Origin of the sequence: Ensifer sp. 1H6, from assembly GCF_001976035.1 — a bacterium.
Lineage (GTDB): Bacteria > Pseudomonadota > Alphaproteobacteria > Rhizobiales > Rhizobiaceae > Ensifer > Ensifer canadensis.
Map to the genome: position 1 here is coordinate 1 of NZ_MOAI01000037.1, position 57671 is coordinate 57671.

Genomic DNA, 57671 nt, shown 5'->3' on the forward strand with positions numbered 1-57671 from the left:
ATCCGGCGCTTTCCGCCGCATCGTCGCTGAAGCCGGAACTGGTCGAAGGCCTCGACATCCTGATCGTGCGCGAGTTGACCGGCGGTGTCTATTTCGGCGAGCCGAAGGAAATCATCGATCTCGGCAACGGCCAGAAGCGCGGCATCGACACCCAGGTCTACGACACCTACGAGATCGAGCGCATCGCCGGCGTTGCTTTCGAACTGGCCCGCACCCGTCAGAACCGTGTCTGCTCGATGGAAAAGCGCAACGTCATGAAGTCGGGCGTGTTGTGGAACCAGGTGGTGACCGAAACCCACAAGGCGAAATATTCCGATGTCCAGCTCGAGCATATGCTGGCTGACGCCGGCGGCATGCAACTGGTGCGCCAGCCCAAGCAGTTCGACGTCATCGTCACCGACAACCTGTTCGGCGACATGCTGTCGGATGTGGCGGCGATGCTGACCGGCTCGCTCGGCATGCTGCCTTCGGCCTCGCTCGGTGCACCGGATGGTGTCACCGGCAAGCGCAAGGCGCTCTACGAGCCGGTGCACGGTTCGGCCCCTGACATTGCCGGCAAGGGCATCGCCAACCCGATCGCCATGATCGCCTCGTTTGCCATGTGCCTGCGCTACTCCTTCAACCTGGTGACGGAAGCCGACAACCTGGAAAAGGCGATCGCCACCGTGCTCGACAAGGGCATCCGCACCGGCGACATCATGGCCGAAGGCGCACGCCAGGTCGGAACCGTCGAAATGGGCGAAGCCATCCTCTCCGAGTTCAAGGCGCTGTCTGCCTGATACGAGCATTTCCAGGAAAAGTGCGAAGCGGTTTTCCGCCAGGAAATGCGTAAAACAAAAAGCTTGAACGTTTCCGCGGCATCGTCTGAAGCGGAAACGTTCAAGCAAGAGGCGCGCCCGATCGGGCAGCGCCCCGCAAGTTGTCAGAACACCTCCGGAGCGATCCGGAGGTGTTTTGCATTCGACAGTCTTGAATTCGACGGCCGAACCGACACATGCAGGCAGATGCTGCGAGCAATGAGGGGCGGCGAGGGACCGCATTCTCGCATGCAGACCGTTTGGAAAGGCCGACATGAACCGACCGCTCGCATCAACCGGATGGATCCTGGTGACGACACTGATCCTCGTACTCGCCTTCATTCCGCTCGATCCGTTTCTGTCGACGCGGGCGCAGGAACTGCCCGAGGGCATCGTCGCCTTCAATCGCCTGATTACCGACTTCGGCACCTTCGGCTGGATGATTTATGTCTCGGGTCTGGTGCTTGCCGTCGCCTTCATCCTGCAGCGTGCCGTTGGCCAGGCGCCGTTTCAGCGCAAAGCCCGAACTGTCCGCAACCTTGCTGCCTATTTCTTGCTGACGATCGGCACTGCCAGTGTGCTCGTGCATGTGCTGAAGTTCCTGATCGGGCGGGCAAGGCCCGAGCTTCTGGTGGATCTCGGTGCCTACAGCCTGACGCCGTTTACCGGCGACACCCTGTTCGAAAGCTTTCCATCCGGTCATTCGACGGCGGCGGGTGCTTTTTTCGGCGCCTTTGCCATGCTTCTGCCGAAGCTGCGGCCGTTGTTTTTCGTGATGGCATTGGTCATCGGGGTCTCGCGCGTCATCGTCGGCGCCCACTATCCGAGCGACGTTGCTGCCGGGCTGCTGCTTGGCCTATGGACATCTATGATGGTGGCGTTTCTCTTCGCCAAACGCGGCTGGCTTTTCCGCGCCGACGAGGGCGGTTGGCCTATCCCAAAGCGAACAGGCTCCCGCCCATAAAAAAGCCGGCGCGGAAAGCCGCGCCGGAGTCGGGAGAGCCGTGATGCCTCTCGGGGAAGTCTTTAGTCCATCGCGTGGATGTCGCGATCCTTGGTTTCCGGCAGGAACAACATGCCGATGACCAGGGTGATGCCCGCAAAGACGATCGGGTACCAGAGACCGTAGTAGATATCGCCCTGAGCCGCGCTCATCGCGAAGGCCGTGGCCGGCAGCAAGCCACCGAACCAACCGTTGCCGATATGGTAGGGCAGGGACATGCCGGTGTAGCGGATGCGGGTCGGGAACAGTTCGACCAGCAGGGCGGCAATCGGGCCGTAGACCATCGTCACGTAGATGACGAGAACGGTCAGAACGGCGATGATCATCGTCCAGTTGACGTTGGCAGGATCCGCCACCATTGCGTAGCTGCCGCCCTTGGCGATCGTGTAGACAGCCATTTCGGTGGCGGCGCCGACTTCGTCCTTGGTCAGGAGCTTGTCGGCAATGAGCTTGTCGGCAGGAACCATGGTCTTTTCGCCGCCGCGAACGGCAGCGGCATCAAGCGCCAGTTCCGGATTGGCGGCGACGAAGCCGTCAAGCTTGGATTCCGGAACCTTTGCCGCACCACGAACCAGCGGGTAGCCGGCATCATGGAGAGCCATGTTGGTCTGCTTTTCGAAGCCGGCGTTGGCAGCCTTGGCACCATCGCCTGCAGCGATCGCGTCATAGCTGTTGATCGTCGTTTCGCCGACCTCCACAGTCGCGGCAGTCCCCGCCGCAGCGGTCGTTACCACGTCATAGGGAACCGAGTTCTTGGTCAGGAACGCGGTTGCGATGTCGCACGAGGTCGTGAACTTCGCGGTACCGGTCGGGTTGAACTGGAACTTGCAGTCGCCCGGTGCCGCGGTCACGGTCGCCCGTACCGTTGCCTGGGCCTGAGCGAGCGCCGGGTTACCGGCCCAGGTCAGCGCCTTGAACAGCGGGAAGTAGGTGAGCATGGCAAGCAGCAGGCCGGCCATGATGATCGGCTTGCGGCCGATCTTGTCGGAGAGCCAGCCGAAGAGCACGAAGAAGCCCGTACCGATCAGCAGTGAGGCGGCGACCATGATATTGGCCGATTGGCCGTCCACCTTGAGCACGCCCGTCAGGAAGAACAGCGCGTAGAACTGACCGGAGTACCAGACGACGGCCTGGCCGACGACGGCGCCGAACAGTGCCAGAAGCGCGATCTTGGCGTTCTTCCACTGGCCGAAGGCTTCCGACAACGGTGCCTTGGAACCCTTGCCCTCTTCCTTCATCTTCTTGAAGGCCGGCGACTCGTTCATCTTCAGGCGGATCCAGACGGAAACGCCGAGAAGCACGACCGAGACCAGGAACGGAACGCGCCAGCCCCAGGCTGCAAACGCTTCTTTGCCCACCAGGTACTGGACGAGCAGGATCACCACCAGCGACAAGAACAGACCGAGCGTTGCCGTGGTCTGGATCCACGAGGTGAAGTAACCGCGACGCCCGTGCGGCGCGTGTTCGGCCACGTAGGTTGCAGCGCCGCCATATTCACCGCCGAGCGCCAGGCCCTGAAGCATGCGCAGAGCGATGAGCAGGATCGGCGCAGCGATGCCGATCGAGGCAGCGCCAGGCAGGATGCCGACCAGGAAGGTCGACAGACCCATGATCAGGATCGTCACGAGGAAGGTGTATTTGCGGCCGACGAGGTCGCCGAGGCGACCGAAGACCAGAGCGCCGAACGGGCGAACCAAGAAGCCCGCGGCAAACGCCAGAAGCGCGAAGATGTTTCGCGTCGTTTCCGGGTAGGAGCTGAAGAAGGTCGCGCCGATGTAAACGGCGAGCGAACCGTAGAGATAGAAATCGTACCATTCGAATACGGTACCAAGCGACGAGGCGAAGATGACCTTCTTCTCCTCGCCGGTCATCGGACGTGCTTTTGTGTCGTCCGCTGTCGCGACATTTGCCATTTTGTTTATCCTCCACTCCAAAACAGCCCATTGGAGCGCCCATTGGCTGGCTCGGACAATTCCTCCCTTGAACGTCCGAACGTGGTGCGCCTGATCACAGGATGTCAGAAAAGGAGGGCCGCAGGCAGGGATGCTTTCGGCTTATGACTTTCGTCTAAGAAGCCAGAGACCTCAGGCGCGAAGGGCTGCCGCCGGCGATTGCCGGTAGGCGATCATGGCCGGCAGGACGGCGAGGATGGCGGCGAAGACGAGAATGGCAGAGACAAGAAATCCGTCGCCGGCAGCGAACATGACAGGCATGGCAACGCCGCTCTCACCGGAAAGATATCCGGCTATGAACTTTGCGGCACCGAAGCCAAGCGCGAAACCGGAAAGCACACCGGCGGCAATCAGCGCAAACAGTTCGCTCCAGACGATGACAAACACCGCCGTGCGCGGCGCGCCGAAGGCACGAAGCGCCCCGATCTGCCGTCGGCGCTGGCCGACATGCAGGATCGTGACGAGCAGGATCGCGGCTGCGACCAGAACCTGAGCGCCCGTCGTCACTCCCACGAGCACCCGCTTGGCGTCGCCAAGTGTCGCATAGAGGTTCGTCAGCACCTCGCCGGGAAAAACCGCCAGTGTCGAGTTGCTGCGATAGTCCTGCCGGAGCTTGTAGGCGTCGGCGATCGATTTCGGTTTGACGAGGATCGCGGGCAGGCCGGGCGTGGCCTTGCTCCAATTCTCGTCGAGCGCCGCGTCCGCATCGATATGAGGGTGATCCGCCTCGACACCGGACGCGGCCTCGTCATGCGCGTGATCGTCGGCATCATCGTGTTCCGCCGCTTCCATTCCATGCAGCGCCCAGACCGCCTGCATCGGAACCAAAATGGCACGGTCCCAGGCGGTGCCCGTGGGCTTGAGGCGCCCGACAATGCGATAGGCGAGTTCCGTGTGGGCGTGGCCGCCGAGTTCGGCAAGTCCATGGGTCGGCTTGACCGTATAACCGAGTGGCAAATCGACGGCGGCGCCGGCAACCGCTTCACCAAGGGCGGCAAAGGCGCGGCCTTCGGCAAGCTGTTCGAGTTCCGCAAGCAACCCGGTGGAGGTGCCGACAACGGCATAGCCGCCAAAGCTGTCACCGAAGCCGACCGGTGCTGCGGAGGCGACGCGCGGATCGGCAAGAAGGCGCGGCAGAACCGTGCCTTCCATCAGCGGCAGCGGCGAGGGTTGCAGGAAGATCGATGAAAGCACGAGCTGGGTCTCGCTGCCGGGGGCGCCGATCACGAGGTCGAACTTGTCGGCAGCACGCGCACTGCCGAGCCGAAGCGCCCGTTCCTGCAAGGTGACGGCGACGCCGAGCGCCGTCGCCAACGCAACCAGGAGGACGACGACGAGCGAACCGGCCCAGAGGCGGCGCAGATCCGCAAGGATGAAACCGATCATGCCGCGCGCTCCTCGATGAGGCCATCTTCGACGATGCGCCCGGCGGCAAGCCGGATGCGACGGTCCATACGCCGCGTCAGCGCCAGATCGTGCGTCGCAACGATCAGCGTGCAGCCGCTTTCGCGTGAAAGCTCGAGCAGCAGGTCGCCGACGGTCTCGCCGGCGTCGCTGTCGAGGCTGGCGGTCGGCTCGTCGGCAATGACCACACCCGGCTTGCGCAAAAGCGCGCGGGCGATCGCCACCCGCTGCATTTCACCGCGCGACATGGTTTCGATCATCTGGGTCGGCCGGGTGAGGCCGACACGCAGAAGCAGATGTTCAGCACGGGCGCCGACATCACGGCTCATCGCGCCGGAGAGCCTTGTCGGCAGCAGAACGTTGTCCAGAGCACTGAGGCCGGGGAAAAGATGAAAGTCCTGCAGGACCAGACCGATATTGGCGCCGCACCAACGGTCACGACGGCCCTCGGAGAGCGCGCAGATATCGACATCGCCCCAGAGGATGCGGCCCTGTCCGACCCGCTCGAGCCCGGTCAGGATGCTGATCAGCGTGCTTTTGCCGGATCCTGACGCACCTGTGAGCGCCACACGGCTGCCGGCGGCGACGTCAAGGCTGTCGATCGCAAGAGCGGGTGCGGCAAGTCCGGGAAAGCTGACATCGACGCCTGCGAGTTGAAGACCAAGCATGCCCTAGACCGCGTAAAATTGAGACGAGCGCAGACGCAGCAGGCTGACGAATCCGGTCTCCGGATCGGTCCAGGAGCCGACCTCCAGTGTCCCGCGAACCTCGATCGTCTGGCCGGGCGGCACGAAGGTCTGCTTCTCCCCGAGATAGACGACGACGATATTGTCCGGCCAATCGGAATCCGACGAACAAAACGGGCAAAGCGCCATCGGAACTTCCGTCAGCACGAAGAACGCTGCCTCTGCCTTGAGCGGCGGCGCCATGAAGCCGCGCATGCGGACTTCCTGACCGGCAAGGCTCTTCACCTTTGTCGAGAATTCGAGGCCGAGTACACTGACCTTGCCGTAGAGCTCATCGAAAGTGAGACTGGCGTCGGCCAGGGCCGCATGCCCGTCGAACGCGACAACCGCGCCGGCAATCAGGCCGAGCACAGCTCGACGGCTCAAGGATATGGGTGTCGGTAGGGTCATCGTCTTATCGCCAAGAGTACCCCGGCAGCGCATGGGCGTGATGTGGCCGGGAATGAACGTCAGCGTGAAGCCTCCTCCCCGTTTCAGGGAGGAGGCGGGTTTCAAACGATCAGTTGGTCTGCTTCACGCCGAGGGCAAGCGCATCGACGAGAACGCGGTAGACGTCGCTCTGCTCCATGTAGCCTCTGAAGCCCTCGCTGCCCGGACCTTCCGACTGCAGCACGACGTCGTCGACCGTGTGCTGGCCGGTGCTTTCGTCCTTCGGCAGGATGCCGACGCGCAGCACGGCGCCGGGCATGTCCTTGTAAGCTTCGTTGGCGACATACTCGTCCTTCTCGTTCTTCACCGCCGGCTCGAACGGCCCGTCCAGCTTGGGGCTGAAGGTTTCGTAGTAGTCGGGGAAGTTTGAGACGAACATCGCCAGACGACGGCTCGCGTCGATCTTGTCGGGGAAGCCGTCCTTGTTCTCGTCGGTATAGTTCGGGAAGCCCGCCGAAGCGCCTGTTTTGACCTTGTCGCGGCCTTCCTTGCCCTCGACGGTGTCGTCGATGATGCCGAGCAGTGAGACGCCATGGGTATGGTCGCCGGTCACGACAACCAGCGTATCCGGGTTGTTCTTCGCGAACGCGCGGGCAACGCCGACCGCCTGGTCGAACTCGATGGTCTCGACGACGGCGCGCTCCATGTCGAGCGGATGGCTCATCTTGTCGATCGAGGCGCCCTCGACCATCAGGAAGAAGCCGTTTTCGTTCTTCGACAGCCTGTCGAGCGCGGTCTTGATCATGTCGACAAGGCCTGGCTGGCCGGGGAACTTTTCGACCGTGCCCTTCTTCAGGAACTCGCGATCAAGCGTCACGTCCATGTTGCCGGTGTGGAACAGACCGAGAAGCTTGCCGTCGGCGGGCGCATTGGCAAGTTCGCTCTTGTCGGTCGCAAGCGCATAACCGGCTTCCTGGAAAAGCTTGATGTAGTCCTGGTTGTCCTTGCGCTTGGAGCCGGGCGTCTCCTTGCCGAGGAAATAGGCCGAGCCTCCGCCAAGGATGACCTCCGGCTTGACGTCGTAGATCATGCCGACGATCTCGGCCTTGTCGCTGCGGTTGCGGGTGTGGGCGACGACGGCGGCCGGCGTGGCGTCCTCGATTTCCGAGGTCGTGACGAGACCGATCGACTTCTGCGTCTGGCGGCGCAGCGCTTCGGCAATGGTCTCGACCCGTGGATCGTCGAGGCTGTCGGGCGTGCGGTCGCCATAGACGCCCACGGCGTTGATCACGGTCTTGTGGCCGGTCATGTAGGCCGACATGGTGTTGGCGCTGTCGGTGTCGATCGAATTGGTCGCCGACGTGCCGATGAAGGCCATGCGCTCGAGGTCGTCCATGTTGAGGCGGCCATTAGCCTTACCCTCGGTCATGCCCTTCGACATGATGCGGGCGGCGGTGCGGTGCGCAACCGAAAGGCCATCGCCAAGCAGGAAGATGACGTTCTTGACCTTCGGCTGCTCCGCCGTGGCATAGACGTGCCAGGTCACGGTCTTCGTCTCTCCGCCAGCCGTCACTTCGACCTTGTAGCTGCCCGGTGCGCCAATTATAGCGTTGCGCAGGAGCAGGGCCGAACCGAGCTCCTTGTCTTCCTTGCCCTTTTCCATCGCGACATAGGCGGCTTCGGCACCGAGCGCTGCCTTGTAGTCCTGGCCGTTGACGGTCACCTTGATGTCTTCCGCCTTGACGGCGCTCTTGAGCTCGACCTTGAAATCGAACGGGGAACCGGCAAGAATTGTCGCGCGATCAATGGGATAGACGTCTGCGGCCTGAGCGGCGTGGGCCAGAACCGTCGTGGCAAAGAGGGTGGCAAGAAGCATACGCATGGCAATCGTCCCTTTGAGGTGTCGGATTGCGCGGTCGTAACGCCCGGCGATGACAGCGACATGACATTGCGATCACGTTTGCAGGCGCCAAGCATCGCACGCTTGACTCGCCGATAGAAACAATTATTACGAGCCTCGGAAAGGAAGGCATTCCATGCTTCGCCGCGAACACAACTTCGCTGACAGCAGCGTCCTGGCAGAAATCGCCGGGCAGGATATGCGTTTTCCAGCTTCCTTCAAAACAACGGCCAAAACGACGACGAAAACCGTCTGACGTCTCTGGCCCTCCGCTCTCTCCCCGGTTTGGCCGGGGACAGGAACCCTCGCGGCGGATCGCGCGGTTTCCCCCTCCACCCGACGAGGAGAGACAAAAAAAGAGAGCTTAGATCATGGGTTTCAAGATTGCAGTCGCAGGCGCCACCGGCAATGTCGGCCGGGAGATGCTGAACATCCTTTCGGAACGCGGCTTTCCCGCCGATGAAGTGGTCGCCCTTGCTTCCGCCCGTTCCCAGGGCACGGAAGTTTCCTTCGGCGACAAGACGCTCAAGGTCAAGAACCTCGAAAACTACGATTTCTCCGATACCGATATCTGCCTGATGTCGGCCGGCGGCGCGGTTTCGCTGAAGTATTCGCCGAAGATCGGCCAGCAGGGTTGCGTCGTCATCGACAATTCCTCGGCCTGGCGTTACGACTCCGAAGTGCCGCTGATCGTGCCGGAAGTGAACCCGGACGCGATCACGCTCTTCACCAAGAAGAACATCATCGCCAATCCGAATTGCTCGACCGCCCAGCTCGTCGTCGCGCTGAAGCCGCTGCACGACCACGCCAAGATCAAGCGCGTCGTCGTCTCGACCTACCAGTCGGTTTCCGGCGCCGGCAAGGACGGCATGGACGAACTCTTCAACCAGACCCGTGCGGTCTTCGTTGCCGACCCGATCGAATCGAAGAAGTTCACCAAGCGCATCGCCTTCAACGTCATTCCGCACATCGACGTCTTCATGGAAGACGGCTACACCAAGGAAGAGTGGAAGGTTCTGGCCGAGACCAAGAAGATGCTCGACCCGAAGATCAAGGTGACCTGCACGGCCGTGCGCGTCCCGGTCTTCATCGGCCATTCGGAATCGGTCAACATCGAGTTCGAAAACGAGATCACCGCTGACGAGGCGCGCGATATCCTGCGCGAAGCACCGGGTTGCCTTGTTGTCGACAAGCACGAGAACGGCGGCTACGTAACGCCTTACGAGTGCGCCGGCGAAGACGCGACCTACATCTCGCGCATCCGCGAAGACGCAACCGTCGAAAACGGCCTCAACATCTGGGTCGTTTCCGATAACCTGCGCAAGGGTGCGGCACTCAACGCGATCCAGATCGCCGAGCTGCTCATCAACCGCGGTCTGATCCGCGCCAAGAAGCAGGCCGCCTGAACAAACAGACGGTAAAGCACGAATAAGAACCCCGCCTGGCCCGTTATCGGCCTGCGGGGTTTCCTGTTTCACGGATCCGTGCGCAAAATTGATCGGATTCACGTGAAACCGTTAGGAAATTTCCGCCAATGAGGGGCGGGTGACAGAGCCGGCAAAGGCTGGCATCTTCCTAACGGCAACCAGATTTGGGCAATGACGGGGTATTTCATGCACACGGCAAAGTGCGTAGCGATTGGGCTTGCGGCCCTGATTTCAACGGCGATCCTTCCGGCGACCGCGTCGGCGGCACAGTGCGGCAACGACGGCAGCGGTTTCGCGGCCTGGATGACGCAGTTCAAGCAGGAAGCCTCCGGCAACGGCATCAGCCCTGCGGCGCTCGACAAGGCGCTCTCCGGCGTTTCCTACAACAAGGCGACGATCCGCGCCGACCGCGGCCAGAAAAGCTTCAAGCTCTCGCTCAGCCAGTTCATGCAGAAGCGTGGCGGTCAGACGATCATCTCGCGCGGCAAGAAGATGAAGGCCCAGAATGCGGCGCTCTTCAACAGCATCGAACGGCGCTACGGCGTACCGGCCGGCCCGCTGATCGCCATCTGGGGCATGGAAACCGGCTTTGGCGGCTTCATGGGCAAGGAGCATACGCTCTCAGCCGTTTCGACGCTCGCCTATGACTGCCGCCGGTCCGACTACTTCACCAACCAGCTCTATGCGGCGCTCCAGCTCGTCCAGCGCGGCGATCTCAGCCCGGCTGCACGCGGCGCTGCCCATGGCGAAATCGGACAGACCCAGTTCCTTCCGGCAAACGTTCTGAAATACGGCGTCGACGGTGACGGCAACGGCCATATCGACATGGTCCGCTCGAAGGCTGACGCGCTTGCTTCGACCGCGAACTTCCTGCGTGGACACGGCTGGCAGCCGGGCGCCGGATATCAGCCGGGACAGGCCAATTTCGGCGCGATCCAGGGCTGGAACGCCGCCAGCGTCTATCAGCAGGCGATCGCCATCATCGGCGCGGAAATTGACGGCGACTAGAGCATTTCCAGGAAAAGTGCGAAGCGGTTTTCCGTCAGGAAATGCGTAGAAACAAGGAGATAGAGCGTTTCTGCGACTCCGCTTAAACCGCAGACGCTCTAACGCATGTTGCGCAAAGGTGCGCAGCGGTTTTGCGATAACGACAGCGCAAAAACAAAAGATCAAAGCTTATGAAATAAAAGAAGCCCGGTTCGAAAGGACCGGGCTTTTTCTCTGGCTTCTATCACATACCTGGACGGGCAAAGTCGCCGCTCTTCGGATCCATCACCCAGAGCTCGCCGGTCGAAATGTCGAACCAGGCGCCGTGAAGCTGGAGCTTGCCCTTCGATTCGAGAATCTGGACGCAGGGGAAGGTGCGAAGATTGGCGATCGAGTTGCGGATGGAAACCCGCTCCAGAGCGCGCTGCCGCTCGGCCTGGGTCATCACGTCATTGCTCTGGATCTGTTCGGCGGACGGTTTCAAGAGGTGCATCCAGCGACCGATGAAGTCACCCGGCGACAGGGGCTCGGCGTCCAGGTCAAGCGCCGCCTTGATGCCGCCGCAGCGTCCGTGGCCCATGACGACGATGTCGCTGACACGCAGAGACTGGACGGCAAATTCCAGAGCTGCCGACGTCGAGTGGTAGTGTCCGTCCGGCTCGTAGGGCGGCATGAGATTGGCGACGTTGCGCACGACGAAGAGCTCGCCCGGGCCGCTGTCGAAGATCGTCTCGGGCGCTGCCCGGGAGTCACAACAGGCAATGACCATGGTCTTGGGCTTCTGCCCGCTATCCGCCAATGTCTTGTAACGCTGCTGCTGTTCGCTGAAGCGACCACTCATGAAGTTATGATAGCCGTTCAGAAGGTGGTCTGGAAAACGCTGCATATCCATCGGTTACCCCGCTGCTGTCGAGAGTTCAATCCACCAAGCCATCCGACGGCGTGCCGTGAACAGCTTCTTCTATTTCCGCCGCATCTGGCTCGGATGCAGCAAGCGCCGCATCTGCACCATCGCCATCGGCGTCGAGAGACTGGACGCATCCTGTTCGAGCGTCAGTTCATCGGCGCCGCGCTTGACCGTGCGCGCGATAATTTCGAACACGCTGGCTGTCGCCATCTGAAGCGCGCGCTCCTCGGAGAGGCCTTCCAGCAGCCGCGCCAGGAACACCGCCGCCAGCAGATCGCCCGTGCCGTTCGGCGGGTTCTCGATCAGCCGGTGTTCGGCGAGCAGCGCATGGTTGCCGGAGAGATAGAGATTTCCCGTCCCGCCCTTCATCATCGGAATCGCCGACGTGACCAGCATGCGCGAGGGACCAAGCCCCAGCGCCGCGTCAAGGATTGCCGCATTGGTCTCGAGCGTCGCGCCGGCAAGCCAGGCCAGTTCGAACCGGTTGGGCGTGGCGAGACTTGCAAGCGGCAACAGCCGGTCGCGGATGGTAATCGCCGTCGCTTCGGGCACGTAGAGCCCTTCGGCATCACCGATCACCGGGTCGCAGGCATAGACGAGATCAGGATTGCGGGCGCGCAAGGCGGTCACCAGCCGGGCAACGCCCTCTGCCTGGCTCGCCGAGCCGAGATAGCCTGACAGGACTGCCCGGACCTCGCCGGCCCAGGGCGCCTGAGCCAGATCGTCGATCACCGACTGGAATTCCGCGTCCGGTATCGTGATGCGCGTCGAATGGCCATGGCCGGGATGCCAGGGCAGAATGACGGTCGGCAGAGCCCAGACGGGATGGCCAAGCGTCTCCAAGGCAAAGACAACCGCCCGATTGCCGACGTGCCGCGAACCACGTGACTAGAAATGACGATGACGGCACCAGGCAAGGAGGGCATTTCGGGCATCGGCCAGTCCAATCCTTCGATTTGAACTCTGATCACCGACTGTCACCGCCATGTCAACAGGCTATGGCAGACAGGTTCCGCACGAGCCGCTGGCGTTTTCGTGCTTTTTCATCGAAATTCGAGCAATTTTCGCCAATCTGCCTTCGATTTAAATGGATTTAAGCTGTTTTCACGTGAGATTCTCCGATTCTCGGCTCGTTTTTGCCGAAATCGTCATAAAAAGCGGTCGCCATTAGCCAAGGTTCTGATAGGGTCTAGCCTATCATGAATGGGAGAAACTTCATGGGCGTGAAATACAATCCGAAGCGGGACAGACACATCGACGCAGCGAAGGCGGCCGCCATCAAACTGGGCACCGACGCGCTGGCGCCCGAGATCCTCTTCGGCGGGGCCAGCAACGACGACCTCGATCTTTATTCGGCGGAGATGCTGGCACTGACGGCGGCCCATGCGAGAAGCGAACTCGCACGCTGGGACGGCGGCAAACCTCAAGTGTCGGTTGAAACCGTGGCCGGCGTTGCGCCTGGCGGCACCGAGGTTTCGATCATTGCCGTCACCGAACACAACATGCCGTTCCTCTTTGATTCGGTCATGGGCGAGGTGACGACCACGCACCGCGATATCCATCTCGCGATCCATCCCATTCTGGTCCAGGAACCGGGCAAGCCCGCCAAGCCGTTCGATCCGGACGAGCCGAGCGATCCGGCACACCGGATCAGCCACATCCAGATCCACCTGAGCAAGTTGACGCCGGTCGAGGCGCAATCGCTCAGCAACCGTATCCGCGATGTGCTCGAACAGGTTCATCAGGCCGTGCACGACTGGCCGGCGATGACGACGCTGCTCGATCACGCGATGAAGGAACTCGAGGACTACAACGCCTCGCGCAAGAAGAGCGACCGCGACGAAGCGCTGGCCTTCCTTCGCTGGCTCAGGGACAACAACTTCACCTTCCTCGGCATGCGCGAATACACCTATTCGGGCAAGGGCGGGAAGGCGACGGTCGAGCGCGGCAAGGGCAGGGGCCTCGGCATCCTTTCCAATCCCGATGTGCGCGTGCTGCGCCAGGGCAAGGACGCAGTTCTGACCACGCCGGAGATTCTGGCCTTCCTCGAAAGCCCGGATTTCCTGATCGTCACCAAGGCCAATGTGAAGTCGGTCGTGCACCGCCGCGCCTATATGGACTACATCGGCGTCAAGCGTTTCGATGCCGACGGCAATGTCGCCGGCGAGCTGCGCATCGTCGGCCTGTTCACCTCCTCGGCCTATACCCGTCAGGCCGCGGAAATCCCGCTGCTGCGCCACAAGATCGAGAAGATCGTCGATCATTTCGGCTACGATCCGCAGAGCCATTCCGGCAAGATGCTGGACAACACGCTCGAATCCTACCCGCGCGACGATCTCTTCCAGATCGACGTCGGCCTGCTCGCCGCCTTCTGCGAACAGATCAACGAGCTCGGCGACCGTCCGCGCATCCGCGTTCTGCCACGCATCGACCATTTCGACCGCTTCGTTTCGGTCATCGTCTTCGTACCGCGCGAGCAATATGATTCCGACGTTCGCGAGAAGATCGGGGACTATCTGAAGACGGCTTATGACGGTCGTGTTTCGGCCTACTACCCGGCCTTCCCCGAGGGCGGTCTGGCGCGCGTGCACTTCATCATCGGCCGGACCAGCGGCAAGACGCCGCGCATCCCCCAGGCCAAGCTCGAGGAGGCCGTGCGAGGCATCGTCACGCGCTGGATCGATCGCTTCGACCTGCTTGCCCGCAAGGATGGCATCGAGCTCAGCGTTGGCGAAGCCTACCAGGCGGCCTTTGCACCGGCCGAAGCCTATGCCGATCTCGCCGATATCGCCGCCTGCAAGGCGGAAGATCCGATCCGGATCTCGTTCTACCACTACAACCGCCCGGTCAATCGTCCTGATACGGCCGAGCTGAAGATCTTCCACGCCGGCGAACCCGTATCGCTTTCGCGCCGCGTGCCGCTGCTCGAAAATCTCGGCTTCCGGGTCATCAGCGAGCAGACCTACGACCTCAACGTCGGCAAGCATGGCGAGGACCAGCATCGCGTCGTGCTGCACGACATGGAGTTGATCCATCGCGACGGCCATGCGCTCAATCTCGACAAGTCGGGTGCGGCGCTCGAGGAAGCCTTCCTCGCCGCCTGGAACGGCACGATCGAGGATGATAACTTCAACAGGCTGATCCTGCTCGCCGGCTTGAACGCCCGCGAAGTGACGGTGCTGCGTGCCTATGCCCGCTACCTCCGCCAGGCCGGCATCACCTATTCGCAGGGCTATATCGCCGACACGCTGAACAAATATCCGGCGATTGCCGCCGATATCTTCAAGCTGTTCGTCACCCGCATGGACCCGGCGATCGAGGAGAAGCCGCGTGCCAAGAAGTGCAACGCCCTGATCGCATCGATCGAGACCGCACTGTCGGCGGTACCGAGCCTCGACGAGGACCGGATCCTGCGCCGCTACGTCAACGCCATCGAGGCGACGCTCCGCACCAATTACTTCCAGAAGGATGCCGACGGAAAGCCGCGTGCGGTCCTTGCCGTCAAGCTCGATCCCAAGCAGCTCGAAGGCTTGCCCGAGCCGCGTCCGTTCCGCGAAATCTTCGTCTACGGCACCGAAGTCGAAGGCGTGCATCTGCGTTTCGGCAAGGTCGCCCGTGGCGGTCTTCGCTGGTCCGACCGCGCACAGGACTACCGCACCGAAGTACTGGGCCTGGTGAAGGCACAGCAGGTCAAGAACGCCGTCATCGTGCCCGTTGGCGCCAAGGGTGGCTTCTACCCGAAGCAGCTGCCGGTTGGCGGCAACCGCGACGAGGTGTTCAAGGCCGGAACCGAAGCCTACAAGACCTTCATCCGCACGATGCTGTCGGTCACCGACAACATTGTCGGCCAGGATGTCGTGCCGCCGGCCGACACGCTGCGCCGCGACGGTGACGATCCCTACTTCGTCGTTGCCGCCGACAAGGGCACGGCGACCTTCTCGGACACGGCCAACGGCCTGGCCCAGGAAGCAGGCTTCTGGCTCGATGACGCGTTCGCCTCAGGCGGATCGGCCGGCTACGACCACAAGAAGATGGGCATCACCGCCCGTGGCGCCTGGGAGACCGCCAAGCGGCACTTCCGCGAGATGGACATCGACATCCAGACCACTCCCTTCACCGTCGCCGGCGTCGGCGACATGTCGGGCGACGTCTTCGGCAACGGCATGCTGCTTTCGGAAAAGATCCGTCTGCTCGCGGCCTTCGACCATCGCGACATCTTCATCGATCCGAATCCGGATACGGATGTTTCCTTCGCCGAACGCAAGCGCATGTTCGCCCTGCCACGTTCGAGCTGGCAGGACTATGATCGCAAGACGCTCTCCGAAGGCGGGATGATCATTTCCCGCGCCGAAAAGTCGGTGACGCTGACACCGGAAGCCATGGCGGCGATCTGCATCGACAAGCAGAAGGCCACGCCGTTCGAGATCATGAACGCGATCCTGAAGAGCCAGGTCGATCTTCTCTGGTTCGGCGGCATCGGCACCTATGTGCGCGGCAGCAACGAGACGGATGCCGAGGTTGGCGACCGCGCCAACGACGCGATCCGTGTGGTCGCCGAAGAGGTCCGCGCCCGTGTCATCGGCGAGGGCGCAAACCTCGGCGTGACCCAGAAGGGCCGTATCGGCTTCGGCCTCAATGGCGGTCGCTGCAACTCCGACGCCATCGACAACTCGGCGGGCGTCAACTCGTCCGACGTCGAGGTCAACATCAAGATCGCGCTGGCCTCGGCGATGCGCGACGGTCGCCTGACCCGGCCGAAGCGCAACACGCTGCTGGCGTCGATGACCGAGGAAGTCGGCCATCTCGTACTGCGCAACAACTACGAGCAGTCGCTGGCAATCTCGCTCACCGAACTGCAGGGTACCGGAAACCGCACGACGCTCGGCCGCCTGATGACGCGACTCGAAGCCGACGGCCACCTCAACCGCAAGGTTGAGACGCTGCCGACCGACCAGGTCATGACCGAGCGCTATCAGGCCGGCAAGCCGCTGACACGCGCGGAGATCGGCGTCCTCCTGTCCTACTCGAAGCTGGTGCTGTTCGACGAGCTGATCGCCAGCGAGCTTCCCGACGACCCGTATTTCACGGCGACCCTGGAACGCTACTTCCCCGGCAAGATGCGCAAGACTTATGCCGGCGACATCCACGGCCACCGGCTGCGCCGCGAGATCATCGCGACGGTGCTGGCCAACGAAACCATCAATCGCGGCGGCCCCGCTTTCGTCTCGACCTTGACGGATGCCACCGGCTTCCTCTCGGCAGACGTCGTCAAGGCGGCTGTTTTGGCACTCGATGGCTTCGACCTGCCGCGGATCTATGACGAGATCGATGCCCTGGACAATCGCATCAGCGGCGCCCTCCAGAATGCGCTCTACCAGGAAGTCGGGCGCATCTTCACGCTCGTGACGGAGCGGGCCCTGCGCACCCATGCGGCAACGGGTTCGGTTTCGGAAGCCGTGACGCGCCTGCGCGACGGGCTGCAGAAGCTGCGCAGCACCATGCGCACCGCGATTTCAGGCGAAACCGCCGACGAAGCTCGGGTAAAGACCGCAGCCTTCGTCGAGGGCGGCGTGCCGGAGAAACTGGCGGATGAGATCCTGGAACTGGCGCTGATGACCCTCGTGCCCGAAATCATGCAGATATCAGCTGAAACCGGCGAGACGCTGAGCCGCACGGCACAGGGTTATTTTGCCGTCACCGAAACGCTGCGGATCAACCGCCTGCTGGCGGCAGCCGACCGCGTACCGGCAACCGAGCAGTTCGAGGCAATGGCGCTGTCGCGCGCGATCTCGGACATTGCCGGCGCCAGACGCGACATCACCGCAGCGGCGCTGCGCGAGCAGAAGAGCGAGCGCAATCCCGTCCAGGCCTGGCAGGAAAACGACCGCGAACGCGTTTCACGCGCGGGCGGCCAGCTGACGCTCCTGACTGAGAAGGGCGAGACCACGCTTGCCAAGATCACGGTTGCCGCGGGTCTGCTCAACGACCTTGCACGCGGCAGGGTGAAATGACACAGTCCGCCCCGGACTACAGCGCCGGGCGTCTTATTAGACGCGCAAAGGTCGCTGTAGCAGTTTGAATTGCTGCATGGTTTAATCCTTAAATCGAATAGGATTTAAGGAAACATGCAGTAGCGCAAGATCGGGCCGGGGATGCTCCGTCAACCCGGTCTCGATGAGCGAGATATGACGATCTTTCTGCGCCGCGCGTTCATTAGAACGCACGGCGCAGTCATTTCCGGGAGGGGTAATTGGCGATTTCGGCGGACAGGGCTGCAGACAAGCCGGGAACGACCCGTCTCGGCATTGCCGGATGGATGCTGTTCGACTGGGCGGCCCAACCGTTCTTCACGGTGATCACCACCTTCATCTTCGGCCCCTACTTCGTTTCCCGGCTGACTGAGGATCATGCTATCGGCCAGGCGATGTGGGGCTATACGCTCACCATTTCCGGCATCATCATCGCCATTCTCTCCCCGGTTCTCGGCTCGATCGCCGACGCCACCGGACCGCGCAAGCCGTGGATCGGCTTTTTCGCCATCATCAAGATCGTATCGCTGGCGATGCTCTGGTTTGCCGCCCCCGGCTCACCGATCATCTACGCCGTCATCTTCATGGTGCTGGCCACCGTCGCTGCCGAATTCTCGATCGTGTTCAATGATTCGATGATGACGCGACTTGTGGACGAGAAGGACATCGGCCGCATTTCCAACATCGCCTGGGGCCTCGGCTATCTCGGCGGTATGATCGTGCTCATCGCTGTCGTGGCGCTTCTTGCCGGAAATCCGGAAACCGGCAAGACCGCTCTCGGCATCGATCCGCTGTTTGGGCTCGATCCGGCAAAGGGCGAGGACGCGCGCATCACCGGGCCGATATCGGCGCTCTGGTACCTCGTGTTCATCATTCCGATGTTCCTGTTCACGCCGGATGCGACCAAGGCGACCATGTCGCTTGCAGGGGCGACCCGAACGGGACTGCGCGAACTGAAAGGCACACTCGGCGAACTCAGGCAAAGGCGCGGCATCCTGCGCTTCCTCATCGCCCGCATGATCTTTCAGGATGGGGTCAATGGCCTGCTGGCACTGGGCGGCACCTTCGCCGCCGCCATGTTCGCCTGGCAAACCATGGAACTCGGCATCTATGGCATCATCCTCAACGTCGTTGCCATCGGTGGCTGCCTCTATGCAAGCAAGCTCGATGCCCGGCTCGGTTCAAAGACCATCGTGATCGCCAGCCTGGTCTGCCTGATCATTGCCACGCTTGGCATCGTCTCGACAGGACCGGGCTTCACCTTCTTCGGTCTGCTTCCCCTGCCGACGGACGATTCGGGCGGCATCTTCGGCACTGCAGCCGAGAAGGCCTATATCGTCTACGGCCTGCTCGTCGGTATCGCCTTCGGGCCGGTTCAGGCGTCGTCGCGCTCCTATCTGGCGCGCAGCGTCAGCCTGGACGAAGCAGGGCGCTACTTTGGTCTCTATGCACTTTCCGGCCGTGCGACGTCGTTTCTTGCGCCCGCGTCGGTCGCCACGATCACGCTCATGACCGGCTCCGCCCGCATCGGCATGATGGCGCTCGTCGTCTTCCTCGTCCTCGGTTTTCTGATCCTGCTGCGCACGCCTTATCCGGCGAATGCCGGACATACGAAAGCCGCCGCGTCCTGGGGACGCGACGGCTCTGAGGAATAAAACTCGGACTTTACTACAGCGCCGTGCGTCTTATTAACGCGCAAAGGTCGCTGTAGCACTTTGAATTGCTGCATGTTTTTATCCTTAAATCGAATAGGATTTATGGAAACATGCAGTAGCAACTGAAAATGCAACCGATCCGGTTTAGTGGCGGAAGTGGCGCATACCGGTGAAGACCATCGCAACGCCATGCTCGTCGGCCGCGGCAATCACTTCCTCGTCGCGCATCGAACCACCGGGCTGGATCACCGCCGTGGCACCGGCAGCGATCGCCGACAGCAAGCCATCGGCAAACGGCAGGAAAGCCTCGGAGGCGACGGCCGAGCCGCGCGTCAACGGCGTTGCGAGGCCGAGCGCCTTGGCGGCTTCTTCGGCCTTGATCGCGGCGATGCGGGCCGAATCGACCCGGCTCATCTGCCCGGCGCCGATGCCTGCGGTCTGGCCATCCTTGGCATAGACGACGGCGTTCGACTTGACGTGTTTTGCCACCTTGAAGGCAAACTTCATGTCTTCCAGTTCCTGCGCCGTCGGTGCACGCTTGGTCACCACCTTCAGCTCCAGGTCTTCGACCATGCCGTTGTCGCGGGTCTGGACGAGAAGGCCGCCGGATACGGTCTTGGCGGAAAGGCCGGGGATGCGCGGATCCGGCAGGGCGCCCGTGGTCAAGAGCCGCAGGTTCGGCTTGCGGGCGATGACGGCCTTGGCCTCATCGCTGACCTCAGGCGCGATGATCACTTCGGTAAAGAGCTTGACGATCGCTTCGGCCGTTTCCGCATCGAGCATCTGGTTGAGCGCGATGATGCCGCCAAAAGCTGAGGTGGAATCGCAGGCAAGCGCGCGTCGATAAGCTTCGACCAGCGTCGGGGCCGTGGCCACGCCGCAAGGATTGGCATGCTTGATGATCGCCACGGCCGGGGCTTTTTCCGGCAGGAACTCGGCGACGAGTTCGAAGGCGGCATCGGTGTCGTTGATGTTGTTGTAGGAAAGCTGCTTGCCCTGCAGCAGCTTAGCTGTGGCAACGCCCGGACGGTTCTCGCCGGTGACGTAGAAGCCCGCCTTCTGGTGCGGATTCTCACCGTAGCGCATCTCCTCCTTCAAGACGCCGCCGAGAACGCGGTGGCGCGGCATCGGCGTGTCGAGCGCCTCGGCAAACCAGTTGGAAATGGCTGCGTCATAGGCGGCCGTGCGGGCATAGGCCTTGGCCGCCATCTTCTGGCGGAAGGCATAGGTCGTCGCGCCTGCTGCAAGTTCTTCGAGCAGGACCGGATAGTCGGCCGGATCGGTGACAATTGTGACATAGGCGTGGTTCTTGGCGGATGCGCGGATCATCGCCGGGCCGCCGATATCGATGTTCTCGACCGTCGTCGGATAATCGCCGCCCTGCGCGCGAACCTCCTCGAAGGGATAGAGATTGATCACCGCCAGATCGATCGCGGTGATGCCATGTGCCGACATCGCCGCCTGATGCTCGGCATCGTCGCGGATTGCCAGCAGGCCGCCATGCACGCCCGGGTGAAGGGTTTTGACCCGGCCATCCATAACCTCGGGAAAGCCGGTGAGTTCGGCGACGTCGCTGACTGGCAACCCCGCCTGCGACAGTGCCTTGTGGGTGCCGCCGGTCGAAACCAGACGTACGCCTTTTTCATGCAGCGCACGGGCAAGCTCGACGACACCGGTCTTGTCGGACACGGAAAGAAGAGCGGTCCGGACTGGAACCTCGTTCGGGGCGGGAATTTTCTTGGAGGCGACAGCCATCAACCATGCTCCTTTGGCGGCGCCGGACGCCCGGGAGGATGCTCCGGCGATTGGGATGGCTGCCCGTTAGCATAGCTTGCCGGCCGAAGAAACCTCGGCAGGCCAACATCCTAAAATAAGGGGCGCAGTTGGCCTCAGTTCGTGCGCGAGAAGGTCCATTGGATCTCCGGCTGCCTGGCAACGGCGAAGGTCACCGTCAGCTGCGACGAGGCGCGAATGCCCGAGGGATCGGCAAAGAAGATGTCTTCCTCGACCGCCAGCTCGCCGTCCTGGCAGGCAAACAGCCAGATTTCACCATCGGGCGCGGTCAGATAGATCTCGCGGCCGTTGTTCTGGCGAATAGTGACGGCCGGGTGGATATGGAAGCGGGCGACTGCCACGGCCAGGTTCGTTTCATCAGGATCGCTGCCGTCGGCGCGCGAAAGCCGGTCACGCCCACGGATCATCCGGCCGCCGTTCAGCACGCCGATGTCGCGCTCGTGCAGGAGCCCAAAGGACGAGAGATAACCGTCATGGTTTGCCATGACGGATTCCTGGCGGCCCGGTTCGTCCTTGCGCTCGACGACGACGCGCGAGACGCCGCTGGTGATGATCGGGCCCAGAAACCGTGACTGCGAGAAGCGTGAGGAGGACGTGTCGTTGACGGTCACGGTGGAGTGGGCGGCGGTCATCCGTGCCATCTGGCGGAATCGTTCGCCGGCAAATTTCGGCGCGCCCGAATTGATCACGAAACGCGTCTTGCCCGAGGACATTTCGAACGAGAGGCAGCCGGCATGGGCGCTACGCGACAGGTCGACTGAAAGCGGCCGGCCGGTATCGACGATGACCACGGTGTTTTCGATCGACAGGCGCTCGTAATGCGCGAGAGGCAGCGAGCGGAATGGCTCGCCGGCGGTTTCATCATAGCGCAGCACCGAGGCAAGCTCATGCGCCAGCACCGAGGTCGCGCCGTTGAAAAGCGCCAGTTCGCCGCCCTGGTGGCGGAAGAAGCGCAGTGCCGGATACATACGATCGATGCAAGGGATCAGGCGCGACGGCACGTCATGCCCCAGATTGACATAGGTCTGGCGCAGCGGCAGCAGGTCGAGCAGCAACTCAAGCCCGGCCCGCGGGCTGCGCGAAAAGTGGCTGCCGTCGGCGAGAATCTGCCGATCAAGCTCGAAATCGAGATGGCGCGACGCCTTGCGGATCGCCGACGGCGTCGACGGCATCGAAACCGATGCCATGGCAAGCGCCATCCGCACACGCAGGCGAGCCTCGCCATCCCTGACCGTTTCGGCAATGTGACGGAGATAACGAACCTGGAAGGCCAGGCTTTTCAGGAAGCGGCGATAAAAGCCGTGCTCGGCATTGCGCAGGACCACCGGCGAATGCGAGAGCCATGCGATGATGCGCTGGGCGATGACGTCGGCATCCCAGGCAATGCCTCCGAAATTGCGGCCGTGGGTGGCAATCCAGTCGTCAACGATCTGCCGCAGGCGCACGAAGCCGGCATCCTCGCGGATCGCCCGCAGATGCCTGAGCCAGCCGAACGAATGCAGGCGGGTGGCAAATTCCAGCGACGGCAGGTCGATCTCGAAGGGCGATTCGCCCTCGGTGTCGAGCACCCGCCCAGCCAGCGGAAAGCGACCCTCGAGGATCTCCTCGGCAACGAAGGGATCGACGGCTCTGAGGTCCGTCGGCGCAACGATCAGGCGGCCGGGCGTCGATCCGGTAAAGCGCAGCGACGAGACGCGGCCGACCGAAAGTCGCCGCGACACGCGGCGCCAACCTTCGCGCGCATACAGATAAGAAAGCCTTCGCCTGCCGGAAAACACCATCAACGCCCGTCGATTTCCTTAATCCTGAAGCAAGCCGTTCGAGACGAACGAACGGCTGCATCGGCTTCGCGCCAGTATCACTCGCGCAGGGTTGCCCGAAAATCCCTATTCGATCTCCGGTACGCACGATGCGCCGTTTCAAAATGTCAGAGCGTTCTTCTCTGTCCGAAAGGACGCGCGGCGCTCCGCGTGAACTCTGGATGGTGCCGGAAAGATCATTAAACTTTTATCAATTTTATCGTCTTTGATAGGCTCATGGCCTTAAAGCGTCAAATGACGCGCCAAAACAGCCCGTGGCCGAGCCTTTCCGAAGAACGAATCGACTTTTCCAGACTTATTTGCGGCGAATCACGGCGGCGTAGAATCCGTCGAGTCCACCGGCAAAGGGTGGATCGAGCGGGAACATCGATGGCGTGGTGCGCACTTCGCCGAGCGGGGTGATCGCATCTTCAAGGCCCTGCCAATTCTCAGCCAGAACCGGCACCCGCTCATAATCATCGCCGGCTGCGACCACCCGGTCGACCACTTCCTCGCCTTCGCGTGGGTCAAGCGAGCAATTGGAGAACACGACGATGCCGCCCGGCTTGACCACCGTCAGCGCGTGGCGCAGCAGGCGCTCCTGAAGCAGCGCAAGCTTCTCGATGTCCTCCGGACCCTTGGTCCAAAGCACATCCGGGTGACGGCGGGTCGTTCCGGTCGACGAACAGGGGGCATCGAGCAAGGCGGCATCGAAAAGTTCGTCCGGCCGAAAGTCGGCCATGTTGGTCTCTTTCATCTGCGCTTCCAGGCCCAATCGCTCGAGATTGCCCTTCAGACGCCTCAGCCGGCTCGACGACTGATCAAGCGCCGTCACCTCGGCACCGGCGAGGATAAGCTGCGCCGTCTTACCACCGGGTGCCGCGCAGAGATCGACGACGGTCTTCCCGGCAATCGACCCGAAAAGACGGGCAGGGATGGATGCGGCCGCATCCTGAACCCACCACTCGCCATCGGAGAATCCGGCTAAGGAGGGGATAGAGCCCGAGAATTCTGCAAGGCGGACTGAGCCTGTCGGCAGCACCGTACCGCCGAGCCGCTCGGCCCAGGCATCCGGATCCGACTTGACAGTCAGATCGATCGCCGCTGGGGTCAGTTGCGCTTCGGCGATGAGATCGGCCTGTTCGCGTCCATAACGCTCGACCAGCCTGTCGAAGAACCAGTCCGGCATCGCAGGAACGGTTCGCAGATTTTCCAGGATCGTGTCCTTCTCGCGCGACAGGCGGCGAAGGATGGCATTGACCAGATTGGCAAACCGGCGGTTTCGCGGATCGGCCTGCGCCTGCTCGACGGCAAGATCGACGGCGGAATGATCAGGAACGTCGAGATAGAGGATCTGCGCGGCAGCCACTGCGAGCACATGGTCGAGAGCGCGCGCGCCTTCCGGAAGCGGCGTCTGCAGCATCGAGCCGATTGCCGCCTGGATGCGCGGCAGATGACGCAATGCCGAATTGAGAATGGCGCGCACCAGCGCCCGGTCGGCCTCGCTCAGTTCGCGGTAGGCCGGATTTCCGTGCTCATGATCGAGCATGCCATCGAGCGAGGTCTTGCGATCGACGACCGCCCCGAGAATCTTGGCCGCTGCCTGTCGCGTGCGCAGTCCGGGCTTCTCCGGACCGCGCTGCTCTTGCGCAGGCCTCTTCGACTTTGCCGGCTCCTTGCGCGAGCGGTTTTGTTTCGGACGTGAATCGTTGTTGTTTTCGGCAGACATCAGGACCAGGGACCTTTCGGCGGTTCGGAACCACCGCGACCCCAACCGGTAGAGGGAACAGAGCGCGATTTGCGCACCGGATTATCAGCCCGAACCGGCGGCGTCGACCCCATGGACATCTCCTGCGCCATCTGTTGCAGGGCCGCAATCCGGTTTTCAGTGTTCGGATGGGTCGAAAACAGGTTGTCCATGCGCTCGCCTGAGAGCGGATTGATGATGAACATATGCGCGGTTGCCGGGTTGCGCTCGGCATCGTCATTGTGAATCCGATGGGCAGCACCAGCGATCTTCTGCAGCGCCGAGGCGAGAGCCAGGGGCTTGCCACAGATTTCGGCGCCACGGCGATCGGCGGAATATTCCCGGGTACGGCTGATCGCCATCTGCACCAGCATGGCCGCCATCGGCGCGACGATCATTGCAATCAGCACCCCGACAAAACCGAGCGGGTTGTTGTTGTTGTTGTTTTCGCGATTGCCGCCAAACAGGAAGGCGAAGTTGCCCAGCATCGAAATGGCGCCGGCAAGCGTGGCTGTCAGCGTCATTGTCAGGGTATCGCGGTTCTGGACGTGCGCCAGTTCATGCGCCATGACGCCGGCGACCTCGTCGTAGGAGAGCGCGTTGAGCAGTCCGGTCGAGGCGGCAACGGCGGCGTTCTGCGGGTTGCGTCCGGTTGCAAAGGCGTTCGGCTGCGGGTTGTCGATGACATAGACCCGCGGCATCGGCAGGCCGCATTCTCAGCGAGATCGCGCACGATGCCGTAATATTCCGGGGCGCTGCGTTCATCGACCTCCTGCGCACGGTACATGCGCAGCACCATGCGGTCGGAATACCAGTACGAGAAGAAATTCATACCGGCGGCGATGACGAACGCAATCATCATGCCGCCACGTCCACCAATGGCGAAGCCAACCGCCATGAACAGGGCGGTCATCACTGCAAGCAGCATGGCGGTGCGAACGAGGTTCATGAAGAGGCTCCGGGTCGTCGACGTTTCACGTGAATCAGGGTTTCCGTTCGGACAACGGCGCCTTATATGATGGGTGCAAATGCCCCGTTCTTCAATACAGATGCACGAATCCGGATACTGGCGAGATGCAGAACGACAACGACAATGCCCCCGACCGCCCGAAAAAGCCGCTGCCTGCCGCGGCCATGCGCGCGCTGAAGGAAGCGGAGGAGCGTCGGCAGGCTGAAGCGGAGAAGGTTATGCCGACAGAAATCGGCGGCCGCGGCGGCGCCGACCCGGCACGCTTCGGCGACTGGGAAATCAAGGGTAGGGCGATCGATTTCTGAGAATGCTCTCAGACGGGTTTGAAGCGAAGGAACATTTCCTTCTTTGGGATCGTCCGAAAACAACCGTGGGTCATATCGATCTCCTGCTGCCGCCCGGGAACTCCGCTTACCGTCAATCGGAATCCGGCTCACAAACGCCCGTCGATGACCCAGTCGTCTATTCAGTCCACCGCCTCGGTACGAAACATCATACAAAAAAGGGCGGCTCGAAGCCGCCCTTTTTACCGTGCGTTGCTGTTAAGCCTTGTTCTGCCGGTTGGCGATCAGGTCTTCCACAACAGCCGGATCGGCAAGCGTTGAGGTGTCACCAAGCGCACCGAAATCGTCTTCCGCGATCTTGCGCAGGATGCGGCGCATGATCTTGCCCGAGCGGGTCTTCGGCAGGCCGGGGGCAAACTGGATCTTGTCTGGCGTCGCGATCGGGCCGATTTCCGAGCGGACGTGCTTTACCAGCGCCTGACGCAGATCGTCATTGCCGACCTCACCCGCCATCAGCGAGACGTAGCAGTAGATGCCCTGTCCCTTGATCGGGTGCGGATAGCCGACGACGGCTGCCTCGGACACCAGATGGTGCGAGACAAGCGCCGATTCGACTTCGGCCGTGCCCAGCCGGTGTCCGGAGACGTTGAGCACGTCGTCGACGCGGCCGGTGATCCAATAGTAGCCATCCTCGTCGCGACGGCAGCCGTCACCCGTAAAATACTTGCCCTTGTAGGTGGCGAAGTAGGTCTGGCCGAAGCGTGCATGATCGCCATAGATCGTGCGCATCTGGCCGGGCCAGCTGTCGGTGATGCAGAGGTTGCCGTCGGCAGGTCCTTCGAGCACGTTGCCTTCGTTGTCGACCAGCTGCGGCTGGACGCCGAAGAAGGGCCGCGTCGCCGATCCGGGCTTGAGATCGGTCGCGCCCGGCAGCGGCGTGATCAGGATGCCGCCGGTTTCCGTCTGCCACCAGGTGTCGACGATCGGCGATTTCTGATCGCCAACGACGTTGTAGTACCATTCCCAGGCTTCCGGGTTGATCGGTTCGCCGACCGAACCGAGCAGGCGCAGCGACGAGCGCGAGGCGCGCTTGACGAAATCGTCGCCGGCGCCCATCAGCGAGCGGATTGCCGTCGGCGCGGTGTAGAAGACGTTGACCTTGTGCTTGTCGATGACTTCCCAGAAGCGGCCTGCGTCGGGGAAGTTCGGAACGCCCTCGAACATCACGGTGGTCGCCGCGTTGGCGAGCGGTCCGTAGACGATGTAGGAATGGCCGGTCACCCAGCCGACATCCGCCGTGCACCAATAGATATCGCCGTCGCGATAGTCGAACACGTATTCATGGGTCATCGAGGCATAGACGAGGTAGCCGCCGGTGGTGTGCAGCACGCCCTTCGGCTTGCCGGTCGAGCCCGAGGTGTAGAGGATGAACAACGGGTCTTCCGCCTTCATCTTCGCCGGCTCGCAATGCGGCTTCACGGTCGCAGTTTCCTGGTGGTACCAGAGGTCGCGGCCCGGCGCCCAGCCGATCTTGCCGCCGGTGCGGCGCACGACCAGCACCTTGTTGACGATCACGTGCTGCTTGGCGGCGATGTCGATCGCGGTGTCGGTATTTTCCTTCAGCGGCACCGGCTTGCCACCGCGCACGCCCTCGTCACAGGTGATGACGAAGGTGGATTCGCAGTCGACGATGCGGCCGGCGAGCGCGTCCGGCGAGAAGCCGCCGAACACGACCGAATGAATGGCGCCGATGCGCGCGCAGGCAAGCATCGCGTAGGATGCTTCCGGGATCATCGGCATGTAGATGGTGACGCGGTCGCCCTTCTTGACGCCATGCTTCTTCAGGACGTTGGCAAGCCGACAAACCTGCTCGTAGAGCTGGTTGTAGGTGATCTTCTTGTCGATATAGGGGTTGTCGCCTTCCCAGATGATCGCCGTCTTTTCGCCGTGCGTCTTCAGGTGGCGGTCGATGCAATTGTAGGAGACGTTGGTGAGGCCGTCCTCGTACCACTTGATCGAGACCTTGCCCTTGAAAGAGGTGTTCTTGACCTTGGTATAGGGCTTGAACCAGTCGATCCGTTTGCCGTGTTTGCCCCAGAACTTGGCCGGGTCCTCGACACTTTCCTCATACCACTTCAGATAGGTCGCGTTATCGAGCAGCGTCCGGCTCTTGGCAGACTTCAACACCGGATAGATCTTGGCGGACATTCGTTCCTCCCTGCGCATTCCTGTCTGAGGTCCCTCCCGGGGACCCCGCCTCGGCGACGAGTCATAGCAGGTCAAAGCCGCGCCGCAATTAGACAAAAGGACATTTGGAACTGGAGAATTGCAATTTTGAGACAACGACGCTATAGAGGCGCTCAATTCCCGGAAATCAGTGGTAGACTCCACGGCCCGCGACACCGGCGCGGCGGACAAAAGGACTATATCCATGGCTCAGCAACTGCTTATGCCCAAGGCAACAGCCGTCTGGCTCGTCGACAATACGGCATTGTCGTTCGAACAGATTGCAACGTTTTGCAAGCTGCATCCGCTCGAAGTGAAGGCGATCGCAGACGGTGAATCGGCACAGGGCATCAAGGGTCTAGATCCAATCGCAACCGGACAGCTGTCGCGCGACGAGATCGCCCGCGCCGAGGCAAATCCGAACCACAAGCTCAAGCTTTCGGAGCCGAAAGTCCGTGTTCCCGACTCCAAGCGCAAGGGCCCGCGCTACACGCCGGTCTCCAAGCGCCAGGATCGCCCGAATGCCATTCTCTGGCTGGTTCGCAACCATCCCGAGCTGAAGGACGCGCAGATTTCCCGCCTCGTCGGCACCACGAAGTCGACGATCGAGCAGATTCGCGAGCGCACCCACTGGAACTCGACGAACCTGACGCCGATGGATCCGGTAACGCTTGGCCTGTGCTCGCAGATCGATCTCGACCTTGAAGTCGAACGCGCCGCCAAGGGCCGTCCGCTGCCGACAGCCGCCGAGCTCGGCGCGACGCTCGAAGCAGCCCAGGAAACAGAAAAGCTCAACTTCAGCTACGAGCGCGAAGAAGAGAAGGAAATCGATGCGGATGCCGTCTTCGCCAAGCTCAAGTCGCTGAAGTCGGATCGCAAGGACGAGGACGAAGACGATCAATATTGATCGACTTGTCATGACCTGACGAAAGCCCGGATCGCTCGATCCGGGCTTTTTTGTTTGCCAGATTCAGTAGGCCGAACCGGACTGGTCCTTCAGATTGTGGCGCTCGGTCCCCTTGAGCGGTGGATTGAAGACACTGACGAGGATGAGATCCTCATTTTTTCCTCCCCGCAGGAAATGTTTGTCGTGCTGATCGAGCACGTAGATGTCGCCCTGACGAATCGGAAAGACATTGCCCTGCATATCCTCCACCTCGCCCTGGCCGGCGATGCAGTAGCAAGCCTCAAGATGGTTGCGGTACTCCAGCAATGAGACCGTATTGGCGCGAACGACGGTGTGGCAAACGGTAAAACCCATGCCATCTTTTTCCGTCAGCAGTCGGTGGCTGGTGCCGCTCCCCCATTCGACGAAATGATCGGTGGCCTCGATATCCTGCAGGCTGCGCACGAACATGTGCTATATCCTCCTATGAGAAATTCTTACATGACGAAGACCGGAATGCGTTCTCGTGATGTTGAAATCCTTATCCCACGGGACTTTTCGATAGAAAAACAACGATTTCTCAAGAGGTGGTTGAGGAGAATTTGCAGATGCTTCCGCCACTCGGCATGCTTCGCGCATTCGAGGCCGCCGCCCGGCTCGCCAGCTTTTCACGTGCCGCGGACGAGCTGCATGTCACACACGCTGCAGTTAGCCATCAGATAAGGCTGCTCGAGGAATGGTTCGGCCGGCCGTTGTTCCGGCGGGAAAAGCGCGGCGTCGGTCTCCTTCCTGACGCCGAGCGGTTGGCCGACGCCTTGACATCGTGTTTTGCGCGCATCGCGATCGAAACAGAAATGCTGCGCGCCAACGCCAAATCATCGATCACCGTCGCTTGCATCCCATCGATCGCCACGCGCTGGCTGATACCGGCGCTCAGCGATTTCCTCGAACGGCACCCGGACGTCGATGTAAAGGTAATCTACGCGATGGCCGAGCAGAGGCTGCGGGAGACGGGTTGCGACGTGCTCATCACGCTCGGTGCGGACCTATCCGTCGGGACGCAATGCGACCGGCTGTTTTCGCGTGCGAACCGCCCGGTCGCCAGCCCTCGTTACATCGAGCGCAAAGGCGCGCTCTACACACCAGAGGCAATCACCACCGCCGACCTGCTTCACGACGAGACGATCGCGCGGTGGCAAGAATGGTTTGCGACAGCCGGCCTGCCCATGGCTCGACCGCCGCGCCGCGGTCCGGTTTTCCAGGATTTCAACCTGCTGGCGACGGCCGTGATCGCCGGCCATGGCGTGGCGCTCTGCCCGGTCGAAGTCTTTCGCCGCGAGATCGAGCACGGCGATCTCATCGTCCTCTCGCCGATCGCCACACTTGAAGACGAGAGTTACTACCTCATCACCAAGAACCTGCGCAGCAAACCGGTGGCGGCCTTCAGCACGTGGTTCAGTTCCGTCGTTCGAATCTGAGGCATGCTCCTGCATGTTTCCTTAAATCCTATTCGATTTAAGGATAAAAACATGCAGCCATTCAAAGTGCTACAGCGACCTTTGCGCGTCTAATAAGACGCGCGGCGCTGTAGAATGCACGATCAGATGCCGATACCCTTGGAATGAAGCACCGCGGCAATCTCATCGAGGATCGCTGGGTCGTCGATTGTCGCCGGCATTTTCCACGGTTGGCGATCGGCGATCTTCTGGATCGTCGCGCGCAGGATCTTGCCGGATCGGGTTTTCGGCAGCCGCTTGACGCACATCGCCACGCGGAAGGCGGCCACCGGCCCGATGCGATCACGCACGAGGCTGATGACCTCCCGTTCGATCTCGGATGTTTCACGGGAAACATTCGAGTTGATGACCAGAAAGCCGGCGGGGATCTGACCCTTCAGCGCGTCGGCGATGCCGATGACGGCACATTCCGCCACATCCGGATGGCTGGCGCACACTTCCTCCATGGCGCCCGTCGACAACCGGTGACCGGCGACATTGATGATGTCGTCGGTGCGCGCCATGATGAAGACATAGCCGTCATCGTCGAGGTAGCCGGCATCGGCCGTCTTGTAGTAGCCGGGAAACTCCTCGAGATAGGCCGCGCGAAACCGATGGTCGGCATTCCAGAGTGTCGGCAGACACCCTGGAGGCAAAGGCAGTTTGACCACGACGTTGCCCAGCGTGCCCGCTTCGACCGGATGACCGGCGTCGTCGAGGATCTGGACATCGTAGCCGGGTAACGGAACAGCCGGTGATCCGTATTTGACAGGCAGGAGTCCGAGTCCGAGCGGATTGCCGGCAACAGGCCAGCCCGTTTCCGTCTGCCACCAATGGTCGATGATCGGCACACCGAGCGCCCTTTCCGCCCAGCAGATCGTGTCGGGGTCGGCCCGTTCACCGGCCAGAAACAACGCACGAAACCGAGAAAGATCATGGTTCGTCACCAGCGACGCATCCGGATCCTCCTTGCGAATGGCGCGCAGCGCCGTCGGAGCGGTGAACATGACGGCCACGCCGTGTTCCGCGATAATCCGCCAGTAGGTTCCGGGATCCGGCGTGCCGACGGGCTTGCCTTCGAACAGGATCGAGGTGTTGCCGTTGAGAAGCGGCCCATAGACGATGAACGAATGCCCGACGACCCAGCCGATGTCGGACGCCGCCCAGAAGACCTCACCGGGCTGAACGCCGAAGAAATTCTGCATCGACCATTTGAGCGCAACCATGTGGCCGCCATTGTCGCGCACCACGCCCTTCGGCTGGCCTGTGGTGCCGGAGGTATAGAGCACGTAAAGCGGATCGGTGGACGCCACCGGCGTGCAACCGGCCTCGTCGCCCGCATCCTTTGCCGCCGCAAGCGCTGTGGCATAGTCGATATCGCGCACCGGCGTCATATCCGCCTGCAGCATCTCGCGCTGATAGACAAGGCAATGCGCCGGTTTGTGTTCGGCGATCGTCAGCGCCGCATCGAGCAGCGGCTTGTAGGCGACCGTGCGACCGGGCTCGATGCCGCAGCTGGCCGACACGATGAGCTTGGCCCGGCAATCGTCGATGCGAACGGCGAGTTCGTTGGCGGCGAAGCCGCCAAACACCACCGAATGCACCGCGCCGATGCGCGCGGCGGCAAGCATCGCCACCGCCGCCTGCGGGATCATCGGCATATAGATGATGATGCGATCGCCTTTGTCGACGCCGAGCTTGCGGTAGACGGCGGCCAGCGCCTTGACGTCGTCGAGCAACGCTCCATAGGAGATGCGCTCGATGCTAGACGTGACCGGGCTGTCGTAGATGAAGGCGATCTGCTCGCCACGACCGGCTTCGACATGCCGGTCCAGGCAATTGTAGCAGCTGTTGGTCAGCCCGCCGGGAAACCAGTGGCCATAAATGCCCCCTTCAGCCTCGAAGGCGCGCTCCGGCCTCTCGAACCAGTCGATCGCCTCTGCCGCCTCAGACCAGAACCCCTCCGGATCCGTCTTCCACGCGCCGTACACTTCGGAATAGCGGCTCGCCATATCCGTTCTCCTCCCAATGCATGCCGGGCGATGCCCGGCCTCCTCGTGCACAAGGATAGGCTAATGAGAACGAAGGTGAACCCCGACGAAAGCGTAATGCGACGTTTTGGCCGTCAGCGTGATCCGAAAATTGCCGAACCGACGCGCACGCTGGTCGCGCCGAACTGGACCGCCGTTTCGAAATCTCCGGACATGCCCATCGACAGCCTGTCGAGCATGCACGCGCCGGCTAGTTTCGCCAACAGCGCAAAATGCGGACCGGGGTTCTCGTCGACAGGCGGAATGCACATCAGACCCTCGATAACCATATCCAGTTCCTCGCGGCAGAAGGTCACGAACGCGATGGTTTCTGCAGGCGCAATTCCGGCCTTCTGCGGTTCCAGACCGGTGTTGACCTGGACATAGAGACGAAGCGTCCTGTCCTGGCGCTTCATTTCCGCCGAGATCGCCCGGGCAATTTTCTCGCGATCGACGGTCTCGATGACATCAAACAGGGCAACGGCTTCTGCCGCCTTGTTGGACTGCAGCGGCCCGATCAGATGCAGCGCCAGATCGGGGCTTTCGCCCTTCAGCAGCGGCCATTTGCCCTGTGCTTCCTGCACGCGGTTTTCGCCGAACACGCGTTGGCCGGCCTCGATCACCGGACGGATCGCGTCAGCGTCGAATGTCTTGGAAACGGCAACGAGGCTGACGGCATTCTTTGGGCGCTTTGCCGCCCTTTCCGCCGTGTGAATCCGGCTCACGACATCCTGTAACCGCTCTTGAACTTCCATGGATATATTCTCCGACATAACGACCTTCCGGGCGATAACTAGCGGATTAGGCAAACTTGCGCGCCTTGCCAAGGCCATCGCCGCTCGAGCCGGCCCAAATCCGCCAAAGTGTCGCGCCAAACCCTTCGAAAACTTGACCACCAAGCGGTTTCATGATGAAGGTCACCCCAACTATCATGAGGGCGCTCCCTTGCCCCGCAGAACTTCCGGAACACCTAAAAGACATGTCTACCGAACGATATAATCCGCGTGATGCCGAGCCGCGTTGGCAGCAGGAATGGGAAAACGGCGAGGTCTTCAAGACCGAGAACGATGATCCGCGCGAAAAATATTACGTGCTCGAGATGTTCCCCTATCCGTCCGGGCGCATCCACATGGGCCACGTGCGCAACTACACGATGGGCGACGTCGTCGCCCGCTACAAGCGCGCCCGGGGCTTCAACGTGCTTCACCCCATGGGTTGGGATGCCTTCGGCATGCCGGCGGAAAACGCCGCCATGGAGCGCGGCGTGCATCCGGCCAGCTGGACCTATCAGAACATCGCCTCGATGAAGGCGCAGCTGAAGGTCATGGGACTGTCGCTTGACTGGAACCGCGAATTCGCGACCTGCGACCCTGAATACTACCAGCGCCAACAGCACCTGTTTATCGATTTTCTCGAGAAGGGCCTGGTTTACCGCAAGCAGTCCAAGGTCAACTGGGACCCGGTCGACAATACCGTTCTCGCCAACGAGCAGGTCATTGACGGCCGCGGTTGGCGTTCCGGCGCGCTCGTCGAGCAGCGCGAGCTGACGCAGTGGTTCTTCCGCATCACCGACTTCAGCCAGGAACTGCTGGACGCTCTGGACACGCTGGACCAGTGGCCGGAAAAAGTACGCCTGATGCAGAAGAACTGGATCGGCCGCTCCGAGGGCCTGTCCATTCGCTGGCAGATCGTCGAAGGCACCGCCGCCGCCGACACCACGGAACTGACCGTTTACACTACCCGTCCGGACACGCTGTTCGGCGCCTCCTTCCTGGCGATTTCCGCCGATCACCCGCTTGCCAGGCAGGCAGCGGCAAAGGATCCGGCAATCGAGGCCTTCTGCGAGGAGTGCCGGCGCGCCGGGACCTCACTTGCAGCGCTCGAGACCGCTGAAAAGAAGGGCATGGACACCGGCATCCGCGCCAGGCATCCACTCGACGAAAGCTGGGAGCTGCCGGTCTACGTCGCCAACTTCGTCCTCATGGACTACGGCACGGGCGCGATCTTCGGCTGCCCGTCCGGCGACCAGCGCGACCTCGACTTCGCCCGCAAGTATGGGCTTCCAGTCGTTCCGGTCGTCATGCCGAGGGATGCCGATGCCGAAAGCTTCGCGATCGGTGACGAGGCCTATATCGGCGACGGCGTGATGATCAATTCGCGTTTTCTCGACGGCCTGTCGACGGAAGACGCGTTCGAAACCGTGGCATCGAAGCTGGAAAAGTGCGTGTTGGCCGGCGCGCCGCGCGCCGAACGCAAGGTCAATTTCCGCCTGCGCGACTGGGGTATTTCCCGCCAGCGCTATTGGGGCTGCCCGATCCCGGTCATCCATTGCGATGACTGCGGCGTCATTCCCGTTCCCAAGGCCGACCTGCCCGTCATCCTGCCGCCGGACGTCACCTTCGACAAGCCGGGCAACCCGCTCGACCGCCATCCGACCTGGCGGCACGTGGCCTGCCCGCATTGCGGCAAGGACGCCCGTCGCGAGACCGACACGATGGACACCTTCGTCGATTCGTCCTGGTACTTCACGCGCTTCACGGCTCCTTGGGAGGACGACCCGACCGATCCGAAGACGGCCAACCACTGGCTGCCCGTCGACCAGTATATCGGCGGTATCGAACACGCGATCCTACATCTGCTCTATTCGCGCTTCTTCACCCGCGCGATGAAGGCGACCGGCCATGTTGCCCTGGACGAACCGTTCAAGGGCCTGTTCACCCAGGGCATGGTGGTGCACGAGACCTACAGCCGCGGCGAAGGCGCCCAGCGCGAATGGATCACGCCGGCGGAAATCCGCATCGACGAGGTCGACGGACAGCGCCGCGCCGTTCTGCTCGAGACCGGCGAAGACATCACCATCGGCTCGATCGAGAAGATGTCGAAGTCGAAGAAGAACGTCGTTGATCCTGACGATATCATCGCCTCCTACGGCGCCGATACCGCACGCTTCTTCGTTCTGTCCGACTCGCCGCCCGACCGTGACGTCATCTGGTCAGAGTCTGGCGTCGAAGGCGCCCATCGCTTCGTTCAGCGCGTCTGGCGCCTGATCGGCGAGGCGGCGGAAACACTTCGCACAGTCGAGGCGGCGCCAGCCCATGAAGGCAGCGGACTCGTTCTCTCACAGGCGGCCCACAGGACGCTGCGCGCGGTTGAAGCCGATTACGACAAGCTGGCCTTCAACAAGGCCGTGGCACGTATCTATGAGCTCGTGAACGTGATTGCGGCCCCCTTGACCCAGGTTGCTGCCGGCAAGGCCGATGCGGCGCTGGCAGCGGCTGCAAAGGATGCAACATCGATCCTGGTCAACCTGATCGCCCCAATGATGCCGCACCTGGCCGAGGAATGCTGGCAGGCGATCGGCGGCAAGGGCCTGATCGCCGAAAGCGGCTGGCCGAAGTTTGATGCGGCGCTCGTCGTTGAGAATGAAGTCACGCTGCCGGTCCAGATCAACGGCAAGAAGCGCGCGGATTTGACAATCGCGCGCGATGCAGATCAGACTGCGATCGAGAATGCCGTTCTCGCTCTCGATGCCGTCAAGTCCGTTCTCAACGGCAGCAGCCCCAAGAAAATCATCGTCGTGCCTCAGAGGATCGTCAATGTCGTTGTCTGATAGAGCTGGCTCCAGCATCCGGTCGCTCCCGATGCTGGCTGGTGTTCTTATGTTGACCGCGCTCGCCGGCTGCCAGGTCAGGCCACTTTATTCCGATGCGGTCGGCACATCGGCAGCGCTTGCGTCGATCGAAATCTCCGATGCGGATGACCGTGTTGAGCAGGAGGTGCGCAACGCATTGATCTTCCTGGCCGCCGGCGCCAGGGAGAACCGGCGAACCCGCAATATCATCTGGCGCTGAACGTCACGACCCGCGTCATGGGCACGCTCTTTGATCAGGCACGGGACCGGGCAGCCGCAGGGCGTATCGTCGTGAAAGCGGACTATAACCTGTCCAGGGCCGGCACGGGCGAAACCATCAAGTCAGGCAACCGCACGGCCGTCGCGCTTGTCGACTTTCCCGTCCAGGAGTTTGCCAAGGTCCGCGCCGTCCGCGATGGCGAGAACCGCGCTGCAAGGGAACTGGCAGAGCTGATCCGGGCCGATATCGCCGCGGCCCTCAGCCGATAGAGCATTTCCAGGAAAAGTGCGAAGCGGTTTTCCGGCAGGAATTGCGTTGAAACAAAGGGATAGAGCGTTTCTGGGAGTCAGTCTAAACTGGAAACGCTCTAGGCGGTGACGGAATGAGCGAAGTCAAGTCGCACGAATTCGACTCTTTCCTACAGAAGTCAGCGGCACTTTATCGCCTCTTTGTCCTCTACGGACCAGACCGCGGGCTGGTTTCGGAGCGGGCAGAGGCGATCGCGTCGCGCAGCGGCGTTGCGCTCGACGACCCATTTTCCATCACCAAGCTCGATGCCGGGGATCTGCAACAGAGCCCCGGCCGGTTGCTCGACGAGGTCAATTCGATCGGCCTCTTCGGTGGCGAAAGGCTCATCTGGGTCCGCGGAGCCGCCAACGAGAAGGCGTTGGTCGATGGTCTGCAGATTTTGGCCGGCGAACCGCCGACCGGTAGCTATGTTGTCGTCGAAGCGGGTGATCTCAAGAAGGGATCGGCGCTGCGCAAGGTGGCCGAGACGGCACGTTCGATCGCGACTATCGCCTGCTACAGCGACGACGCCCGCAGCCTGCAGGCGTTGATCGACAAGGAATTGGGCGAAGAAAAACTCGGCATTACTCCGGCGGCACGTGAACGGCTGATAGAAGCGCTTGGCGGCGACCGCCTGGCATCGCGCAACGAAGTACGCAAGCTTGCACTCTATTGCCGTGGCAAGAGCACCGTCGACGAATCGGATGTGACCGACATTGTCGGCGATGCCAGCGCCATTTCCGTTGATGATGCTGTCGATGCGGTCCTGAAGGGTGACCTTGACGGTCTATTGCATGCGATGCAGAAGATAACCACGTCAAAAACGCCCGCCTTCCTCGTTTTGCAGGGGTGCCTCAGGCAGTTTCAGCAGCTCGATCTGATGCGCGCCGAAATGGATGCCAGCCGCCAGCAGGCCGGCCAGGTTATCGCCACCATGGGCCGGCACCTGCATTTTCGTCGCAAGCCCATCATCGAAGCAGCCCTCAGACATTGGTCTTCGCCGGCGATCCGCCGCGAACTGACACGGCTTCAAAATACGATCTATCAGAGCCGCACGCGCCAGAGCCTCGAGGAGAGCATGGTGCTGCAGAACCTGTTGGCGATTGCCGTGCAGTCAGCCAGACGCTGAGAGCCCGCAAAAGCAGGCTCAAATCAGCCTATCGGGCAATTGGAAGCGCGCTTAAAGCCTTTCCAGGAAAGGTGCGAAGCGGTTTTCCGTCAGGAAATGCGTAAAAACAAAGAGATAGAGCGTTTCTGTAGTTCGGTTTAAATCGAAAACACTCTAGCGGCGCTCGAGCAGGCGGCAGATCTCTTCAAGCTGATCAAGCGTCTTGTAGGAAATCCTGAGGTGCCCGCCTGAAGCCTTGTGACTGACGGTGACTTCAAGCCCGAGACTGTCGGACAGTGTCCGCTCCAGCGCCAACGTATCGGCGTCCTTCTCGTCACGACGTGCGGCCTTGGCGTAGTGGGGATCGTTCTGGGCGCGAATATCGTTCTGCGCCAGCCGCTCAGCGTCGCGAACGGAGAGACCCTTTGCGACGATGTTGCGGGCGAGCGTTGCCGGATCCGACGTCGGGATCAGCGCGCGCGCATGGCCTGCCGACAGGCTTCCTTCTGACAACATGTCCCGCACCGGCTCGGGCAGCTTCAAAAGCCGCAGGCTGTTGGCGACATGGCTGCGGCTCTTGCCGATGATCTCGCCGAGATCGTTCTGGGTGTAGCCGTGTTCGGCAATCAGCTGCTCGTAGCCAAGCGCTTCGTCGAGCGGGTTAAGGTCGGACCGCTGCACGTTCTCGACGATCGCGATTTCGAGCGCCGTGCGATCGTCAACGTCGCGGATGATAACCGGAATTTCGGTAAAGCCGGCGAGCTGCGCTGCACGCCAGCGGCGTTCCCCGGCGATGATCTCGTAACGGTCAGTGCCGATCGTGCGAGCGACGACCGGCTGGACGATGCCGTGCTGCCGAATGGAACTGGCGAGGTCCTGCAGTTCACCTTCGTCGAACTGTCGACGCGGGTTTCGCGGGTTGCGCGATACGAACTCGATCGGCACTTTCCGATCGGGGTTAACCGGAGCAGGGGAGGCGCCGGCCTGTATCGGCTGATCCATCTCGCCGATCAATGCAGCCAGTCCCCGGCCAAGCCTTCTCTTCGAGCTGTCGTCGTTCATAGTGTCACCCGATTTAAATTCCGGTACCGAAACAATTATGCGGCTTTGCGCTGCCGCTCGCGCTGGATTACTTCCGATGCGAGTTGAAGGTAGGCTTGGCTGCCTGCGCATTTCAGATCGTAAAGGATGGCCGGCTTACCATAGGACGGTGCTTCCGATACACGCACATTCCGCGGAATGAGCGTGTGGTAGACCTTATCCCCAAGATGGGTGCGGACATCGCTCACCACCTGCTGTGCCAGATTGTTGCGAGAATCGAACATCGTCAACACGATACCCTGGATGTCCAGGTTCGGGTTGACCGTTTGGCGCACTTGGTCAACCGTCTCCAGCAACTGGCTCAAACCCTCCAGCGCGAAGAATTCGCACTGAAGCGGCACCAGTACCGAATGTGCGGCAGCCATAGCGTTCATCGTCAGCAGATTGAACGATGGCGGGCAGTCGACGAGAACGTATGAATACTCCAATGCCTCGGGGCTCTCCAAGGCCTTGCGAAGACGAAAGGCGCGATCGACCTCCCTGGAGATTTCCATTTCGACGCCGAGCAGATCCATCGTCGAGGGCACGATAGCCAGATTCGGCACAACTGTCTGCTGGACGATCTCACCAATCGAGTGCGATCCAACCATCAATTCATAGGAGGAGAGATGGCGATCGCGGCGCTGAATGCCGAGGCCGGTGCTGGCATTGCCCTGCGGGTCCAGATCAACGATCAGAACCTTTTCGCCGATGGCGGCCAATGCCGTTGCCAGATTGATCGCCGTCGTCGTTTTGCCGACGCCCCCCTTCTGGTTCGCTATCGTGATGATCCGATTTTTTGCGCCAAACATGTTTCTGCTCGCCAATCACTGAGTTCTTCGCGAAAGATTTGCGATCTCGAGCACAACAGAATCTGGCTCAACGATGCTTGGGTGTTTTACCAGATCAAACGCATAGCGGCCAACGGCTTTGTCGATCTCACGCTGGTAATCCCGCCCTTTGTGGAAGTAGGCGACCGTTTTGCCACCTTCGGCCGTCAGCCAAGGCGATGAATAATCGAGCAGTAGGCTCAGATCCGCCAGCGCACGGGCGGAAATCGCATCGCATTTTGGTGCGACAGAGCTGGCATCTTCGATTCGAATCGGATGAACGGATCCGCGCGCACCGGTCTCCGTCAACGCAACGCGCAGGAAAGCGGCTTTCTTGTTGTTGCTCTCGATCAAATGTACCCAGCCGTCGGAAAATTCCTGGAGGTAGATGGCGGTAATCACTCCGGGAAATCCACCACCGCTACCGAGATCGACCCAGGTCTTCGGACCCGGCGCAAGTTGCGCCAATTGTAGACTATCGACGATATGCCGCCGCCACAGGTCGTCGAGCGTCGACGGAGCAATCAGATTGATGAACTTCGCCCATTTCTGAAACAGCGCTGCGAAGTGCTCTAGTCGTTCCTTCGTTTCACGTGAAACACGCAGTCCGTTCAAGCCAGCGAAGGGACTCGTTTTCATTGCGCACTTACCTTTTCTTCCCGTTCCGCGGAACGACTCATTCGTTTCAACCAAGCCAAGATCAACGAGGCGGCGGCCGGGGTCATCCCATCGACCTTCAGCGCCTGGGCCAGATTCCGCGGCGCCTGCAGCGTCAACTTCTGCTTCAGCTCATTCGATAGACCAGCTAATGCCGAAAAGTCAAAATCGCTTGGAATCGCTAAATCCTCTTCGCGGCGGATGCCAGCAATGTCCGATGCCTGGCGGTCCATATAGACGGCATAGGCAGCATCGATTTCGAGTGCCTCCACCACCGCGGACGGAATGTCTTTCAACTCGGGCCACAGGATCAGCAAGGCACCAACACTCTGGTCAGGATAGGATAGGATTTCGAACGCCGTTCGCCGCTGGCCATCCTGGTTCAGTTTGAGTCCATGACGGTTGCCTTCTGCCGGCGTCACCGACAATTGCTTGAGCAATGCCCGACCGCTGTCAAACTGCGCCTTCCATTCGACAAAGCGCGCCTGCCGCGCTTCAGACACGCAACCGATTTCGATTGCCTTCGGTGTCAGGCGCACGTCTGCATTGTCGGCACGCAGGGACAATCGGTATTCGGCGCGTGACGTGAACATGCGATAGGGTTCGGTAATACCCCGAGAGGTCAGGTCGTCGACCATCACGCCGATATAGGAATCGGTGCGGCTGAAGATGACGGCTTCGCGCCCCGTCGCTGCCTTGGCAGCATTCAAGCCGGCGACCAGGCCTTGTGCCCCGGCCTCTTCATAGCCCGTGGTGCCATTGATCTGGCCGGCGAGGAACAAGCCCGGCATCTTGCGCACCGCCAGCGTCGCATCAAGCTCACGCGGATCGACGTGATCGTATTCGATCGCGTAACCCGGCTGGAGGATCACGACACTCTCAAGGCCGGGGATTGTGCGAATAAACGCGTCTTGAACGTCTGCCGGCAAGGATGTCGAAATGCCGTTGGGATAGACGGTATCATCGTCCAGGCCTTCCGGTTCAAGGAAGATCTGGTGACCGTCCCGTTCGCCAAAGCGAACGATCTTATCCTCGATCGAGGGGCAGTAGCGCGGACCGACACCTTCGATCTGACCGGAATACATCGCCGACTTGCCGATATTGTCGGCAATGATCTTATGCGTGGCTTCGGTGGTTCGGGTCACACCGCAGTCGATCTGTCGGTTGACGATCCGATCGGTCATGAAGGAGAAGGGCACCGGATCTTCGTCAGGCCCCTGGCGTCCGACGCGATCCCAATCAATAGTCTTGCCGTCCAGGCGTGCTGGCGTCCCCGTCTTCAACCGTCCCAAACGAAGGCCGTAGCGCGCCAAGGTGGCGGAGAGGCCAAGCGACGGCTCTTCGCCAATACGACCCGCCGGTATCTTCTGGTCGCCGATATGGATCAGTCCCTTTAGAAAGGTCCCGGTCGTCAGCACCACCGCCGCCGCAGCAAAGGATCTGCCATCCTTCATCACCACGCCGGCAATCTTGCTGTCCTGTTCAAGAAGGTCGAAAGCATCACCTTCGATCACGGTCAGGTTTTCAATGGCGTCAATCTCTCGCTGCATGGCTTCGCGATAGAGTCGCCGGTCGGCTTGGGTACGTGGGCCACGAACAGCCGGCCCCTTGCGCCGATTGAGCAGGCGAAACTGAATTCCAGCCGCATCGGCGATGCGACCCATCAAGCCATCAAGCGCATCGATCTCACGCACGAGGTGGCCTTTGCCTAGACCCCCAATCGCCGGGTTGCACGACATCACGCCAATGGTCGACGCCTTATGGGTAATCAGAGCGGTGCGTGCACCGAGGCGCGCGGCCGCCGCCGCAGCCTCGCAGCCGGCATGACCTCCACCAATGACGATAACGTCAAAATGGACCATTTTTATCATCTCCGATCAAACGCGTTCCGGATTCGAATCGTTTCACGTGAAACACTTCGCATGACTCGCTAGCGTTGTATTGTTTTAGTCGAACATCATTTACCGATACAGAATTCGGAAAATATCACATCCAACAGGTTTTCAACATCCACACGCCCGGTGATGCGTCCGATTGCATCCCCTGCGACACGAAGCAGCTCAGCGCGTATATCCAGGCCGTCTTGGTTCAGGCGCAAACTTTCCGCAAGCGCAATGCTGGCTTGGCGCAAGGCGTCAACATGCCTGCGTCTGGAGGGGATAGAGAGGGCGGTAACCCCAGACAAATCAGGTAGATAGCCCGATATGACGTTCAAGAGCTGGTCCATCCCCGCACCCGTTGTGGTCGAAATCGAAACCTCGGCGCCCGGAATGGTATCGCTGCCGGCTCGGTCGATCTTGGTTGCGACCCGCAAGACCGGCACAGCCGTAAGAGCGAGGTCGTCAAGGGTGTTAAAACCTTCTGTGTTTTCGGAAAGAAGCAGCACAAGGTCGGCGTTTGCAATTACATCGCGAGCGCGGCGAATACCTTCACGCTCCACCGTCTCGTCGGTCTCGCGCAGCCCGGCAGTATCGAACAACTTGACGGAGAATCCGGCTAATGAAAGGTCGACGGAAAGCACATCGCGCGTCGTTCCGGCTATCTCTGTCACGATCGCGATATCACGTTTTGCCAAGGCATTGAGCAGGCTGGACTTGCCGGCGTTGGGTTCGCCGGCAATGACGATCTTCAGGCCATCCCGGATGATTTCGCCAATCGGCGCCTGGGCAATGTGCGCGTCGATCTCGCGACGCAGCAATTCCATATCTTTCCAGATCCGGTCACTGACCGAGCCCGGCACGTCCTCCTCATCGGCGAAATCGAGCTCCGCCTCGATCATCGCGCGCGCATGGGTCAGACGCTTGGCCCAATCGTCATAGACCTTAGACTGGCCGCCGGCGGAATGCTCCAGCGCCAGACGACGCTGCATCTCGGTCTCCGCAGCGATCAGATCCGACAAGCCCTCAATCTCGACAAGATCCATCTTGCCGTTATGGAAGGCTCGCCGTGAAAACTCGCCGGCCTCAGCGTGGCGCAGCCCCGCAAAGCCAGACAACTCATGCAGCAGCATTTGAACAACGGCACGGCTGCCATGCACGTGCAACTCGGCACAGTCTTCCCCTGTAAACGAGGCCGGGCCGCGGAAGTAGATGATCAGGCCGCTATCGATCATGAAACCGTTGCGAGAGCGAATCGATTTCAGTGACGCCAAACGCGGCTCAGGGACGGCACCACACAATGACTTCAGGACAGCGTTTGTTTCTGGTCCGCTTATCCTGATCACCGCTACGCCGGCTGGCAACGCCCCGCTGGAAAGCGCGTATATCGTATCCACCGATGGCATCGTGTCACCTGAGATCCAAAGAGAGTTCCTGCTCTACGCACGCCTGCGCCGGAAACAAGTTCCGGCGGGTGAGGCGGCCTCATATTGATAGCTGAATGAAACGCGTTAGTCGGCGTTCCCGGCGTTCACAGAGGTGTCGAGCGGTTGCGAGCTTATGCCGAATAGTCGGGAGAAGATCAAGCCTTAGCCGCGGGATCGCCCGAATGTGTTTCACGTGAATCACTGAACTGACAGAAGGCGACACCGGATGAGGGGATCCAAGATCATTGCGATAGCGAATCGAAAGGCTCGCCGAGGAAGCCGGTCCATCGTTGAATCCGGCTAATCAACGTGATCGCTGGAAATAAAGAGACCGGGCAAGATCACCTGCCCGGTCTCAATCACGATATCGGCGTTCGGCCGTATCAGGTGTTCATCGAGTCGAAGAAGTCGCCGTTGTTCTTTGTCTGCTTCAGCTTGTCGATGAGGAACTCGATCGCGTCGGTGGTACCCATCGGGGCCAGAATCCGGCGAAGAACGAAGATCTTCTGCAGATCCTGGCGTGGAACCAGCAGGTCTTCCTTACGCGTGCCGGACTTGAGAATGTCCATCGCCGGGAAGATGCGCTTGTCGGCGACCTTGCGGTCGAGCACGATTTCCGAGTTGCCGGTACCCTTGAACTCTTCGAAGATGACTTCGTCCATGCGGCTGCCGGTATCGATCAGCGCCGTGGCGATGATGGTCAGCGAACCACCTTCTTCGATGTTGCGGGCGGCACCAAAGAAGCGCTTCGGGCGCTGCAGGGCGTTGGCGTCGACACCACCGGTCAGAACCTTGCCGGATGAAGGAACAACGGTGTTATAGGCGCGACCGAGGCGGGTGATGGAATCGAGCAGGATCACGACGTCGCGGCCGTGCTCGACCAGGCGCTTTGCCTTTTCGATCACCATTTCGGCGACTTGCACGTGGCGCGTCGCCGGCTCGTCAAAGGTAGAGGAAACCACTTCGCCCTTCACGGAGCGCTGCATGTCGGTGACTTCTTCCGGCCGTTCGTCGATCAACAGAACGATCAGGTAACATTCCGGATGGTTTGCGGTGATCGAGTGGGCGATGTTCTGCAGGAGAACGGTCTTACCGGTGCGCGGCGGAGCGACGATCAGACCGCGCTGGCCCTTGCCGAGCGGCGCGACCAGGTCGATCACCCGAGCAGAAAGGTCCTTCGACGTCGGGATATCGAGTTCCATCTTGAAGCGCTCGTTTGGATAGAGCGGCGTCAGGTTGTCGAAGTGAACCTTGTGACGGATCTTTTCGGGATCGTCGAAATTGATGGTGTTGACTTTCAGCAGCGCGAAGTAGCGTTCGCCTTCCTTCGGTCCGCGGATCGGTCCCTCGACCGTGTCGCCGGTCTTCAGCGAGAAGCGGCGGATCTGGGAGGGGGAGATGTAGATATCGTCCGGGCCGGGAAGGTAGTTGGCATTGGCAGAGCGCAGAAAGCCGAATCCGTCCTGCAGAACCTCGACGACGCCTTCACCGATGATTTCGATATCCTGGGAGGCGAGCATCTTGAGGATTGCGAACATCAGCTCCTGCTTGCGCATGGTGCTCGCATTTTCCACCTCGAGCTCTTCGGCAAAGGCCAGAAGATCGGTCGGCGTCTTGTTCTTAAGTTCTTGTAGCTTCATTTCAGCCATGAAGGATCCATGTTTCGTCTGGGAATGGAAAGACGGCGTGTTTTCTGAAGGGAGCTGCGGCAGGAGGGGCAGGCTCTGGTCTTTGTCACAAGCCATGAAGAGGAGATGGGAGAAAATAGCGATTCACGTGAAACGCCGCAAGGGGCTGACGAAAATTAGCGAGAACTATTACAATTAGCAATCGTTAAAATTCAAAACGGCTTCACCACGACCATGATGACGATCAGGATCATCAGCAGCGTCGGGGCTTCGTTCATCAACCGCCAGTAGCGTGCCGTGCGGCGATTTTCGTCCCGCTGGAACGCCCGAACCGCCCGGCTGAAGCGCATGTGCACGACGGTCAGCATCACCACGAATAGCAGCTTGGCGTGAAGCCAGCCGCCCTGGAAGTCGTAGACGCTCCAGGCGAGGTAAAGCCCGAGCACCCAGGAGATCATCATCGCCGGGTTCATGATGACCGTCAGCAACCGCTGTTCCATCATTTTGAAGGTTTCGGACTGTTCGGAACCGGGTGCTGCGTCGGTGTGGTAGATGAACAGGCGCGGCATGTAGAGCAGCGCTGCCATCCACGACATCACCGCAATCACGTGTAGCGCCTTGATCCAGAGATAGAGGCTGTCGGGCTGCCAGACGAAAAGCCCGATGAGCGACGCGGCAAAACCGCCAAGCGCAATCATTGCTCTGACCCGCGCCCTGTTGCCTGGACCGCGATCCCTCTGGCGTTCATCCATCAGCGTGCTCCGCGAACGCGCGACACCAGCGCCGAGACGTTCTCCGGATCGGCCTGCGGCGTAATCCCGTGACCGAGGTTGAAAATGAGCGGTCCGTTGCCGAGCGCATCGAGAATACGATCTATGCCCTGCTCGAGGGCGGCACCGCCGGAAACGACCCGCATCGGATCAAGGTTACCCTGCACCGGTCCGTCCTTCTGCAAATCGACAGCAAAGGACAGTGGGACGGTCCAATCGAGCCCGATGGCATCGGCACCCGTCTTCTGGCGATAATGCTTCAGGAGAAGCCCTGCGCCCTTGGCAAAGGCAATGATCTTGGCCTGCGGACGTCGCGTCCGCACCGAAGCGATGATTCGCGCGACCGGCTTGACGGCAAATCGTTCGAATTCCTCTTCGCCCAGAACGCCAGCCCAGGAGTCGAAAATCTGTACCGCATCGGCGCCGGCATCGATCTGCTCGACCAGATAGTCCGCCGACACATCGGCCAGGAACGTCAAAAGCCGTTCGAAGGCTTCCGGGTTCTGGTAAGCGAACAGCCGGGCAGGGGCCTGATCCGGTGTTCCCTGACCAGCGATCATGTAGGTCGCAACGGTCCAGGGCGCACCGCAAAATCCGAGCAGCGTCGTCTCCGCCGGAAGTTCCCCACGCAAACGCGATACCGTTTCGAAGACCGGTTTCAGGTGATTGGAGATACCGTCAGCCTTCAGAGCATCGATGCCATCAACGTCGATCGGATCCATTCTCGGACCATGGCCTTCCTCAAAGCGAACGTTGCGCTTCAGCGCGTCCGGGATGACGAGGATGTCGGAAAAAAGAATGGCTGCGTCAAAAGCATAACGACGGATCGGTTGAAGCGTCACTTCGACAGCGAGATCAGGCGTGTAACAGAGATCGAGGAAACTTCCGGCGACGGCACGCGTTGCTCGATATTCGGGAAGGTACCGGCCGGCCTGGCGCATGAGCCAGACGGGAGGAGGACTGACCGTCTTCCCCTCCAAAACCTCCAGAACTTTCCTTCGTGTCTCGGCCACGGATGGTCTCTCCTAATATATAAACAAAGATATTTAGACTCTTTCTATTTCTTAGAGTCGGTGGGTATCAAGGATTAAAAGATGGCCACAGTTCATCCACGGCCACCCGATCGGATTAATCCGAGTGGGAAGCAGAGCAGCGGTCATGAATGCATTTCGTGGATAAGTGCAAAAATCCGATTTGAATCAGAGGATTGCCGTCTTTGAGAGAAAGCGATTTGCTGTGGACAATGAGTCGAAACGCGTGACACTTTGTCATTGCTGTGAGTCTTGTCCACATCCCCCGCGAAGCTTTCTTCGGCGTCGCACCAATTGTGAATAAGTCGGCAGTTTTCCCCTTGCCTCGGCCGTCGCGGCGCCGGTAGCCTCTTTTATCCCGGTTTATCAACAGCACCCGGAGAATTGCGTGGAGAACAAGAAAAACTACTTCCACCTGCATCTGATCTCCGATTCGACGGGGGAGACCTTGATCGCTGCGGGGCGGGCGGCAGCGGCGCAATTCCAGGCGTCGCATGCGCTCGAGCATGTCTATCCGCTGATCAGGAATCGCCGGCAGTTGCTGCAGGTTCTCGATGCGATCGATGGCGCCCCCGGCATCGTGCTTTATACGATCGTCGATCGCGAGCTGGCTGATATCATTGATCAGCGCTGTCGCGAGATGGGCGTGCCGTGCGTCTCCGTGCTCGATCCGATCATCGAACTGTTTCAGTCCTATCTCGGCTCGCCGTCGCGACGCCGTTCCGGCGCGCAGCACGTGATGGATGCCGATTACTTCGCGCGGATCGATGCGTTGAATTTCACCATGGACCATGATGATGGTCAGCTGCCGGCCGATTTCGATGATGCCGATGTGGTGTTAATCGGCATCAGCCGAACATCGAAGACGCCGACATCCATCTACCTCGCCAACCGCGGCATAAAGACGGCCAATATTCCGATCGTCCCGGGCGTGCCGCTTCCCGATCGGCTGATGGCGGCAACCAAGCCACTGGTCGTCGGCCTGATTGCGACCGCCGACCGCATTTCCCAAGTTCGTCAGCATCGGGTGCTTGGCACCACGCAAGGCTTTCACGGCGATCAATATACCGATAGGGCAGCGATCGCCGAGGAGCTGAAATATGCCCGCGCGCTTTGCGCGCGCAACAACTGGCCGCTCATCGACGTCACCCGCCGCTCGATCGAGGAAACCGCCGCCGCAATTGTTGCCCTGCGTCCGCGGCTGCGATAGAGCGAATCCGAACAATTCGGGAACTTCGATGATGACACCTTCACTCGTTCTGGCTTCAGCAAGCCCGTTCCGTCGCGCGCTTCTGGAAAATGCCGGCTTGGTGTTTACCGCACGCGCCGCCGAGATCGACGAGCGGGCGCTTGAAAAACCACTTGAGGAAGAAGGTGCAGTTCCTGAAGATGTCGCGATGAGGCTGGCCGAAGCCAAGGCGAGGGATGTCGCCCGGCATTTTCCCGAGGCATTGGTGATCGGTTCCGACCAGACCATGTCGCTCGGCCAGCGTGTCTATCACAAACCGAAGGACATGGTCGAAGCCGGACAGCATCTGTTGTCGCTCTCCGGCAAGACCCATCGCCTGAACAGCGCGATTGTCCTCTTGCGCGGCGATGAGATCCTTTGGCGCCATGTCTCGTCCGCAAATATGTCAGTGCGCACACTGACGCCGGAATTCGTCGATCGCCATCTGCAGCGTGTCGGCAGCAAGGCCCTGTCCAGTGTCGGCGCCTACCAGCTGGAGGGTGAGGGCATCCAGCTGTTCGACAAGATCGATGGTGACTATTTCACCATCCTCGGTCTTCCGATGCTGCCGCTGCTCGCAAAACTTCGGGAATTGGGAACGATCGATGCGTGATTCACGTGAAACATTTGTTAACCACGCCTTCGTCACCGGTTATCCGATCAAGCATTCCAGGTCGCCATTGATCCACGGCTATTGGCTGAAACAGCTCGGGATAGACGGCAGCTACCGCGCGCACGAGGTGAAGCCGGCCGATTTCTCGGCCTTCATCGCAGAGCTGAAGCAAGGCACATCAGGTTTTTGCGGCGGCAACGTCACCATCCCGCACAAGGAAGTCGCCCATCGGTTGGCAGATCGCCCTGACGATCTCTGTCTGGAACTCGGCGCCGCCAATACGCTTTGGCTCGAGGCCGGCGAAGTCCATGCCACCAACACCGATGGCCAAGGGTTCGTTGCCAATCTTGACGAACGGGCGGCCGGCTGGGACCAATGTTCGACCGCGGTTGTGCTCGGTGCCGGTGGCGCCAGCCGCGCCGTCATCCAGGCCGTGCGCGACCGGGGCATTAGCACCATCCATGTCGTCAATCGCACGGTGGCGAGGGCTCAGGAGTTGTCCGACCGTTTCGGGTCGGCCGTGCATGCGCATCCGATGGAGGCATTGAACGAGGTGATGACCGGCGCTGGCCTCTTCATCAACACCACGTCTCTCGGCATGGATGGACAGGATGCACCGCAGATCGATTTCACCGTCATGGCCAGGGGTGCGGTGGTCACCGATATCGTCTATGTCCCGTTGAAGACGCCTTTGCTTCGCCAGGCGGAGGAGCAGGGCTACGCCATCGTCGATGGACTTGGCATGCTGCTGCACCAGGCTGCGCCTGGTTTCGAGCTCTGGTTCGGCCGCCGGCCCGTGGTCGACGCTAACCTCCGGCAACTCGTCATCGATGATATGGGGACGCACGCATGATGATTGTCGGATTGACCGGATCGATGGCAATGGGCAAGTCGACAACGGCGCAGATGTTCCGCGAGTTCGGGGTGCCGGTCAACGACGCCGATGAAGTGGTGCACGCGCTTTATCGCGGCGAAGCCGTCGCACTGGTCGAAGCCGCCTTTCCGGGAACAGTCAGGGACGGGGCGATCGATCGCGCCGAACTGTCCCGCCAGTTGTTGGCAACACCGGAAAGGCTACGCGAACTCGAAAACATCGTGCATCCGCTCGTTCGCCAGAAAGAACGCGAGTTCCTCGACAGGAATGCTGCGGCTGAGGTGCCCTTCGTCGTGCTCGATATTCCGTTGTTGTTCGAGACGGGCGCCGAGGCGCGGGTCGATAAAGTGGTCGTGGTTAGCTGCGCGCCCGAGATTCAAAGAGAGCGAGCGATGAAACGCCCCGGCATGACTGAAGAGAAATTTGCTATGATCCTGGCGCGTCAGGTGCCGGACAGTCAGAAGCGTGAACGCGCCGACTATATCATCGATACCAGCGACAGCTTCGACAACACACGCCAACAGGTGAGGGCGATCGTCGATGACCTCACCACGAATGGAGCGCCCGATGCGTGAGATCATTTTCGATACGGAAACGACCGGCCTCGACAATCGCGAGGACAGGGTGATCGAAATCGGTGGCGTCGAGCTGGAAAACCAGTTTCCGACCGGCCGTACGCTGCATATCTTCGTCAATCCCGGCAATCGCAAGGTTCATCCGGATGCGCTTGCCATTCACGGCATCACCGATGATTTCCTGAAGGACAAGCCGCCTTTTGCCGATGTTGCCCAGCAGATCCTCGACTTCTTCGGCGATGCCCGCTGGGTGGCGCACAATGCCACCTTCGACATGGGCTTCATTAATGCCGAATTCGGTCGCATCGGGTTGCCGGTCATTGCCGGCGAACGGGTGACGGATACGCTAGCGCTTGCTCGCCGGAAGCACCCGATGGGCCCGAACTCGCTCGATGCGCTTTGCCGTCGTTACGGCATCGACAATTCTCATCGCGCCAAGCACGGCGCGCTTCTCGACTCCGAGCTTCTTGCAGAAGTCTATATCGAGATGCTCGGCGGTCGTCAGGCCGCCTTGGGTCTGGTGTCGAGCAACAAGGTCGCGGGACAAACCGTCGCACACGACGATGCGCCGATCGTCATTGCGCAGCGCCCAAGGCCTTTGCCGAACCGATTGTCCGAAGCGGATGAGGAGGCTCATGCCGCGCTGGTTGCGAAGCTGGGGCCCAAGGCAATCTGGGCCAAATACGATCTGCAGGAATGAAAAAAGCCCGGCTCGACCGGGCTTTTTACTAATAATTGCGATCCAGACCGAACAAGATCAGTTGGCGGTCTCGTTGGTGTTCGACACCTGAGAACGGACCTTTTCTTCGGCCATGCGCTGGGCGAACATCTGAGCGAAATCGATCGGGTCGATCATCAGCGGCGGGAAGCCGCCGTTGCGGGTCGCGTCGGCAACGATCTGGCGCGCGAACGGGAACAGCAGGCGCGGGCATTCGATGAACAGCAGCGGCAGCATGTGTTCCTGCGGGAAGCCGGCAACACGGAAAACGCCGCCGTAGGAAAGTTCGACGTTGAACAGAACGCGCTCACCGTCCTTGGCTTCCGCGTTCAGCGAGAGAACGACATCGAAATCGTTCTCGGCAAGCGGATTGGCGTTGACGTTGACGTTGATGTTGATCGACGGCGCATTGTCACGGGCCTGCAGCGAACGCGGTGCGCCCGGGTTCTCGAACGAGAGATCCTTGACATACTGGGCGAGGATGTTGAGCGACGGGCTCTGCTGCGCGCTGCCGTTGCCGTTGGATGCGGTATCAGTCGTCATAAGGGTTTCCTCGACTTCAATTCGGTGAGGCCATCTAGCATTTCGTCATAGGGCTTACAACCCTGCGCCACAGGCCTTTGCTATTGCCGCCGGCGCTCTTCGGACGGGTTTGGTTCGTCATCATCGGTCCTTGAGAACTCGCCTTCGCCAAGGTCGATGACGCGCGGTTGGGCGCGCTCTTCCGGTGAATGGCTCGGTCCGCGCCAGGACTGGCTCGAGGCAGCGGTTACAATCGTCATTTTTGACCTCAGATAGCCGGCCACGGCCTGCCGGACAGGCGGCACAAATAAAAACAGACCGAAGATGTCGCTGATGAAGCCGGGCACGATCAACAACAGGGCTGCGACGAACATCAAGGCACCGCCGAGGACCTCGCGGCCGGGATCGCTGCCAGTGCGCGTTGCTTCCTGCATGCGCCTGATCATGGCGAAACCCTGGAAGCGAAGGAGGACGACCCCGGCGATTGCGCTCGACAGAACGAGCAGCAGCGTCATCGCCAGGCCGATTTCGCGGCCGACGATGACGAAGCCGGCAATCTCGGCAAGGGGCAGTCCAAGAACGACCAGGGGAATTAACATTGAGCGCATTAGCGGTGCCTGAAAGGGTCTTCGCATCGTCACCTCCGATCTAAGGGTGCGACAACGCTGTTTGAATGATCTATCCTTGCGGACTATATGGAATAGCTACGAGAAATTCTAACAGCGGTTTCAGGTGGAAATGGGCTCTTTCGACTTCATCACGTTTTTTTTCTTGATCGCCGCAGTGGTCATTTTCCTGCAGTTGCGCAGCGTTCTCGGTCGCCGGACCGGCAGCGAGCGGCCACCGTTTGATCCCTATTCTCCGAGAGACATGAGTCAGGGGCCTGAAAAGGCCGACAATGGCAAGGTCGTCCAGCTGCCGCGCCGCGACAATGTCGAGGACGATTCGGCCCGCTATGCCGCGATTGACGCCTTTGCCAAGGCGGGGACGCCGCTCAACGATCAGCTCCGTTCGTTGACCGACGCCGACACCGGCTTCGACCCGAAGGAGTTCGTCAACGGGGCGAAGATGGCCTACGAGATGATCGTTATGGCTTTTGCCGACGGCGACCGAAAGACGCTGAAGAACCTGTTGTCGCGCGAGGTCTATGAAGGCTTCGACGCCGCGATTGCCGAGCGCGAGCGCAAGGGCGAGGTGGTGAAATCTACCTTCGTCGGCATCGAGAAGGCCGACATCATCCACGCCGAGGTCAAGGACAGCGAAGAAAACATCACGGTCCGGATCGTCAGCCAGTTGATCTCGGCGACCTACGACAAGCAGGGCGCCATCATCGATGGAGACGCGGAGTCGGTGGCCGAAGTCAACGATCTCTGGACTTTCTCGCGCGACATTCGTTCACGTGATCCGAATTGGAAGCTGATCGCTACCGAATCCGAAAACTGATCGGAAGGGGCGACCATGACGCTTCGACTTGAGCCTGTCACCTTCTCCGATCTACCGGGGTGGCAGGACGACGATCCAACGGCGGTGATCGACGCGCTGCGCCGCTGTCACCACCATGTCTCGACGGCAAAGCCTTACCGCACCGGTTCGCTGGGCATTTCTGTCGATGATTTGGTGCCCGCGTTTTCGGCTGCAAGCGCAGATGTTGCCGACGCGGCTGCAGCCCGCGCATTCTTCGAGCAACAGTTCGTCGCCTTCAGGATCAGGCCGGAAAACGCCAAGACCGGTTTCGTGACGGCGTTCTACGAGCCCGAGATCGACGTGCGAGCGACACCCGACGAAGTCTTCCGCTATCCGATCTATCGGCGCCCAATCGATCTCGTCGACGTCGACGACACCAACCGGCCGGCCGATATGGATCCCTATTTCGCCTTCGGCCGGCTGCATGACGGCGTGGTTGGCGAATATCCCGACCGTCGCGCGATCGATGAGGGCTTTCTGGCGGGGCGCGGTCTGGAGATTGCCTATGCCAGATCCAAGGTCGATGTGTTCTTCGTCCACGTCCAGGGTGCTGCCCGGCTCGTCTATCCCGACGGTTCGCGCCGGCGCATCACCTATGCCGCCAAGACCGGTCATTATTTTTCCCCGATCGGAAAGCTGCTGATCGATCGCGGCGAGATCGATGCCGCCACCGTGTCGATGATGAGCATCCGGGGTTGGCTCGCCGCCAATCCGGATAAGATCGACGAGGTACTTTGGCACAATCGTTCCTTCATCTTTTTCCGCGAGGCGGACGTCGAAGACGAGCGGCTGGGGCCGGTCGCTGCCGCCAAGGTTTCGCTGGAGCCGGGACGATCGCTTGCCGTCGATCGGCTGATCCATACCTTCGGCGTGCCGTTTTTCATCTCAAGCGACAGCCTGACGCGTCTCGATGCCGGGCGGCCGTTTCGGCGGCTGATGCTGGCGCTTGACACCGGATCGGCGATCGTCGGCCCGGCCCGCGGCGACATCTTCACCGGATCCGGTGACAGGGCGGGCGAGCTTGCGGGTGCGGTTCGCAACGAAGCCGATTTCTACATCTTCATCCCTCGTGCGGCCGCGGCAAGATACGGCAATGGCTAGGGGCAAGAAGCTTTCGGCCGAAGAGCGGATCCTCTGGGGAAAGGTGGCACGCACGACCAGGCCCATGCCTGGCCGTCTCGACGATCTCCGGGAATTCCTCGGCGAGGATGTTCCGGCCGAGCCCAAGGACGAGCCGCAGAAGACGCAGGCCACGGCCTCGCCGAGTGGTGCCGACGACCAGCAGGGAATTGCCCTCAGCAAGACCGCGAACGGCAGACACCACTATCCGCTTGAAAAGCCGGTCAAGCGCAAGCTGTCGAAGGGGCACCTCGCGCTTGAAGCGCGGATCGATCTCCACGGCATGATCCAGAGCGAGGCCCATGGCTTCCTCCTGCATTTTCTTTTGAGAGCGCATGAGCGCGGGCTGCGCCACGTTCTTGTCATCACCGGCAAGGGAACGTCGATCGGCAGCGACGGCGCCTTGAAGCGTGCCGTGCCGCTCTGGTTCTCGCTGCCGGAGTTCCGGCCATTGATCTCGAGCTACGAGCCCGCGGCCCGCAATCATGGCGGCGATGGTGCGCTGTATGTCCGCCTGGCGCGCAGCAAGGGAAGCACGACGTGACCCCCTTTGGCGTGGCGGTGCGCGCGTTGCGGCGCAAGAAGGGGGTGTCGCAGAAGCAGATGGCCGCGGCGATCGGCGTCTCTGCCGCCTATCTCTCAGCGCTCGAACATGGAAAGCGCGGCGCGCCGAGCTTCGATTTTCTGCAAAGGGTCGCCGGCTATTTCAATGTCATCTGGGACGATGCCGAGGAATTGTTCCAGATCGCCCAGGTCTCCGCGCCGAAAGTGGTGCTGGATACGTCCGGGCTGGCGCCGGAATACACGGCCTTCGCCAACCGCTTGAGAGGGCAAATCCGCTATTTGTCCATCGACACGATCCGCGCCCTGGAAGATGTTTTGGAAAAAGCCACATTTCCTGCTAATGACAGGGGATGAACAGCTGTTTTCCGGCCGCTGCGCGCGGTCCGGGATTTGGAACCGTGGACAAATTTTCTATAGTCCGCGAGGCGTCCGAGACGTGATTCGCAACGAATCACCCCGTCCGAAGAACCTGGAAAGACCCGAAGCCGAATGACCGATATTCCTGAAACCGATACCGGCGCCGCCGCCGAATATGGTGCCGACTCCATCAAGGTGTTGAAGGGCCTGGATGCCGTACGCAAGCGGCCGGGCATGTATATCGGCGACACCGACGACGGCTCCGGTCTGCATCACATGGTGTACGAGGTGGTCGACAACGCCATCGACGAGGCTCTCGCAGGCCACGCCGATATCGTCACGGTGACGCTCAATGCCGACGGCTCGGTGACGGTAACCGACAACGGCCGCGGCATCCCGACCGACATCCACAAGGAAGAGGGCGTCTCGGCGGCCGAGGTCATCATGACGCAACTCCACGCCGGCGGTAAGTTCGACCAGAATTCCTACAAGGTTTCCGGCGGTCTGCACGGCGTTGGCGTTTCGGTGGTCAACGCGCTGTCCGTCATGCTGCGGTTGAAGATCCGCCGTGCGGGCAAGATCCATGAGATGAGCTTCACCCACGGCGTGGCTGACAGCCCGCTGAAGGTGATCGGCGACGCCGGCACCGATACCGGCACCGAAGTGACGTTCCTGCCGAGCACAGACACCTTTACCAAGACGGACTTCGACTACGGCACGCTCGAGCATCGCCTGCGCGAACTCGCCTTCCTGAATTCCGGCGTGCGCATCGTCCTGACCGACAAGCGCCATTCGGACGTGCGCCAGGACGAGATGATGTATGACGGCGGCCTTGAAGCCTTCGTTGCCTATCTCGACCGGGCCAAGAAGCCGCTCGTGCAGAAGCCGGTTTCGATCCGCGGCGAAAAGGACGGTATCACCGTCGAAGTCGCGATGTGGTGGAACGACAGCTACCACGAGAACGTGCTCTGCTTCACCAACAACATTCCGCAACGCGACGGCGGCACGCACATGGCCGGTTTCCGCGGTGCGCTGACCCGGCAGATCACCTCCTATGGCGAAAGCTCTGGTATCACCAAGAAGGAAAAGGTCACGCTGACCGGCGACGACTGCCGCGAAGGCCTGACCGCCGTTCTCTCGGTCAAGGTGCCGGATCCGAAGTTCTCATCGCAGACCAAGGACAAGCTGGTTTCCTCGGAAGTTCGTCCGGTGGTCGAAAGCCTCGTCAACGAAGCCTTGAGCACCTGGCTGGAGGAGCATCCCTCCGACGCCAAGATCCTTGTCGGCAAGGTCGTCGAAGCGGCCGCCGCACGCGAGGCGGCGCGCAAGGCACGCGAACTGACGCGCCGCAAGGGCGCGCTCGACATCTCCTCGCTGCCGGGCAAGTTGGCGGACTGCTCCGAACGCGATCCGGCAAAATCCGAAGTCTTCCTGGTGGAGGGTGATTCGGCAGGCGGTTCGGCCAAGCAGGGACGCTCGCGCGAAAACCAGGCGATCCTGCCGCTGCGTGGCAAGATCCTGAACGTCGAACGCGCGCGTTTCGACAAGATGCTTTCGAGCCAGGAAATCGGCACGCTGATCACCGCGCTCGGCACATCGATCGGTAAAGACGAGTTCAACGCCGACAAGCTGCGCTACCACAAGATCATCATCATGACGGACGCCGACGTCGACGGCGCCCACATCCGCACCCTGCTGCTCACCTTCTTCTTCCGGCAGATGCCGGAGCTGATCGAGCGCGGCCACCTCTATATTGCCCAGCCACCGCTTTATAAGGTGACGCGCGGCAAGTCCGCCCAGTACCTGAAAAACGAGCAGGCGCTGGAAGATTACCTGATCTCGATGGGCCTCGAGGAAGCTACGCTGGAGCTTGCTTCCGGTGAGGTTCGCGCCGGTCAGGACCTGCGCGAAGTCATCAACGATGCGTTGCGCGTGCGTAACCTGATGGATGGTCTTCACTCGCGCTACAATCGTTCGATTGTCGAACAGGCAGCCATTGCCGGCGCCTTGAATGTCGAACTCAACGGCCAGCGCGAACAATACGAGCAGGTCGCGATCGAAGTGGCGCGCAGGCTTGATGTGATCGCCGAAGAGACTGAACGCGGCTGGACCGGAGCGGTCACCGCCGAAGGCGGTCTCAAGCTTGAACGCATGGTTCGTGGCGTCAAGGAAGTCGCCATCCTCGATATGGCGCTGATCGGCTCGTCCGACGCCCGCCACATCGACCAGCTGACATCGAAGCTCAAGGAGATCTATTCCGCGCCTCCGGTGCTTCGCCGCCGCGATGGTGGGCAAGATATCAGCGGCCCGCGCGCGCTTCTGGATGCAATCTTCGCAGCAGGCCGCAAGGGTCTGTCGATGCAGCGTTACAAGGGTCTTGGCGAGATGAATGCCGAGCAGCTCTGGGAGACGACGCTCGATCCGAACGTGCGTTCGCTGCTGCAGGTTCGGGTGAACGACGCGACGGACGCGGATGGCCTGTTCTCGCGCCTGATGGGCGACGAGGTCGAGCCGCGCCGCGACTTCATCCAGGAAAACGCGCTGAGCGTCGCCAACCTCGATATCTGATCGCAATACGATCAGCCGCACTTCTAATGATCCCGGTGCCGCAAGGCACCGGGATCTTTTTTGTCTGGAGTGTCTCCGGCTTAAACTGAGACGCAGAAACGCTCTATCTCTTTG

At 61.0% G+C, this 57671-nt stretch carries 44 protein-coding genes and 3 pseudogenes; 22 read left to right on the forward strand and 25 right to left on the reverse strand.

What is annotated here, in order from left to right; all coding sequences use genetic code 11:
• Window positions 1–779, forward strand: a 779-nt coding sequence (leuB, locus tag BKP54_RS29955; protein ID WP_084815341.1) for a 3-isopropylmalate dehydrogenase, incomplete at its 5' end; no start/stop codon positions are given.
• 292 nt (window positions 780–1071) lie between these two features.
• Window positions 1072–1761, forward strand: a complete 690-nt coding sequence (locus BKP54_RS29960; RefSeq protein WP_025425270.1) for a phosphatase PAP2 family protein — start codon at window positions 1072–1074, stop codon at window positions 1759–1761.
• Window positions 1762–1823: 62 nt separating this feature from the next.
• Here BKP54_RS29960 and BKP54_RS29965 read toward each other — a convergent pair whose 3' ends face one another.
• From BKP54_RS29965 to BKP54_RS29985, 5 genes are all read right to left on the reverse strand, one after another.
• Window positions 1824–3713, reverse strand: coding sequence for an MFS transporter (locus BKP54_RS29965; protein WP_025425271.1), 1890 nt, complete (start codon window positions 3711–3713; stop codon window positions 1824–1826).
• A gap of 171 nt (window positions 3714–3884) precedes the next feature.
• Window positions 3885–5138 carry an FtsX-like permease family protein gene (locus BKP54_RS29970; RefSeq protein WP_025425272.1) on the reverse strand — a complete coding sequence of 418 codons (1254 nt, stop codon included), beginning with the start codon at window positions 5136–5138 and terminating at the stop codon, window positions 3885–3887.
• Window positions 5135–5824 (reverse strand): ATP-binding cassette domain-containing protein, encoded by a 690-nt coding sequence (locus tag BKP54_RS29975; protein ID WP_025425273.1) that lies wholly within the window; start codon window positions 5822–5824, stop codon window positions 5135–5137. Before BKP54_RS29975 ends, BKP54_RS29970 begins: the two co-directional genes overlap by 4 nt.
• A 3-nt stretch (window positions 5825–5827) precedes the next feature.
• The gene (locus BKP54_RS29980) at window positions 5828–6292 is read right to left on the reverse strand and encodes a hypothetical protein (RefSeq protein WP_025425274.1); all 465 of its coding nucleotides are present in this window, start codon (window positions 6290–6292) and stop codon (window positions 5828–5830) included.
• 109 nt (window positions 6293–6401) lie between these two features.
• Window positions 6402–8153, reverse strand: coding sequence for an alkaline phosphatase (locus BKP54_RS29985; RefSeq protein WP_025425275.1), 1752 nt, complete (start codon window positions 8151–8153; stop codon window positions 6402–6404).
• A 389-nt stretch (window positions 8154–8542) separates the two neighbouring features.
• On the opposite strand from BKP54_RS29985, the gene BKP54_RS29990 reads away from it, so the two are divergent.
• The gene (locus BKP54_RS29990; RefSeq protein WP_025425276.1) at window positions 8543–9577 is read left to right on the forward strand and encodes an aspartate-semialdehyde dehydrogenase; all 1035 of its coding nucleotides are present in this window, start codon (window positions 8543–8545) and stop codon (window positions 9575–9577) included.
• Between the two features lie 207 nt (window positions 9578–9784).
• Entirely contained in the window at window positions 9785–10606 is an 822-nt protein-coding gene (locus BKP54_RS29995; RefSeq protein ID WP_025425277.1) for a lytic transglycosylase domain-containing protein, read from the forward strand.
• A gap of 223 nt (window positions 10607–10829) precedes the next feature.
• On the opposite strand, the gene BKP54_RS30000 is transcribed toward BKP54_RS29995, so the two are convergent.
• A complete protein-coding gene (locus BKP54_RS30000; protein ID WP_025425278.1) occupies window positions 10830–11477 on the reverse strand; it encodes a carbonic anhydrase in 648 nt (215 codons plus the stop codon).
• Between the two features lie 69 nt (window positions 11478–11546).
• A pseudogene (pdxY, locus tag BKP54_RS30005) lies at window positions 11547–12427 on the reverse strand (pyridoxal kinase PdxY).
• Between the two features lie 282 nt (window positions 12428–12709).
• Between pdxY and BKP54_RS30010 the strand changes: the two are divergent.
• A complete protein-coding gene (locus BKP54_RS30010; RefSeq protein ID WP_084815342.1) occupies window positions 12710–17503 on the forward strand; it encodes an NAD-glutamate dehydrogenase in 4794 nt (1597 codons plus the stop codon).
• A gap of 239 nt (window positions 17504–17742) precedes the next feature.
• The gene (locus BKP54_RS30015) at window positions 17743–19176 is read left to right on the forward strand and encodes an MFS transporter (RefSeq protein WP_025425281.1); all 1434 of its coding nucleotides are present in this window, start codon (window positions 17743–17745) and stop codon (window positions 19174–19176) included.
• 144 nt (window positions 19177–19320) lie between these two features.
• On the opposite strand, the gene purH is transcribed toward BKP54_RS30015, so the two are convergent.
• The 4 genes and pseudogenes from purH to htpX all read right to left on the reverse strand — a co-directional run bounded on the left by purH (window position 19321) and on the right by htpX (window position 25465).
• Complete coding sequence (gene purH, locus BKP54_RS30020; RefSeq protein ID WP_025425282.1) at window positions 19321–20931, reverse strand: bifunctional phosphoribosylaminoimidazolecarboxamide formyltransferase/IMP cyclohydrolase; 1611 nt, start codon at window positions 20929–20931, stop codon at window positions 19321–19323.
• Window positions 20932–21065: 134 nt separating this feature from the next.
• A complete protein-coding gene (locus BKP54_RS30025; protein WP_025425283.1) occupies window positions 21066–22751 on the reverse strand; it encodes a heparinase II/III family protein in 1686 nt (561 codons plus the stop codon).
• A 334-nt stretch (window positions 22752–23085) separates the two neighbouring features.
• Window positions 23086–24498, reverse strand: coding sequence for an RsmB/NOP family class I SAM-dependent RNA methyltransferase (locus BKP54_RS30030; RefSeq protein WP_025425284.1), 1413 nt, complete (start codon window positions 24496–24498; stop codon window positions 23086–23088).
• Window positions 24498–25465 (reverse strand): annotated as a pseudogene (gene htpX, locus BKP54_RS30035) (zinc metalloprotease HtpX). The gene BKP54_RS30030 and the pseudogene htpX overlap by 1 nt, the downstream one beginning before the upstream one ends.
• A gap of 125 nt (window positions 25466–25590) precedes the next feature.
• Here htpX and BKP54_RS30040 point away from each other — a divergent pair.
• On the forward strand, window positions 25591–25791 hold the full coding sequence (locus BKP54_RS30040; RefSeq protein ID WP_038575773.1) for a DUF1674 domain-containing protein: 201 nt from the start codon (window positions 25591–25593) through the stop codon (window positions 25789–25791).
• 237 nt (window positions 25792–26028) lie between these two features.
• On the opposite strand, the gene acs is transcribed toward BKP54_RS30040, so the two are convergent.
• Window positions 26029–27978 (reverse strand): acetate--CoA ligase, encoded by a 1950-nt coding sequence (gene acs, locus BKP54_RS30045; RefSeq protein ID WP_025425286.1) that lies wholly within the window; start codon window positions 27976–27978, stop codon window positions 26029–26031.
• A gap of 223 nt (window positions 27979–28201) precedes the next feature.
• On the opposite strand from acs, the gene BKP54_RS30050 reads away from it, so the two are divergent.
• Window positions 28202–28903, forward strand: a complete 702-nt coding sequence (locus BKP54_RS30050) for a DUF1013 domain-containing protein (protein ID WP_025425287.1) — start codon at window positions 28202–28204, stop codon at window positions 28901–28903.
• A 63-nt stretch (window positions 28904–28966) separates the two neighbouring features.
• Here the strand turns inward: BKP54_RS30050 and BKP54_RS30055 are convergent, their stop codons facing one another.
• Window positions 28967–29353: an ectoine synthase gene (locus tag BKP54_RS30055; RefSeq protein WP_025425288.1), complete on the reverse strand. Its 387-nt coding sequence runs from the start codon at window positions 29351–29353 to the stop codon at window positions 28967–28969.
• A gap of 137 nt (window positions 29354–29490) precedes the next feature.
• Between BKP54_RS30055 and BKP54_RS30060 the strand changes: the two genes are divergently transcribed.
• Window positions 29491–30360 (forward strand): LysR substrate-binding domain-containing protein, encoded by an 870-nt coding sequence (locus tag BKP54_RS30060; protein ID WP_057225778.1) that lies wholly within the window; start codon window positions 29491–29493, stop codon window positions 30358–30360.
• A 122-nt stretch (window positions 30361–30482) separates the two neighbouring features.
• Here BKP54_RS30060 and BKP54_RS30065 read toward each other — a convergent pair whose 3' ends face one another.
• Complete coding sequence (locus tag BKP54_RS30065) at window positions 30483–32390, reverse strand: AMP-binding protein (RefSeq protein ID WP_025425290.1); 1908 nt, start codon at window positions 32388–32390, stop codon at window positions 30483–30485.
• 113 nt (window positions 32391–32503) lie between these two features.
• Complete coding sequence (locus BKP54_RS30070; protein ID WP_025425291.1) at window positions 32504–33163, reverse strand: YggS family pyridoxal phosphate-dependent enzyme; 660 nt, start codon at window positions 33161–33163, stop codon at window positions 32504–32506.
• Window positions 33164–33387: 224 nt separating this feature from the next.
• On the opposite strand from BKP54_RS30070, the gene leuS reads away from it, so the two are divergent.
• The 3 genes and pseudogenes from leuS (at window position 33388) to holA (ending at window position 37676) form a co-directional block, all read left to right on the forward strand.
• Window positions 33388–36018, forward strand: coding sequence for a leucine--tRNA ligase (gene leuS, locus BKP54_RS30075; protein ID WP_057206468.1), 2631 nt, complete (start codon window positions 33388–33390; stop codon window positions 36016–36018).
• Window positions 36005–36528 (forward strand): annotated as a pseudogene (gene lptE / locus BKP54_RS30080) (LPS assembly lipoprotein LptE). Before leuS ends, lptE begins: the two are co-directional and overlap by 14 nt.
• A gap of 113 nt (window positions 36529–36641) precedes the next feature.
• Entirely contained in the window at window positions 36642–37676 is a 1035-nt protein-coding gene (gene holA / locus BKP54_RS30085) for a DNA polymerase III subunit delta (RefSeq protein ID WP_057225776.1), read from the forward strand.
• Window positions 37677–37829: 153 nt separating this feature from the next.
• Here holA and BKP54_RS30090 read toward each other — a convergent pair whose 3' ends face one another.
• From BKP54_RS30090 to hemE, 8 genes are all read right to left on the reverse strand, one after another.
• Window positions 37830–38717: a ParB/RepB/Spo0J family partition protein gene (locus BKP54_RS30090; RefSeq protein ID WP_025425295.1), complete on the reverse strand. Its 888-nt coding sequence runs from the start codon at window positions 38715–38717 to the stop codon at window positions 37830–37832.
• Between the two features lie 35 nt (window positions 38718–38752).
• Window positions 38753–39547, reverse strand: a complete 795-nt coding sequence (locus BKP54_RS30095; RefSeq protein ID WP_025425296.1) for a ParA family protein — start codon at window positions 39545–39547, stop codon at window positions 38753–38755.
• 15 nt (window positions 39548–39562) lie between these two features.
• Entirely contained in the window at window positions 39563–40204 is a 642-nt protein-coding gene (gene rsmG, locus BKP54_RS30100; protein ID WP_025425297.1) for a 16S rRNA (guanine(527)-N(7))-methyltransferase RsmG, read from the reverse strand.
• Entirely contained in the window at window positions 40201–42084 is a 1884-nt protein-coding gene (mnmG, locus tag BKP54_RS30105; RefSeq protein WP_057225774.1) for a tRNA uridine-5-carboxymethylaminomethyl(34) synthesis enzyme MnmG, read from the reverse strand. Before mnmG ends, rsmG begins: the two co-directional genes overlap by 4 nt.
• A gap of 95 nt (window positions 42085–42179) precedes the next feature.
• Window positions 42180–43505: a tRNA uridine-5-carboxymethylaminomethyl(34) synthesis GTPase MnmE gene (gene mnmE, locus BKP54_RS30110; protein ID WP_025425299.1), complete on the reverse strand. Its 1326-nt coding sequence runs from the start codon at window positions 43503–43505 to the stop codon at window positions 42180–42182.
• A 404-nt stretch (window positions 43506–43909) separates the two neighbouring features.
• Window positions 43910–45175: a transcription termination factor Rho gene (gene rho, locus BKP54_RS30115; protein ID WP_025425300.1), complete on the reverse strand. Its 1266-nt coding sequence runs from the start codon at window positions 45173–45175 to the stop codon at window positions 43910–43912.
• Window positions 45176–45366: 191 nt separating this feature from the next.
• Window positions 45367–45909: a protoporphyrinogen oxidase HemJ gene (hemJ, locus tag BKP54_RS30120; RefSeq protein WP_107028047.1), complete on the reverse strand. Its 543-nt coding sequence runs from the start codon at window positions 45907–45909 to the stop codon at window positions 45367–45369.
• Entirely contained in the window at window positions 45906–46937 is a 1032-nt protein-coding gene (hemE, locus tag BKP54_RS30125) for a uroporphyrinogen decarboxylase (protein ID WP_025425302.1), read from the reverse strand. The genes hemJ and hemE overlap by 4 nt, the downstream gene beginning before the upstream one ends.
• 406 nt (window positions 46938–47343) lie before the next feature.
• On the opposite strand from hemE, the gene BKP54_RS30130 reads away from it, so the two are divergent.
• From BKP54_RS30130 to dnaQ, 5 genes are read left to right on the forward strand one after another with little or no spacing between them, the layout of a single operon-like run.
• Window positions 47344–48165 (forward strand): pyruvate, water dikinase regulatory protein, encoded by an 822-nt coding sequence (locus BKP54_RS30130; protein ID WP_025425303.1) that lies wholly within the window; start codon window positions 47344–47346, stop codon window positions 48163–48165.
• 31 nt (window positions 48166–48196) lie between these two features.
• On the forward strand, window positions 48197–48796 hold the full coding sequence (locus BKP54_RS30135) for a Maf-like protein (protein WP_025425304.1): 600 nt from the start codon (window positions 48197–48199) through the stop codon (window positions 48794–48796).
• Window positions 48789–49649, forward strand: coding sequence for a shikimate dehydrogenase (locus BKP54_RS30140; protein WP_025425305.1), 861 nt, complete (start codon window positions 48789–48791; stop codon window positions 49647–49649). Before BKP54_RS30135 ends, BKP54_RS30140 begins: the two co-directional genes overlap by 8 nt.
• On the forward strand, window positions 49646–50245 hold the full coding sequence (gene coaE / locus BKP54_RS30145) for a dephospho-CoA kinase (RefSeq protein ID WP_025425306.1): 600 nt from the start codon (window positions 49646–49648) through the stop codon (window positions 50243–50245). Before BKP54_RS30140 ends, coaE begins: the two co-directional genes overlap by 4 nt.
• Window positions 50238–50945: a DNA polymerase III subunit epsilon gene (dnaQ, locus tag BKP54_RS30150; protein ID WP_025425307.1), complete on the forward strand. Its 708-nt coding sequence runs from the start codon at window positions 50238–50240 to the stop codon at window positions 50943–50945. Before coaE ends, dnaQ begins: the two co-directional genes overlap by 8 nt.
• A 57-nt stretch (window positions 50946–51002) precedes the next feature.
• On the opposite strand, the gene secB is transcribed toward dnaQ, so the two are convergent.
• Window positions 51003–51506 (reverse strand): protein-export chaperone SecB, encoded by a 504-nt coding sequence (secB, locus tag BKP54_RS30155; RefSeq protein ID WP_025425308.1) that lies wholly within the window; start codon window positions 51504–51506, stop codon window positions 51003–51005.
• Window positions 51507–51586: 80 nt separating this feature from the next.
• A complete protein-coding gene (locus BKP54_RS30160; RefSeq protein WP_025425309.1) occupies window positions 51587–52093 on the reverse strand; it encodes an FxsA family protein in 507 nt (168 codons plus the stop codon).
• A 130-nt stretch (window positions 52094–52223) separates the two neighbouring features.
• Between BKP54_RS30160 and BKP54_RS30165 the strand changes: the two genes are divergently transcribed.
• The 5 genes from BKP54_RS30165 to gyrB all read left to right on the forward strand — a co-directional run bounded on the left by BKP54_RS30165 (window position 52224) and on the right by gyrB (window position 57557).
• Window positions 52224–52928 (forward strand): Tim44/TimA family putative adaptor protein, encoded by a 705-nt coding sequence (locus BKP54_RS30165; RefSeq protein WP_025425310.1) that lies wholly within the window; start codon window positions 52224–52226, stop codon window positions 52926–52928.
• A 15-nt stretch (window positions 52929–52943) separates the two neighbouring features.
• Window positions 52944–54050, forward strand: a complete 1107-nt coding sequence (locus BKP54_RS30170) for a murein transglycosylase A (protein WP_025425311.1) — start codon at window positions 52944–52946, stop codon at window positions 54048–54050.
• Window positions 54043–54612: a Smr/MutS family protein gene (locus tag BKP54_RS30175; RefSeq protein ID WP_025425312.1), complete on the forward strand. Its 570-nt coding sequence runs from the start codon at window positions 54043–54045 to the stop codon at window positions 54610–54612. Before BKP54_RS30170 ends, BKP54_RS30175 begins: the two co-directional genes overlap by 8 nt.
• Window positions 54609–54986, forward strand: coding sequence for a helix-turn-helix transcriptional regulator (locus BKP54_RS30180; protein ID WP_025425313.1), 378 nt, complete (start codon window positions 54609–54611; stop codon window positions 54984–54986). Before BKP54_RS30175 ends, BKP54_RS30180 begins: the two co-directional genes overlap by 4 nt.
• Before the next feature lie 135 nt (window positions 54987–55121).
• Window positions 55122–57557 (forward strand): DNA topoisomerase (ATP-hydrolyzing) subunit B, encoded by a 2436-nt coding sequence (gyrB, locus tag BKP54_RS30185; RefSeq protein ID WP_057206475.1) that lies wholly within the window; start codon window positions 55122–55124, stop codon window positions 57555–57557.
• Window positions 57558–57671 lie beyond the last annotated feature (114 nt).

Bases quoted from the DNA above. Each gene is read 5' to 3' on its own strand.
- BKP54_RS29960 (WP_025425270.1), top strand. From the start codon at position 1,072: ATGAACCGACCGCTCGCATCAACCGGATGGATCCTGGTGACGACACTG.
- BKP54_RS29965 (WP_025425271.1), bottom strand. From the start codon at position 3,713: ATGGCAAATGTCGCGACAGCGGACGACACAAAAGCACGTCCGATGACC.
- BKP54_RS29970 (WP_025425272.1), bottom strand. From the start codon at position 5,138: ATGATCGGTTTCATCCTTGCGGATCTGCGCCGCCTCTGGGCCGGTTCG.
- BKP54_RS29975 (WP_025425273.1), bottom strand. From the start codon at position 5,824: ATGCTTGGTCTTCAACTCGCAGGCGTCGATGTCAGCTTTCCCGGACTT.
- BKP54_RS29980 (WP_025425274.1), bottom strand. From the start codon at position 6,292: ATGACCCTACCGACACCCATATCCTTGAGCCGTCGAGCTGTGCTCGGC.
- BKP54_RS29985 (WP_025425275.1), bottom strand. From the start codon at position 8,153: ATGCGTATGCTTCTTGCCACCCTCTTTGCCACGACGGTTCTGGCCCAC.
- BKP54_RS29990 (WP_025425276.1), top strand. From the start codon at position 8,543: ATGGGTTTCAAGATTGCAGTCGCAGGCGCCACCGGCAATGTCGGCCGG.
- BKP54_RS29995 (WP_025425277.1), top strand. From the start codon at position 9,785: ATGCACACGGCAAAGTGCGTAGCGATTGGGCTTGCGGCCCTGATTTCA.
- BKP54_RS30000 (WP_025425278.1), bottom strand. From the start codon at position 11,477: ATGGATATGCAGCGTTTTCCAGACCACCTTCTGAACGGCTATCATAAC.
- BKP54_RS30010 (WP_084815342.1), top strand. From the start codon at position 12,710: ATGGGCGTGAAATACAATCCGAAGCGGGACAGACACATCGACGCAGCG.
- purH (WP_025425282.1), bottom strand. From the start codon at position 20,931: ATGGCTGTCGCCTCCAAGAAAATTCCCGCCCCGAACGAGGTTCCAGTC.
- BKP54_RS30025 (WP_025425283.1), bottom strand. From the start codon at position 22,751: ATGGTGTTTTCCGGCAGGCGAAGGCTTTCTTATCTGTATGCGCGCGAA.
- BKP54_RS30030 (WP_025425284.1), bottom strand. From the start codon at position 24,498: ATGTCTGCCGAAAACAACAACGATTCACGTCCGAAACAAAACCGCTCG.
- BKP54_RS30040 (WP_038575773.1), top strand. From the start codon at position 25,591: ATGCAGAACGACAACGACAATGCCCCCGACCGCCCGAAAAAGCCGCTG.
- acs (WP_025425286.1), bottom strand. From the start codon at position 27,978: ATGTCCGCCAAGATCTATCCGGTGTTGAAGTCTGCCAAGAGCCGGACG.
- BKP54_RS30050 (WP_025425287.1), top strand. From the start codon at position 28,202: ATGGCTCAGCAACTGCTTATGCCCAAGGCAACAGCCGTCTGGCTCGTC.
- BKP54_RS30055 (WP_025425288.1), bottom strand. From the start codon at position 29,353: ATGTTCGTGCGCAGCCTGCAGGATATCGAGGCCACCGATCATTTCGTC.
- BKP54_RS30060 (WP_057225778.1), top strand. From the start codon at position 29,491: ATGCTTCCGCCACTCGGCATGCTTCGCGCATTCGAGGCCGCCGCCCGG.
- BKP54_RS30065 (WP_025425290.1), bottom strand. From the start codon at position 32,390: ATGGCGAGCCGCTATTCCGAAGTGTACGGCGCGTGGAAGACGGATCCG.
- BKP54_RS30070 (WP_025425291.1), bottom strand. From the start codon at position 33,163: ATGGAAGTTCAAGAGCGGTTACAGGATGTCGTGAGCCGGATTCACACG.
- leuS (WP_057206468.1), top strand. From the start codon at position 33,388: ATGTCTACCGAACGATATAATCCGCGTGATGCCGAGCCGCGTTGGCAG.
- holA (WP_057225776.1), top strand. From the start codon at position 36,642: ATGAGCGAAGTCAAGTCGCACGAATTCGACTCTTTCCTACAGAAGTCA.
- BKP54_RS30090 (WP_025425295.1), bottom strand. From the start codon at position 38,717: ATGAACGACGACAGCTCGAAGAGAAGGCTTGGCCGGGGACTGGCTGCA.
- BKP54_RS30095 (WP_025425296.1), bottom strand. From the start codon at position 39,547: ATGTTTGGCGCAAAAAATCGGATCATCACGATAGCGAACCAGAAGGGG.
- rsmG (WP_025425297.1), bottom strand. From the start codon at position 40,204: ATGAAAACGAGTCCCTTCGCTGGCTTGAACGGACTGCGTGTTTCACGT.
- mnmG (WP_057225774.1), bottom strand. From the start codon at position 42,084: ATGGTCCATTTTGACGTTATCGTCATTGGTGGAGGTCATGCCGGCTGC.
- mnmE (WP_025425299.1), bottom strand. From the start codon at position 43,505: ATGCCATCGGTGGATACGATATACGCGCTTTCCAGCGGGGCGTTGCCA.
- rho (WP_025425300.1), bottom strand. From the start codon at position 45,175: ATGGCTGAAATGAAGCTACAAGAACTTAAGAACAAGACGCCGACCGAT.
- BKP54_RS30135 (WP_025425304.1), top strand. From the start codon at position 48,197: ATGACACCTTCACTCGTTCTGGCTTCAGCAAGCCCGTTCCGTCGCGCG.
- BKP54_RS30140 (WP_025425305.1), top strand. From the start codon at position 48,789: ATGCGTGATTCACGTGAAACATTTGTTAACCACGCCTTCGTCACCGGT.
- coaE (WP_025425306.1), top strand. From the start codon at position 49,646: ATGATGATTGTCGGATTGACCGGATCGATGGCAATGGGCAAGTCGACA.
- dnaQ (WP_025425307.1), top strand. From the start codon at position 50,238: ATGCGTGAGATCATTTTCGATACGGAAACGACCGGCCTCGACAATCGC.
- secB (WP_025425308.1), bottom strand. From the start codon at position 51,506: ATGACGACTGATACCGCATCCAACGGCAACGGCAGCGCGCAGCAGAGC.
- BKP54_RS30160 (WP_025425309.1), bottom strand. From the start codon at position 52,093: ATGCGCTCAATGTTAATTCCCCTGGTCGTTCTTGGACTGCCCCTTGCC.
- BKP54_RS30165 (WP_025425310.1), top strand. From the start codon at position 52,224: ATGGGCTCTTTCGACTTCATCACGTTTTTTTTCTTGATCGCCGCAGTG.
- BKP54_RS30170 (WP_025425311.1), top strand. From the start codon at position 52,944: ATGACGCTTCGACTTGAGCCTGTCACCTTCTCCGATCTACCGGGGTGG.
- BKP54_RS30175 (WP_025425312.1), top strand. From the start codon at position 54,043: ATGGCTAGGGGCAAGAAGCTTTCGGCCGAAGAGCGGATCCTCTGGGGA.
- gyrB (WP_057206475.1), top strand. From the start codon at position 55,122: ATGACCGATATTCCTGAAACCGATACCGGCGCCGCCGCCGAATATGGT.